The sequence below is a fragment of the Pseudomonas sp. XS1P51 genome (genome assembly GCF_054897845.1).
The window spans coordinates 166,457-222,582 of the sequence record NZ_CM142707.1; the positions used below are offsets into that span (position 1 = coordinate 166,457).

Annotated in this window: 54 protein-coding genes and 5 tRNA genes (2 of these 59 running past the window's edge); 46 read left to right on the forward strand and 13 right to left on the reverse strand. The window is 59.1% G+C overall.

From position 1 onward, the window contains the following. The 3 genes from ACYZUD_RS00865 to ACYZUD_RS00875 form a co-directional block, all read right to left on the reverse strand. Positions 1-1,088 carry the 5' portion of an IS4 family transposase gene (locus ACYZUD_RS00865; RefSeq protein ID WP_462020303.1) on the reverse strand. Its footprint begins 244 nt before the window's first position, so the window shows 1,088 of its 1,332 coding nt (coding positions 1-1,088); the start codon lies at positions 1,086-1,088; its stop codon lies off the left edge, out of view. 229 nt (positions 1,089-1,317) lie between these two features. Continuing rightward, complete coding sequence (locus tag ACYZUD_RS00870; protein ID WP_462022173.1) at positions 1,318-4,596, reverse strand: sensor domain-containing protein; 3,279 nt, start codon at positions 4,594-4,596, stop codon at positions 1,318-1,320. Positions 4,597-4,662: 66 nt separating this feature from the next. After that, a complete protein-coding gene (locus ACYZUD_RS00875; protein WP_462022174.1) occupies positions 4,663-5,553 on the reverse strand; it encodes a LysR family transcriptional regulator in 891 nt (296 codons plus the stop codon). 146 nt (positions 5,554-5,699) lie between these two features. Here ACYZUD_RS00875 and leuC point away from each other — a divergent pair, with 146 nt between their 5' ends. The 22 genes from leuC to ACYZUD_RS00985 all read left to right on the forward strand — a co-directional run bounded on the left by leuC (position 5,700) and on the right by ACYZUD_RS00985 (position 29,283). Then, positions 5,700-7,118, forward strand: coding sequence for a 3-isopropylmalate dehydratase large subunit (leuC, locus tag ACYZUD_RS00880; protein ID WP_462022175.1), 1,419 nt, complete (start codon positions 5,700-5,702; stop codon positions 7,116-7,118). Positions 7,119-7,128: 10 nt separating this feature from the next. Beyond that, positions 7,129-7,773 carry a 3-isopropylmalate dehydratase small subunit gene (gene leuD, locus ACYZUD_RS00885; RefSeq protein ID WP_462022176.1) on the forward strand — a complete coding sequence of 215 codons (645 nt, stop codon included), beginning with the start codon at positions 7,129-7,131 and terminating at the stop codon, positions 7,771-7,773. A 127-nt stretch (positions 7,774-7,900) separates the two neighbouring features. Next, positions 7,901-8,668, forward strand: a complete 768-nt coding sequence (locus ACYZUD_RS00890; RefSeq protein WP_462022177.1) for a class I SAM-dependent methyltransferase — start codon at positions 7,901-7,903, stop codon at positions 8,666-8,668. A gap of 77 nt (positions 8,669-8,745) precedes the next feature. Beyond that, positions 8,746-9,828 carry a 3-isopropylmalate dehydrogenase gene (leuB, locus tag ACYZUD_RS00895; RefSeq protein ID WP_462022178.1) on the forward strand — a complete coding sequence of 361 codons (1,083 nt, stop codon included), beginning with the start codon at positions 8,746-8,748 and terminating at the stop codon, positions 9,826-9,828. Between the two features lie 69 nt (positions 9,829-9,897). Beyond that, a complete protein-coding gene (gene asd, locus ACYZUD_RS00900) occupies positions 9,898-11,010 on the forward strand; it encodes an aspartate-semialdehyde dehydrogenase (RefSeq protein WP_046026895.1) in 1,113 nt (370 codons plus the stop codon). A 242-nt stretch (positions 11,011-11,252) separates the two neighbouring features. After that, positions 11,253-12,263 (forward strand): aspartate-semialdehyde dehydrogenase, encoded by a 1,011-nt coding sequence (locus tag ACYZUD_RS00905; protein ID WP_462022179.1) that lies wholly within the window; start codon positions 11,253-11,255, stop codon positions 12,261-12,263. Between the two features lie 209 nt (positions 12,264-12,472). After that, the gene (locus ACYZUD_RS00910) at positions 12,473-15,100 is read left to right on the forward strand and encodes a FimV/HubP family polar landmark protein (protein ID WP_462022180.1); all 2,628 of its coding nucleotides are present in this window, start codon (positions 12,473-12,475) and stop codon (positions 15,098-15,100) included. Positions 15,101-15,409: 309 nt separating this feature from the next. Beyond that, entirely contained in the window at positions 15,410-16,234 is an 825-nt protein-coding gene (gene truA, locus ACYZUD_RS00915; RefSeq protein ID WP_462025157.1) for a tRNA pseudouridine(38-40) synthase TruA, read from the forward strand. A 63-nt stretch (positions 16,235-16,297) separates the two neighbouring features. Further along, positions 16,298-16,921 carry a phosphoribosylanthranilate isomerase gene (locus ACYZUD_RS00920; protein ID WP_462022181.1) on the forward strand — a complete coding sequence of 208 codons (624 nt, stop codon included), beginning with the start codon at positions 16,298-16,300 and terminating at the stop codon, positions 16,919-16,921. Between the two features lie 345 nt (positions 16,922-17,266). Further along, positions 17,267-18,187, forward strand: a complete 921-nt coding sequence (accD, locus tag ACYZUD_RS00925) for an acetyl-CoA carboxylase, carboxyltransferase subunit beta (RefSeq protein ID WP_462022182.1) — start codon at positions 17,267-17,269, stop codon at positions 18,185-18,187. After that, positions 18,184-19,491: a bifunctional tetrahydrofolate synthase/dihydrofolate synthase gene (gene folC / locus ACYZUD_RS00930; RefSeq protein WP_462022183.1), complete on the forward strand. Its 1,308-nt coding sequence runs from the start codon at positions 18,184-18,186 to the stop codon at positions 19,489-19,491. Before accD ends, folC begins: the two co-directional genes overlap by 4 nt. Beyond that, complete coding sequence (locus ACYZUD_RS00935; protein ID WP_462022184.1) at positions 19,475-20,158, forward strand: SPOR domain-containing protein; 684 nt, start codon at positions 19,475-19,477, stop codon at positions 20,156-20,158. The genes folC and ACYZUD_RS00935 overlap by 17 nt, the downstream gene beginning before the upstream one ends. A gap of 98 nt (positions 20,159-20,256) precedes the next feature. Continuing rightward, positions 20,257-20,817, forward strand: coding sequence for a CvpA family protein (locus tag ACYZUD_RS00940; RefSeq protein ID WP_462022185.1), 561 nt, complete (start codon positions 20,257-20,259; stop codon positions 20,815-20,817). Positions 20,818-20,858: 41 nt separating this feature from the next. Further along, positions 20,859-22,364, forward strand: coding sequence for an amidophosphoribosyltransferase (gene purF, locus ACYZUD_RS00945; RefSeq protein WP_007905939.1), 1,506 nt, complete (start codon positions 20,859-20,861; stop codon positions 22,362-22,364). Between the two features lie 62 nt (positions 22,365-22,426). Further along, a complete protein-coding gene (locus tag ACYZUD_RS00950; protein WP_462022186.1) occupies positions 22,427-23,638 on the forward strand; it encodes an O-succinylhomoserine sulfhydrylase in 1,212 nt (403 codons plus the stop codon). Further along, the gene (locus tag ACYZUD_RS00955; protein WP_462022187.1) at positions 23,635-24,411 is read left to right on the forward strand and encodes an SDR family oxidoreductase; all 777 of its coding nucleotides are present in this window, start codon (positions 23,635-23,637) and stop codon (positions 24,409-24,411) included. The genes ACYZUD_RS00950 and ACYZUD_RS00955 overlap by 4 nt, the downstream gene beginning before the upstream one ends. Before the next feature lie 159 nt (positions 24,412-24,570). Next, a tRNA-Val gene (locus ACYZUD_RS00960) sits at positions 24,571-24,646 on the forward strand. Between the two features lie 54 nt (positions 24,647-24,700). Further along, positions 24,701-24,777 (forward strand) — tRNA-Asp (locus ACYZUD_RS00965). 105 nt (positions 24,778-24,882) lie between these two features. Continuing rightward, positions 24,883-24,959 (forward strand) — tRNA-Asp (locus ACYZUD_RS00970). A 376-nt stretch (positions 24,960-25,335) separates the two neighbouring features. Beyond that, complete coding sequence (locus ACYZUD_RS00975) at positions 25,336-25,845, forward strand: sigma-70 family RNA polymerase sigma factor (RefSeq protein ID WP_462022188.1); 510 nt, start codon at positions 25,336-25,338, stop codon at positions 25,843-25,845. Next, positions 25,842-26,792: a FecR domain-containing protein gene (locus ACYZUD_RS00980; protein ID WP_462022189.1), complete on the forward strand. Its 951-nt coding sequence runs from the start codon at positions 25,842-25,844 to the stop codon at positions 26,790-26,792. The genes ACYZUD_RS00975 and ACYZUD_RS00980 overlap by 4 nt, the downstream gene beginning before the upstream one ends. A gap of 67 nt (positions 26,793-26,859) precedes the next feature. Then, positions 26,860-29,283 carry a TonB-dependent siderophore receptor gene (locus tag ACYZUD_RS00985; protein ID WP_462022190.1) on the forward strand — a complete coding sequence of 808 codons (2,424 nt, stop codon included), beginning with the start codon at positions 26,860-26,862 and terminating at the stop codon, positions 29,281-29,283. A 111-nt stretch (positions 29,284-29,394) separates the two neighbouring features. Here the strand turns inward: ACYZUD_RS00985 and ACYZUD_RS00990 are convergent, their stop codons facing one another. Further along, positions 29,395-30,678, reverse strand: coding sequence for an NAD(P)/FAD-dependent oxidoreductase (locus ACYZUD_RS00990; RefSeq protein ID WP_462022191.1), 1,284 nt, complete (start codon positions 30,676-30,678; stop codon positions 29,395-29,397). A gap of 183 nt (positions 30,679-30,861) precedes the next feature. Between ACYZUD_RS00990 and ACYZUD_RS00995 the strand changes: the two genes are divergently transcribed. Next, a tRNA-Val gene (locus tag ACYZUD_RS00995) sits at positions 30,862-30,938 on the forward strand. A gap of 78 nt (positions 30,939-31,016) precedes the next feature. Here ACYZUD_RS00995 and ACYZUD_RS01000 read toward each other — a convergent pair. Next, complete coding sequence (locus tag ACYZUD_RS01000; RefSeq protein ID WP_462022192.1) at positions 31,017-31,691, reverse strand: polysaccharide lyase family 7 protein; 675 nt, start codon at positions 31,689-31,691, stop codon at positions 31,017-31,019. 360 nt (positions 31,692-32,051) lie between these two features. Beyond that, a complete protein-coding gene (locus ACYZUD_RS01005) occupies positions 32,052-32,762 on the reverse strand; it encodes a S24 family peptidase (protein ID WP_462025158.1) in 711 nt (236 codons plus the stop codon). Between the two features lie 354 nt (positions 32,763-33,116). Between ACYZUD_RS01005 and ACYZUD_RS01010 the strand changes: the two genes are divergently transcribed. Further along, positions 33,117-33,572 carry a DUF2214 family protein gene (locus ACYZUD_RS01010; RefSeq protein WP_462022193.1) on the forward strand — a complete coding sequence of 152 codons (456 nt, stop codon included), beginning with the start codon at positions 33,117-33,119 and terminating at the stop codon, positions 33,570-33,572. Between the two features lie 181 nt (positions 33,573-33,753). Here the strand turns inward: ACYZUD_RS01010 and csrA are convergent, their stop codons facing one another. Further along, complete coding sequence (gene csrA / locus ACYZUD_RS01015; protein WP_008028241.1) at positions 33,754-33,945, reverse strand: carbon storage regulator CsrA; 192 nt, start codon at positions 33,943-33,945, stop codon at positions 33,754-33,756. Positions 33,946-34,195: 250 nt separating this feature from the next. Here csrA and ACYZUD_RS01020 point away from each other — a divergent pair, with 250 nt between their 5' ends. Together ACYZUD_RS01020 and ACYZUD_RS01025 are read left to right on the forward strand one after the other, a co-directional pair. Further along, positions 34,196-34,561, forward strand: coding sequence for an SPOR domain-containing protein (locus tag ACYZUD_RS01020; protein WP_462022194.1), 366 nt, complete (start codon positions 34,196-34,198; stop codon positions 34,559-34,561). 102 nt (positions 34,562-34,663) lie between these two features. Beyond that, complete coding sequence (locus ACYZUD_RS01025) at positions 34,664-35,572, forward strand: siderophore-interacting protein (protein WP_462022195.1); 909 nt, start codon at positions 34,664-34,666, stop codon at positions 35,570-35,572. 56 nt (positions 35,573-35,628) lie between these two features. Here the strand turns inward: ACYZUD_RS01025 and ACYZUD_RS01030 are convergent, their stop codons facing one another. The 3 genes from ACYZUD_RS01030 to ACYZUD_RS01040 form a co-directional block, all read right to left on the reverse strand. Continuing rightward, on the reverse strand, positions 35,629-36,318 hold the full coding sequence (locus ACYZUD_RS01030) for an endonuclease (protein WP_462022196.1): 690 nt from the start codon (positions 36,316-36,318) through the stop codon (positions 35,629-35,631). Between the two features lie 4 nt (positions 36,319-36,322). Next, positions 36,323-36,592, reverse strand: a complete 270-nt coding sequence (locus ACYZUD_RS01035) for a DUF1654 domain-containing protein (RefSeq protein WP_462025159.1) — start codon at positions 36,590-36,592, stop codon at positions 36,323-36,325. A 183-nt stretch (positions 36,593-36,775) separates the two neighbouring features. Further along, positions 36,776-37,864: an asparaginase gene (locus ACYZUD_RS01040; protein WP_462022197.1), complete on the reverse strand. Its 1,089-nt coding sequence runs from the start codon at positions 37,862-37,864 to the stop codon at positions 36,776-36,778. A 352-nt stretch (positions 37,865-38,216) separates the two neighbouring features. On the opposite strand from ACYZUD_RS01040, the gene ACYZUD_RS01045 reads away from it, so the two are divergent. The 8 genes from ACYZUD_RS01045 (at position 38,217) to ACYZUD_RS01080 (ending at position 45,831) form a co-directional block, all read left to right on the forward strand. Then, a complete protein-coding gene (locus ACYZUD_RS01045) occupies positions 38,217-38,663 on the forward strand; it encodes a hypothetical protein (protein ID WP_462022198.1) in 447 nt (148 codons plus the stop codon). A 186-nt stretch (positions 38,664-38,849) separates the two neighbouring features. Beyond that, positions 38,850-39,806: a substrate-binding domain-containing protein gene (locus ACYZUD_RS01050; protein ID WP_462022199.1), complete on the forward strand. Its 957-nt coding sequence runs from the start codon at positions 38,850-38,852 to the stop codon at positions 39,804-39,806. Between the two features lie 56 nt (positions 39,807-39,862). Further along, the gene (locus tag ACYZUD_RS01055; RefSeq protein ID WP_462022200.1) at positions 39,863-41,416 is read left to right on the forward strand and encodes a sugar ABC transporter ATP-binding protein; all 1,554 of its coding nucleotides are present in this window, start codon (positions 39,863-39,865) and stop codon (positions 41,414-41,416) included. After that, positions 41,413-42,390 carry an ABC transporter permease gene (locus ACYZUD_RS01060; protein WP_462022202.1) on the forward strand — a complete coding sequence of 326 codons (978 nt, stop codon included), beginning with the start codon at positions 41,413-41,415 and terminating at the stop codon, positions 42,388-42,390. The genes ACYZUD_RS01055 and ACYZUD_RS01060 overlap by 4 nt, the downstream gene beginning before the upstream one ends. Before the next feature lie 3 nt (positions 42,391-42,393). Further along, positions 42,394-43,413: a LacI family DNA-binding transcriptional regulator gene (locus ACYZUD_RS01065; protein WP_462022204.1), complete on the forward strand. Its 1,020-nt coding sequence runs from the start codon at positions 42,394-42,396 to the stop codon at positions 43,411-43,413. A gap of 37 nt (positions 43,414-43,450) precedes the next feature. Next, positions 43,451-44,368 carry a ribokinase gene (gene rbsK, locus ACYZUD_RS01070; RefSeq protein WP_462022205.1) on the forward strand — a complete coding sequence of 306 codons (918 nt, stop codon included), beginning with the start codon at positions 43,451-43,453 and terminating at the stop codon, positions 44,366-44,368. Next, positions 44,365-44,769 carry a D-ribose pyranase gene (gene rbsD / locus ACYZUD_RS01075; protein ID WP_462022206.1) on the forward strand — a complete coding sequence of 135 codons (405 nt, stop codon included), beginning with the start codon at positions 44,365-44,367 and terminating at the stop codon, positions 44,767-44,769. The genes rbsK and rbsD overlap by 4 nt, the downstream gene beginning before the upstream one ends. A gap of 33 nt (positions 44,770-44,802) precedes the next feature. Then, positions 44,803-45,831 carry a nucleoside hydrolase gene (locus ACYZUD_RS01080; RefSeq protein ID WP_462022207.1) on the forward strand — a complete coding sequence of 343 codons (1,029 nt, stop codon included), beginning with the start codon at positions 44,803-44,805 and terminating at the stop codon, positions 45,829-45,831. Positions 45,832-45,863: 32 nt separating this feature from the next. Here ACYZUD_RS01080 and ACYZUD_RS01085 read toward each other — a convergent pair whose 3' ends face one another. Continuing rightward, positions 45,864-46,076: a hypothetical protein gene (locus ACYZUD_RS01085; protein WP_461995358.1), complete on the reverse strand. Its 213-nt coding sequence runs from the start codon at positions 46,074-46,076 to the stop codon at positions 45,864-45,866. Between the two features lie 132 nt (positions 46,077-46,208). Here ACYZUD_RS01085 and ACYZUD_RS01090 point away from each other — a divergent pair, with 132 nt between their 5' ends. Then, a complete protein-coding gene (locus tag ACYZUD_RS01090) occupies positions 46,209-46,514 on the forward strand; it encodes a hypothetical protein (protein WP_128870603.1) in 306 nt (101 codons plus the stop codon). Positions 46,515-46,680: 166 nt separating this feature from the next. Continuing rightward, complete coding sequence (locus ACYZUD_RS01095; RefSeq protein ID WP_462022208.1) at positions 46,681-47,001, forward strand: I78 family peptidase inhibitor; 321 nt, start codon at positions 46,681-46,683, stop codon at positions 46,999-47,001. A 72-nt stretch (positions 47,002-47,073) separates the two neighbouring features. Here the strand turns inward: ACYZUD_RS01095 and ACYZUD_RS01100 are convergent, their stop codons facing one another. Both ACYZUD_RS01100 and ACYZUD_RS01105 read right to left on the reverse strand, forming a co-directional pair. Beyond that, complete coding sequence (locus tag ACYZUD_RS01100; protein ID WP_003179963.1) at positions 47,074-47,286, reverse strand: cold-shock protein; 213 nt, start codon at positions 47,284-47,286, stop codon at positions 47,074-47,076. Between the two features lie 292 nt (positions 47,287-47,578). After that, entirely contained in the window at positions 47,579-47,881 is a 303-nt protein-coding gene (locus tag ACYZUD_RS01105; RefSeq protein WP_462022209.1) for a hypothetical protein, read from the reverse strand. 374 nt (positions 47,882-48,255) lie between these two features. On the opposite strand from ACYZUD_RS01105, the gene thrS reads away from it, so the two are divergent. From thrS to ACYZUD_RS01155, 10 genes are all read left to right on the forward strand, one after another. After that, positions 48,256-50,178 carry a threonine--tRNA ligase gene (thrS, locus tag ACYZUD_RS01110; RefSeq protein WP_462022210.1) on the forward strand — a complete coding sequence of 641 codons (1,923 nt, stop codon included), beginning with the start codon at positions 48,256-48,258 and terminating at the stop codon, positions 50,176-50,178. Next, positions 50,178-50,729 carry a translation initiation factor IF-3 gene (gene infC, locus ACYZUD_RS01115; RefSeq protein WP_172435341.1) on the forward strand — a complete coding sequence of 184 codons (552 nt, stop codon included), beginning with the start codon at positions 50,178-50,180 and terminating at the stop codon, positions 50,727-50,729. Before thrS ends, infC begins: the two co-directional genes overlap by 1 nt. A gap of 60 nt (positions 50,730-50,789) precedes the next feature. After that, complete coding sequence (gene rpmI / locus ACYZUD_RS01120) at positions 50,790-50,984, forward strand: 50S ribosomal protein L35 (RefSeq protein WP_008145659.1); 195 nt, start codon at positions 50,790-50,792, stop codon at positions 50,982-50,984. Positions 50,985-51,011: 27 nt separating this feature from the next. Continuing rightward, positions 51,012-51,368, forward strand: coding sequence for a 50S ribosomal protein L20 (rplT, locus tag ACYZUD_RS01125; RefSeq protein WP_007905879.1), 357 nt, complete (start codon positions 51,012-51,014; stop codon positions 51,366-51,368). A 109-nt stretch (positions 51,369-51,477) separates the two neighbouring features. After that, entirely contained in the window at positions 51,478-52,494 is a 1,017-nt protein-coding gene (pheS, locus tag ACYZUD_RS01130) for a phenylalanine--tRNA ligase subunit alpha (RefSeq protein ID WP_007905876.1), read from the forward strand. 26 nt (positions 52,495-52,520) lie between these two features. Continuing rightward, entirely contained in the window at positions 52,521-54,902 is a 2,382-nt protein-coding gene (pheT, locus tag ACYZUD_RS01135) for a phenylalanine--tRNA ligase subunit beta (RefSeq protein WP_462022211.1), read from the forward strand. Positions 54,903-54,905: 3 nt separating this feature from the next. Beyond that, complete coding sequence (gene ihfA / locus ACYZUD_RS01140; protein ID WP_002553164.1) at positions 54,906-55,208, forward strand: integration host factor subunit alpha; 303 nt, start codon at positions 54,906-54,908, stop codon at positions 55,206-55,208. Next, positions 55,189-55,545, forward strand: a complete 357-nt coding sequence (locus ACYZUD_RS01145; protein ID WP_003179985.1) for a MerR family transcriptional regulator — start codon at positions 55,189-55,191, stop codon at positions 55,543-55,545. Before ihfA ends, ACYZUD_RS01145 begins: the two co-directional genes overlap by 20 nt. An 89-nt stretch (positions 55,546-55,634) precedes the next feature. After that, positions 55,635-55,711: transfer RNA gene (locus ACYZUD_RS01150), tRNA-Pro, on the forward strand. A gap of 278 nt (positions 55,712-55,989) precedes the next feature. Further along, positions 55,990-56,126, forward strand: a protein-coding gene (locus ACYZUD_RS01155) for an IS3 family transposase (protein ID WP_462021020.1); it runs 1,083 nt beyond the window's last position. Within the gene, positions 55,990-56,126 belong to an annotated coding region that runs on past the window's edge; the region does not span the whole gene.

Below are 56,126 nucleotides of genomic sequence, written 5' to 3' on the forward strand. Positions count from 1 at the left end.
TGGCGGCTCATTTCCACCATCTGATAGCGCAACAAGTTGTAGCCCAACAACACGCCCCACAACTCTTGTTCGATCATCTCGGGCGTTTTGCTGCGCAGCGTATAACTGCTGTTGAGCAGCGTCTGTTTCATCTCCCGAAACCCTAATTCGATCTCCCAGCGCTGGCTGTACAGATCGACGATTTCGTCGGACGGGAAGCGCAGCGGGTCGGCCATCGACGTCAGGATCTGACACACCTTGCCCTTGACGGTTTTACTCAGCAGTCGCGCGCTCAGGCGCTCCGGTAGCCCCGGCCATTGCTTGCGGGCCTGCGGCGAAGTGCTTAACGAGACCACCGCATCCTGACGCCCCAAACGCTGAATAACTTCGTACTGCGCACCTTTACGCAGTGGCATCAGCCAATGGCGCTCGGTGCCTGCTTGCTGCCACTGGTGCAGCAAACCCAGGGAATAAAAGCCGCGGTCGAACAGCGTCAACGAGTGATCGGGCGTGGTTTCGATCAGTTGTTCCGCCAGTTTCATTTCGTTGCTGCGATAGCCGTCAAACGCACAGCCGATCAGCAAATGGCTGGTCAACTCCATTTGGCAGACCATGCGCACCTGAGGAAAACCAGTGTCGCCATGCTGGTTGCTGGCGGAGTCGTAGCGCGCCCGGTTTTCCGGTGTATCGGGCGTTCGCCAGACGACGCCGTCGACGCCCAGCAAGCGCAAACCGGCCCAAGTCGGATGACCGGCCGCCTCATGCCAACTTTTCTGAGTCAGATCGAAGACCTGTCGTACAGCTTCGCTGCCCAATCGCTGACGGGCTTGGACTACGGCGCTGGGTGCCACCAACGGACGTTGGCCCGGCAGCATGATGTTCATGCGGCTGACCACATCCCAGGCTGACATGCGCCGAAAAAACGCCATGGAAATCACGCACCAGAGCATCATTTCCAACGGCAGGCGCCGCTTGCGCAGGGTCGCGACGCCTGCCTGTTCAAGGGCTTGCTCAACCAAAGAAGGGTCGAGTAAGGAATCCAATCCCTCAATGGAGTTGGGGGTGGACGCGATGTTGTGGGTCAGTTCCAGTGCCCGAGCGAGACGCATAAAAAAATCCGATGCCAGTACAGGCATCGGATTTTGATTTCTTGCGGCCAAAGGTCAAGCGGGAGGGCTTAGCTGATCGGCATTAGCGCCATTGGCGCCCTTTTTTGTACGCCTTGTCCCCGGTAGGAGCTGCCGAAGGCTGCGATCTTTTGATCTTGATCTTGCAGTGTCATAACCGGCGTAAAGATCAAAAGATCGCAGCCTTCGGCAGCTCCTACAGGGGCCTGTGTTATTTCAGCAACTTTTGAAACTCACCAACCGGCAACGGCTGGCTGTGCAAATACCCCTGATAAAAATGGCAGCCCAGCCCCTGCAAAAACTCCAGCTGGTCCGACGTTTCCACCCCTTCGGCAATCACTTTCAGCTCAAGACTGCGGGCCATGGCGACGATGGCGCGGATGATCTCGGCGTCGTTCGGGTCGGTGGTGGCGTCGCGAATGAACGACTGGTCGATTTTCAGGGTGTCGACCGGCAGGCGCTTGAGGTAGGTCAGCGAGGAATAGCCGGTGCCGAAGTCGTCCATGGCAAAGCTCACGCCGAGCTTTTTCAGGCGGCGCATTTTGCTGATGGTGTCTTCCAGGTTCTGGATGACGATGCCTTCGGTGATTTCCAGCTTCAGCAGCGAGCAGGGCAGGCCGTGGCTGCTGAGGCTGCGCTCGATGCGTTCGACGAAATCGTTCTGGCGGAACTGCCGCGGGCTGATGTTCACGCACAGGCTGAAATCGAGCGGGTCCACCAGTTTTTTCGCGATCAATTGTTTAAAGGCTGCGCAGGCTTCGTCGATGATCCAGGTGCCGACCTCCAGGATCAGCCCGCTGTCCTCCAGAACCTTGATGAACTCGGTGGGCGATTGCGCGCCGAGTTCCGGGTGATTCCAGCGCACCAGCGCCTCGGCACCGACGATCCGATTATCCCGGGCATCCACCTGGGGTTGGTAATGCACGCGAAACTCACCCCGGGAAAGGGCCAGGCGCAGATCGGTTTCCATGCGCAGGCGTTCGCTCGCCGCCTTCTGCATGGTGTTGTGATACATCTGCGTGGTGTTGCGGCCTGAATCCTTGGCGCGGTAAAGGGCGATGTCGGCGCGCTTGAGCAGGTCGGTCGGCGTCGAGCCATGATCGGGGATCAACGCAATGCCGATACTCGGCGTCACTTGCAGGCGCTGGCCGTCGAGGAACATCGGCTCGGACAGCAGTTCGCGCAAGGTGTCTGCCAGTTCCCGGACCTGGGCGCTGACTTCGTTGCGCGAACCTTCCAGCCCACTGAGCAACACCACGAATTCGTCACCGCCCAGGCGGGCGACGGTGTCTTCCATGCGCACGCTGGCTTCAAGGCGCGCGGTGATGATCTTCAGCACCGTATCGCCTACCGGATGGCCAAGCGAATCGTTGATGTGCTTGAAGTGGTCGAGATCGAGAAACATCAGCGCGCCGCGCAGGTTGTGGCGTTTGAGCAAGGCGATCTGCTGGCTCAGGCGATCCATCAGCAACGCGCGGTTGGGCAGGTTGGTCAATGGGTCGTGGTAGGCCAGGTGACGGATCTGCGCTTCGGCGTTTTTCAGCAGGCTGACGTCGCGCGCGGTCAGTAGCAGGCAGGCGGTTTCGTTGAGGGTGATCGGTTCCACTGACACTTCGACGGTCAATAACTCGCCGCGCTTGTTGCGCCCGAGCATTTCCTGGTGGTGAACCCGGCCCTTGATCTGTAGCTCGGCCAGCAACGCCGAGCGTTGTTTTTCCTCGGCCCAGATGCCGACCTGATACACCGTGCGCCCGACGACTTCATCGGCGCGATAGCCGGTCAGGCGGCAGAAGCCGTCGTTGACCTCCAGATAGCGTCCGGTGTCGCGCTCGGTGATGGTGATGGCGTCGGGGCTTGAGTGGAAGGCCTTGGCGAACTTCTCTTCGCTGGCCTTGAGTGCCGCTTCCGAGCGTTGCTGCTGGGTGATGTCGCGCAGGGTCGTGACGATGCACGGCTGGTCACCGACGCTGATCTGCCGACTGGAGATCACGCAGGTCAGGGATTGCCCGTCTTTGTGCTGAACGAGGATGGCCACGTTGTTCAGGCCCTGTTCGCGGATGACCTGTTCGATCCGTCGCAGGCTTTTTGCCGAAGCGTCCCACAGGCCGATTTCATCAGCGCTGCGGCCAATCACCTCGGCGGTGCTCCAGCCGAAGGTCTGGGTGAAGCTGGAGTTGATCTCGATGAACTGACCCGTGTCCTGGCGTGTTACGCAGATCGGGTCCGGGCTGACCTGGAACAGGGTGGCGAACTTCTCTTCCGAGGCCACCAGCCGCTGTTCGCGCTCTACCTGGTCGGTGATGTCGAGCAGGGTGCCGGCCATGCGTAGCGGGACGCCGTTTTCGTCGCGGTAGAGTCGGGCGCGGCTTTCCAGGTAACGCGAACTGCCGTCGGGCAGCTGCACGCGGTAGGTCAGTTGATAATTGCCCGCCGGGCCTTCGCGCAGGCTGCGGTAGGCGTCGCGCATGCTGTCGCGCTCTTCGCCGGGCACGCCTTCGAAAAACTCTTCAAAGGATTCATGGAAGGGTTTGGCTTCCAGCCCGTGCAACTGGGCGGCGCGAGCCGAGCCGTAAAGCATGCCGCTGGGAATATGCCAGTCCCAGGTGCCGAGTTGCGCCGAGTCCAGCGCCAGGTCGAGGCGCTCCTGGCTGTCTTTCAGGGCCAGCTCGGCGGCTTTGCGTTCGGTGGTGTCGAGAAACGTACTCAGCAGATACGGCTGGCCTTCGAGTTCGACTTTTTGCGCGCTGAGAATGCCATCGTGGATTTGGCCATTGCTGGCGCGAAACTGCACCTCCATGCTGGTCAGTTCGCCTTTGGCCTTGGTGGCCTTGACCAGTTGCGCTCGTTGCTCGGGGTTCACCCACAGGCCCAGTTCCAGGGTGGTACGGCCAATGGCGTTCTGCACCGGCCAGCCGAACAGGCTTTCGAAATACTGGTTGGCTTCGGTGATCAGGCCGTCTTCCTGGCGGGTCAGCAGCACCATGTTCGGGCACAGGTGAAACAGTGTTGCGAAGCGTTTTTCCGAACTGCTCAGCGCCTGTTCGCGCTGGCGCTGGTGAGTGATTTCGCGGATCACCCCAATCATGCGCGGCCGGCCGTGTTTGTCCGGCAGCAGGCTGCCGTTGATCTCCAGCCAGTGCAGACTGCCGTCGGGCCAGCGAATGCGGTGGTGCATCGCCTGTTCCAGCGGCGCGCCAGCGATCACCGCGTGGAAGGCTCGAATGGCTTTCGCCCGATCCTCCTGGGGCAACAGGTCGAGGTATTCCAGATCGGCCGGCAGCGGTTGCCGGGGATCGAAGCCGAACAAGGCCTGGGTGCCCCGCGACCAACTGATCTGCCCACGCTCGATGTCCCAATACCAGGCACCCAAACGCGCGCCGTTGAGGGCGGCCAGCAGTTGCGGCGCACTTTCCCAGCTCTGCTCGGATCGTTTGGGGTCAAGCGCCTGTATACGCGGCATGGGCGGAATACGGTCAACAGATTTCGGCATTGGCAAGCCTTGGGCTGAATTGGGCGTTAGGCACAGGAGTTCGTGGCTCTATAGCAGTAGCACAACTTAGCCTTGAGTCCCTGGCAGATCGATTTGTGCATCCAGCAGGGCCATAAACGCCCGTGCCGCATTCGACAGCGTCCTTTCCGTGTGCAGGATATAGCCTAGCTGGCGAGTGAGTTGTATGCCCGGCAAAGGTATTCGTGCAACCTGCTCGTCAAGCATGGTGCGCGGCAACACGCTCCAGGCCAGGCCGATCGAGACCATCATCTTGATGGTTTCCAGATAATTGGTGCTCATGGCGATGTTCGGCGTCAGGCCCTGGGCTTCGAACAGGCGGCGGACAATGTGGTGGGTAAAGGTGTTGCCGCCGGGGAAGACCGCCGGGTGCAGGGCAATGTCCGCCAGGTTGACCGGGCCGTTGCTGATCAGCGAATGCTCCGGGGCCACCACGAAATCCAGCGGGTCGTCCCATACTGGCGTGGCCTTGACCAGCGCGTGGGGCTCCGGCGCCAGGGTGATGACGGCCAGCTCGGCGCGGCCGTGGAGAATTTCTTCGTAGGCCACTTCCGAATCGAGGAACTGAATATCCAGCGCCACCTGTGGGTAACGTCGGGTGAATTCCCTTAATAAGGGCGGCAAGCGATGCAGGCCGATGTGGTGACTGGTGGCCAGGGTCAGGCGGCCGCTCACTTCGCCGGTCAGGTTGGTCAGGGCGCGGCGGGTGTCATCCAGCACGTTCAGAATCTGATAAGCCCTTGGCAGCAGGGCGCGACCGGCCTCGGTCAATCCGACTTCACGTCCCAGTCGATCGAACAGCCGCACCTTTAATTGCTGCTCCAGCCCGGCAATGCGTTTGCTGATCGCCGGTTGCGTCAGGTGCAGGCGTTCGCCCGCGCCGGAGAAGCTGCCGGTCTCGGCAATCGCAATAAAAGCATTAAGGTTGGCCAGGTCCATGGTCGTATTCCAGTTGGTTATCCAAAGCATAAAAAATATGAATTTGAGTTATTTAATGTAACCCCCTAGGATCGACCTCACAAGCCAAGGGGTTATTGAATTGTTCAAAGCCCAGGGCATAGAAACACGCTGATGAGGACCGTCTGATGGCCGGCAAAACGCTTTACGACAAGCTCTGGGATTCCCATGAAGTGAAACGGCGCGACGATGGGTCGTCGCTGATCTATATCGACCGTCACATCATCCATGAAGTGACTTCGCCCCAAGCTTTCGAAGGCCTGCGTCTGGCCGGGCGCAAGCCTTGGCGCGTCGACTCGATCATTGCCACGCCGGACCACAACGTACCGACCACTCCGGATCGCAAGGGCGGCATCGAAGCGATTACCGACCAGGTCTCGCGTTTGCAGGTTCAGACCCTCGATGACTACTGCGACGAATATGGCATCACCGAATTCAAAATGAATGACGTGCGTCAGGGCATCGTTCACGTGATCGGTCCGGAGCAGGGTGCCACCTTGCCGGGCATGACCGTGGTCTGCGGCGATTCGCACACCTCGACTCACGGCGCGTTTGGCGCCTTGGCCCACGGCATCGGCACTTCCGAGGTCGAGCACGTGTTCGCCACGCAGTGCCTGGTCGCCAAGAAAATGAAGAATATGCTGGTGTCGGTCGAAGGCAAATTGCCGTTCGGCGTGACGGCCAAGGACATCGTGCTCGCAGTGATCGGCAAGATCGGCACCGCCGGCGGTAATGGCCACGCCATCGAGTTTGCCGGCAGTGCCATTCGTGACTTGTCCGTTGAAGGCCGCATGACCATTTGCAACATGTCCATTGAAGCCGGCGCTCGTGTTGGCCTGGTGGCTGCCGACGAAAAAACCGTGGCTTACGTCAAGGGCCGTCCATTCGCCCCGAAAGGCGCGGAATGGGACATGGCGGTCGAAGCCTGGAAAGGCCTGGTTTCCGATGCTGATGCGGTGTTCGACACCGTCGTCGAGCTCGACGCCACCCAGATCAAACCTCAAGTCAGCTGGGGCACTTCACCCGAGATGGTTTTGGCGGTTGACCAGAACGTGCCGGACCCGGCGAAGGAAATGGACCTGGTCAAGCGCGGCTCCATCGAACGCGCCTTGAAATACATGGGTCTGAGCGCCAATCAGGCGATCACCGATATCCAGCTGGACCGCGTATTCATTGGCTCCTGCACCAACTCGCGGATCGAAGACCTGCGCGCTGCTGCGGTGATCGCCAAGGGCCGTAAAGTCGCTTCGACCATCAAGCAAGCCATCGTGGTGCCGGGGTCGGGCCTGGTGAAGGCACAAGCCGAGGCCGAAGGCCTGGACAAGATTTTCCTCGAAGCCGGTTTCGAGTGGCGTGAACCGGGTTGCTCGATGTGCCTGGCGATGAACCCGGACCGTTTGGAGTCGGGCGAGCATTGCGCATCGACCTCCAACCGCAACTTCGAAGGGCGTCAGGGCGCCGGTGGCCGTACGCATCTGGTCAGCCCGGCCATGGCTGCGGCGGCTGCCGTCAACGGTCGTTTCATCGACGTTCGCGAACTGATCTGAGGAACCGCACATGAGAGCTTTTACCCAACACACCGGTTTGGTCGCGCCATTGGACCGGGCCAACGTCGACACCGACCAGATCATTCCGAAGCAGTTCTTGAAGTCGATCAAACGCACCGGTTTTGGCCCGAACCTGTTTGACGAATGGCGCTACCTGGACGTGGGCTATGCCTACCAGGACAACTCCAAGCGCCCGCTGAACAAGGATTTCGTCCTCAACGCTGAGCGTTATCAAGGTGCCAGCGTGCTGCTGGCCCGCGAGAACTTCGGTTGCGGCTCCAGCCGCGAGCACGCACCGTGGGCGCTGGAAGAGTACGGTTTTCGCAGCATCATCGCGCCGAGCTATGCCGACATCTTCTACAACAACAGCTTCAAGAACGGCTTGCTGCCGATCATCTTGAGCGATGCTGAAGTCGATGAGCTGTTCCAGCAGGTCGAGGCGAATCCAGGCTACGAGTTGAAGATCGACCTGCAAGCCCAGACCGTGACCCGGCCTGATGGCAAGGTCTACAACTTCGAACTTGACGAGTTCCGCAAGCATTGCCTGGTCAACGGCCTGGATGACATCGGGCTGACCTTGCAGGACCACGAAGCCATCGCATCGTTTGAAAGCAAGCACCGGGCGAGCCAGCCGTGGTTGTTTCGTGACGTTTGATTTTCGGTAGGTAGTGCGGGCCTCATTGCGAGCAGGCTCGCTCCCACAGGGTTTTTGTGAACGAATGTGGGAGCGAGCCTGCTCGCGATGACGGCAGCCCAGACAACACAAATATCAGGACATCGCTATGACCAGCACCGCCCAGCACACTCAGGTTGTACAAAAGCAATTCGGTGAACAGGCCTCGGCCTACCTGAGCAGCGCCGTTCACGCTCAAGGCACCGAGTTCGCGCTGCTACAGGCTGAACTGGCCGGGCAGGGCGATGCCCGCGTGCTGGATCTGGGTTGCGGCGCCGGTCACGTGAGTTTTCACGTGGCCTCGCTGGTCAAGGAAGTGGTGGCTTACGACCTGTCTCAGCAAATGCTTGATGTGGTCGCCGCCGCGGCAGTTGATCGTGGCTTGAGCAATGTATCCACGGTCAACGGCGCCGCCGAACGCCTGTCGTTCGCCGACGGTGAGTTCGACTTCGTGTTCAGCCGTTATTCGGCGCACCATTGGAGCGATCTCGGGCTGGCCCTGCGGGAAGTTCGCCGGGTGCTGAAGCCGGGCGGGGTGGCGGCGTTCATCGACGTGTTGTCACCGGGCAGTCCGTTGTTTGACACTTACCTGCAAAGCGTCGAAGTGCTGCGCGACACCAGCCATGTGCGTGATTATTCCGCCGGCGAGTGGTTGCGTCAGGTCAGCGAAGCGGGGTTGCACACCCGCAGCACCACCCGTCAACGCCTGCGTCTGGAGTACACCTCCTGGGTCGAGCGCATGCGCACGCCACAGGTGATGCGCGCGGCGATCCGCGAGTTGCAGCAGTCGATGGGCAACGAAGTGCGCGAATATTTTGAGATTGAGGCCGATGGTTCGTTCAGTACAGATGTGCTGGTGCTGATGGCTGAACGATAAGCTCTGACGATAGGCACTGAGCGATAGATTTTTTCCGGGAGCGCCAAGGGCGCACCGACTGATGACATGAGGAAAGCATGAGCAAGCAGATTCTGATTCTCCCAGGTGACGGTATTGGCCCGGAAATCATGGCCGAAGCGGTCAAGGTGCTGGAGCTGGCCAACGACAAGTACAGCCTGGGCTTCGAGCTGAGCCACGACGTTATCGGCGGCGCGGCCATCGACAAGCACGGCGTGCCGCTGGCCGACGAAACCCTGGAGCGTGCCCGCGCAGCCGACGCTGTGCTGCTGGGCGCCGTGGGCGGCCCGAAATGGGACACCATCGAGCGTGACATCCGCCCTGAGCGCGGTCTGCTGAAAATCCGTGCGCAACTGGGCCTGTTCGGCAACCTGCGTCCGGCGATCCTTTACCCGCAGTTGGCCGAAGCTTCCAGTCTGAAGCCGGAAATCGTTTCCGGTCTGGATATCCTGATCGTTCGCGAACTGACCGGCGGCATCTACTTCGGCGCGCCGCGTGGCACCCGCACGCTGGAAAACGGCGAACGTCAGTCCTACGACACCCTGCCGTACAGCGAAAGCGAAATCCGCCGCATCGCCCGTGTCGGTTTCGACATGGCCATGGTGCGTGGCAAGAAGCTGTGCTCAGTGGACAAGGCCAACGTATTGGCGTCCAGCCAGCTGTGGCGTGAAATCGTCGAGGAAGTGGCCAAGGATTACCCTGAAGTCGAACTGAGCCACATGTATGTCGACAACGCCGCCATGCAACTGGTACGCGCACCGAAGCAGTTTGACGTGATCGTCACCGACAACATGTTTGGCGACATTCTGTCCGACCAGGCATCGATGCTCACCGGCTCCATCGGCATGCTGCCGTCGGCCTCCCTGGACACCAACAACAAGGGCATGTACGAGCCTTGCCACGGCTCTGCGCCGGACATCGCGGGCAAGGGCATCGCCAACCCGCTGGCGACCATTTTGTCGGTGTCGATGATGTTGCGTTACAGCTTTAATCAGCAGGACGCGGCGGATGCCATCGAGAAAGCCGTGAGCCTGGTCCTGGATCAGGGCCTGCGTACGGGCGACATCTGGTCGACCGGTTGCACTAAAGTCGGTACGCAGGAAATGGGCGACGCAGTAGTCGCGGCGCTGCGGAATCTGTAATCTCTCGGGCCCGCTGCAACTTTCACTCTTGAAAGCAGCGGCCCACTTTTTAAAGAAGGTGTAGTTGCGATGAAACGTGTAGGTCTGATCGGTTGGCGCGGTATGGTCGGTTCCGTGCTCATGCAGCGGATGCTGGAAGAGCAGGATTTCGATCTCATCGAGCCGGTGTTTTTCACCACTTCCAATGTCGGTGGCCAAGGCCCGTCCGTGGGCAAGGACATTGCTCCGCTCAAGGACGCTTACAGCATTGAAGAGCTGAAAACCCTCGACGTGATTCTGACCTGCCAGGGTGGCGACTACACCAGCGAAGTCTTCCCGAAACTGCGTGAAGCCGGCTGGCAGGGTTACTGGATTGACGCCGCTTCCAGCCTGCGCATGCAGGATGATGCGGTGATCGTGCTGGACCCGGTGAACCGCAAGGTCATCGACCAGCAGCTCGACGCGGGCACCAAGAACTACATCGGCGGCAACTGCACCGTCAGCCTGATGCTGATGGGCCTGGGCGGTCTGTTCGAAGCCGGTCTGGTCGAATGGATGAGCGCGATGACTTATCAGGCGGCCTCCGGTGCCGGCGCGCAGAACATGCGTGAACTGATCAAGCAAATGGGCGCGACCCACGCCGCTGTCGCCGATCAACTGGCCGACCCGGCCAGCGCCATCCTCGACATCGACCGTCGTGTGGCCGAAGCCATGCGCAGCGACGCGTACCCGACCGAAAACTTCGGCGTACCGCTGGCCGGCAGCCTGATCCCGTGGATCGACAAGGAACTGCCGAACGGTCAGAGCCGCGAAGAGTGGAAGGCCCAGGCCGAGACCAACAAGATCCTCGGTCGCTTCAAGAGCCCGATTCCGGTGGACGGCATCTGCGTGCGCATCGGCGCCATGCGCTGCCACAGCCAGGCGCTGACCATCAAGCTGAACAAAGACGTGCCGATCGCCGACATCGAAGGGTTGATCAGCCAGCACAACCCTTGGGTCAAGCTGGTGCCGAACAACCGCGACATCAGCATGCAGGAGCTGAGCCCGACGAAGGTCACCGGCACCCTGAATGTTCCGGTTGGTCGTCTGCGCAAGCTGAACATGGGTTCGCAGTTCGTCGGCGCGTTCACCGTCGGCGACCAGCTGCTGTGGGGCGCGGCCGAACCGCTGCGTCGCATGCTGCGGATTCTGCTTGAGCGTTGATCGATTGAAGCAATGAAAGAGCCCGCGCCTTGAAAGAGGTGCGGGTTTTTTTATGGAAGTTGTATCGCTGGTCAAACCGCCATCGCGAGCAAGCTCGCTCCCACAGGGTTCGGTGATTTCCTTGTGGGAGCGAGCCTGCTCGCGATGGGGGCGGTACGGACACCACAAATCCCCGGCAGAATTGCCTGCATGCCAACCACCCGGTAAAGTGCCGCTCCCCCCGTTTCGCCAGAGGTAGAACCATGAGCCAGTCCTTTGATATTGCCGTGATCGGCGCCACCGGTACTGTCGGCGAAACGCTCGTGCAGATTCTCGAAGAGCGCGACTTCCCGGTCGGCAACTTGCACCTGCTGGCCAGCAGCGAATCGGCCGGGCATTCGGTGCCGTTTCGCGGCAAGAACGTGCGGGTGCGGGAAGTCGATGAATTTGATTTCAGCAAAGTCCAGTTGGTGTTCTTTGCCGCCGGCCCGGCGGTTACCCTGAGTTTCGCTTCGCGCGCCACTGCCGCCGGTTGCTCGCTGATCGATTTGTCCGGTGCCTTGCCGGCCGATCAGGCGCCGCAAGTGGTGCCGGAAGCCAATGCGCAGGTATTGGCCGGTCTGAAGAAACCCTTCCAGGTCAGCAGCCCAAGCCCTTCGGCCGCCACGTTAGCAGTGGTGCTGGCGCCGTTGCTCGGTTTGCTCGACCTGCAACGCGTCAATCTGACCGCCTGCCTGGCCGTTTCTGCACAGGGTCGCGAGGCCGTGACCGAGCTGGCTCGGCAGACCGCCGAGCTGCTCAACGTGCGTCCGCTGGAGCCTACATTTTTTGATCGGCAGATGGCCTTCAATCTGCTGGCACAGGTCGGCAAACCTGATGAGCAGGGCCATACGCTGCTGGAAAAGCGCCTGGTGCGTGAACTGCGTCAGGTCATGGCGTTGCCTTTATTAAAGATTTCCGTCACTTGCATTCAAGCCCCGGTGTTTTTTGGCGATAGCTTTAGCGTGACCTTGCAGTCAGCGAGCGCCATCGACCTGGCGAAAGTCAACGCGGCGCTGGAAGACGCTCCGGGTATCGAACTGGTGGAAGCCGGCGATTACCCGACGCCGGTAGGCGATGCGGTAGGACAGGATGTGGTCTACGTCGGTCGGGTTCGCGCTGGAATCGACGACCCGTCGGAACTAAATTTGTGGCTGACGTCAGATAACGTACGCAAAGGCGCGGCGCTCAATGCTGTGCAGGTGGCTGAATTGTTGATAAAAGACCTGCTGTAAAAGATACTTGGCAACAATTTTTTCGAATGAATCCAGCCGGGCGTTATGCTTGGTCGGATTGCTGAAGGCGAGTCACCCTGCGGGGCTTTCCGGGGCATGAATGAAACGATCGCGCGCGACGACTCTTCGCCGCCGCGCGCCATGCCTTACGGCAGCGGCTATCAACACCTTCTCGCTGGCCGAGGAATGTTCAAACAAAGGATGAGGCTATGGTTCAAGTTCGCAAACTGGTGTTAGCAATAGCGGCCGCCTCGGCGCTGTCCTCCGGTATGGCGCATGCCCTCGGGCTCGGGGAACTGACCCTGAAGTCGACCCTGAACCAGCCCCTGGTGGCGGAAATCGAGTTGCTCGACGTCAAGGATCTCACCGCTGCCGAAGTGGTGCCGAGCCTGGCTTCGCCTGAAGATTTCGCCAAGGCCGGTGTCGACCGCCAGGCGTTTCTCAATGACCTGACCTTTACTCCGGTGCTCAACGCCAGCGGCAAAAGCATCCTGCGCGTGACGTCCAGCAAACCGCTCTCCGAACCGATGGTGAAATTCCTGGTTCAGGTGATGTGGCCCAACGGTCGTTTGCTGCGCGATTACAGCGTGCTGCTCGACCCTTCCAAATTCTCGCCGCAGACCGCCGAAGCGGCTGCGCAGCCTGCACCGACTCAAGCCGTCACCGCGCCAGTCACCGGCGCGAGCAAGCCGACCCAATACACCACCACGCCGCGCGATACCCTGTGGGAAATCGCCGCGAAGGCGCGTAATGGCGGTTCGGTCCAGCAAACCATGTTGGCCATCCAGGCGCTGAACCCGGATGCCTTCATCAACGGCAACATCAATCTGCTGAAAACCGGTCAGGTGCTGCGTTTGCCGGATCAGGCGCAGAGTACCAGCGTGCCGCAACCGGCTGCTATTGCTGAAGTGGCTGCGCAGAACACCGCGTGGCGTCAGGGGCGTCGCTACGTTGCTAAGGCCGGGGCCGGGCAACAGCAACTTGATGCCACCAAGCGCGCTCGCGGTGAAGGCGCGCCTGCCCAGGCCGCCAAAGACAGTCTGAGCCTGGTCTCTGCCGAGGCGGGCAAGGCCGGTGGCAAAGGTGCTGCAGGCGACGCCAAGGCCTTGAGCAACAAGCTGGCCGTGACCCAGGAAAGCCTCGACACGACCCGTCGTGACAACGCTGAACTGAAAAGCCGCATGAACGATCTGCAAAGTCAGCTGGACAAGCTGCAGCGTCTGATCGAACTGAAGAACAATCAACTGGCCAAGTTGCAGGCAGAAGGCGCAGCGGGTGCGCCGGCGCCGGCGGCGACCGCTCCGGCGATCTCGGCTGAGCTGGCGGCCAACCCTGCCGCAACACCTGCGCAAGTCGCGCCGGCAACGCCTGCTGCCGAGGCAACTCCGGCTCCGGCCGAGAAGCCAGCCGAGCCGACGCCGGCAGCCTCCAGCGACCAGCAATTCACCGAACTGTTGACCAACCCGTGGCTGCTGGGGCTGGCAGGTGGCGGTGCCGTGGTTGTGCTGTTCCTGCTGCTGTTGCTGGCCCGTCGCCGCAAAGCCCAGCAGGAAGCCGAGAAACATCTGCGCATGGCCCGTGCCTTGTCCGAAGAGCAGGAGTTCTCTGCCGATCACGACTTGCCGGAAAGCAGCTTCGAAGGCCTGGAAGTTCCACCGCCGAGCGTGAAACTCGCGACCGCACCGGCCCCTGCGCCAACCCCAGCCCCAGCCCCGGCGCCAGTGATTGCTCCGGTGGTGGTCACGCCGCCGATTGCGGCGCCGCTGGTATCGCCTGCCGCCGAGCGCGATGACGATGTACTGAGCAAGGCCCAGTCGCACATTGCCGCCGGTCGTCTGAATCAGGCTGCCGCCTTGCTGGAAGAGGGTATCAAGCTGGAGCCGCAACGCAGCGACCTGCGCCTGAAGTTGATGGAAGTCTACGGTCAGCAGGGCGATCGCGATGCGTTCGTGGCCCAGGAACGCCAACTGGTGGCCAACGGTGAAAACTACGCTCGTGTCGAAGAGCTGAAAAGCCGCTTTCCGGCCATGGCTGTTGTCGCGGCCGGTGGCCTGGCAGCTGCGGCCATCGCTGCCGAACTGGATGCGCAATACGTCAAGGATCTGTTGCTGGACGAACCCGAAGCACCAGCACCAGCCTTGGCTGATGATGACTTCGACAGCGCGTTCGATCTGAGCCTGGATGACCTGGAAACTGCCTCTCCCGCGGTGGTTGCGCCAGAGCCTGAAGCAGCAGTCGAGCTCGAAGACTTCCCGCTGGACGACGACTTGAGCTTCGAGTCGGTGCTGCAACAGCAGACCGAGATCAAGGAAAACCTCGACGACCTGTCGGACTTCGATCTGGACATGGACCTCGGTGGCGAAGTCTCGCCGGCGACCCTGGCCGAAGATGATTTCCTGCTGAGCCTGGACGACGATCTCAAGGACTTGCCTGTCGCTGAAGCGCCGGCGGCTCCGGAAGTTGCCCTGGACGATCTGGAACTCCCGGCCGACTTCGACCTGTCGCTGGCCGATGAAATGGATACCCCTGAGGCCCCTGAGGCTCCGGATGCATTTGCAGCCGAACTGGATGACGTCAACGCCGAACTGGAACGTCTGTCGCAGAGCATTGGCGCGCCGACCTTCACGGCGGAGGATGCCCTGGCCTCTGCCGCTGACGAGCCGGAATTCGATTTCCTCTCCGGCACCGACGAAGTCGCCACCAAACTCGATCTGGCCCAGGCCTACATCGACATGGGCGACGCCGACGGCGCGCGGGACATCCTCAACGAGGTGGTGACCGAAGGCGACGACGGTCAGAAGAGCGAAGCCAAGGAAATGCTTTCGCGTCTGGCTTGATTGATCGGTAAAGCGTAAACAAAACGGCAGCCCATTGAGGCTGTCGTTTTTGTTTCAGGGGGATGCGATGGCGTCTGTCGGGCCGCTTTCGCGAGCAGGCTCGCTCCCACATTGAATCGGTCTGTACGCAGCATTTGTGCCTGACATCAATCCCTTGTGGGAGCGAGCCTGCTCGCGATGGGGACATCGCATTCACCACCGTATCGACTGTTGCACTGGCGTCCCGGTCCGGCGGCCTTATAATGCCCGCCTTCGCGTACATCAGCAGGCTGTCACTCCTTGGCAAATATAGATAACCCGGCTGCCGAAATGGCGGCCGACGGCTTTTTCCGGATCGCGCTGGGCGTTGAATACAAGGGCTCGCGTTATCGCGGCTGGCAACGTCAGGCTTCCGGCGTGCTCACCGTGCAGGAAACCCTTGAAAAGGCCTTGTCCAAAGTCGCCGATTCACCCGTGTCGCTGCTTTGTGCCGGGCGAACGGATGCCGGCGTGCATGCCTGCGGTCAGGTGGTGCATTTCGATACGCAGGTCGAGCGCACGATGAAAGCCTGGGTCATGGGCGCCAACATCAACTTGCCCCACGACGTCAGCGTCAGCTGGGCCAAGGTCATGCCGGCGCATTTTCACGCGCGATTCAAGGCCATTGCCCGGCGCTATCGCTACGTGATCTACAACGATCAGATCCGTCCGGCGCACCTGAACGACGAAATCACTTGGAATCACCGTCCGTTGGACGTCGAGCGCATGGCTGAGGCGGCTCGGTATTTGATCGGCACCCACGACTTCAGCGCCTTCCGCGCCGGTCAGTGTCAGGCCAAGTCGCCGATCAAGGAATTGCATCATCTGCGCGTTACGCGCCACGGCAAGATGATCGTGCTGGACATCCGCGCCAGTGCCTTCCTGCACCACATGGTGCGCAACATCGCCGGCGTGCTGATGACCATCGGGGCTGGCGAGCGTCCGGTGGAGTGGATGAAGGAAGTGCTGGAGAGCCGCATTCGCCGTTCCGGCGGGGTGACGGCGCACCCGTTCGGCCTGTATCTGGTGCAGGTCGAGTACCGCGACGAGTTCGAATTGCCCGAGCGTTACATTGGTCCACACTTCCTCACCGGCTTCTCTGAACTTGACGGCTGACGCCCTCGAACGCTTTTGTTACCATCCGGGACTTTCTCGGATTTGCCTTGGGGTTCTATCGACATGTCGTCCGTTCGCAGCAAGATTTGCGGGATTACCCGCATAGAAGATGCGTTGGCAGCGGTCGAGGCCGGGGCCGATGCCATCGGATTTGTGTTCTACGCCAAAAGCCCGCGGGCCGTGACGTTTCAGCAGGCGCGCTCGATCATCAAGGCGCTGCCGCCGTTCGTGACCACCGTGGGTTTGTTCGTCAACGCCAGCCGTTGCGAGTTGGGGGAAATCCTCGATGCCGTGCCGCTGGACCTGTTGCAGTTCCATGGCGATGAAACCGCGGTCGACTGCGAAGGCTGGCACCGACCGTACATCAAGGCGCTGCGGGTCAAGGCTGGCGACGACATCGCTGCTGCGTGCGACGCTTTTCCAAGTGCCAGCGGTATCCTGCTGGACGCCTACGTTGAAGGCGTGCCCGGTGGAACCGGTGAAGCGTTCGACTGGTCACTGATACCGCAAGGCTTGAGCAAACCGATCATCCTGGCGGGTGGCTTGACGCCGGACAACGTCGCCGAGGCGATTGCAAGAGTCCGGCCTTACGCCGTGGACGTCAGCGGCGGGGTAGAGGCGGGTAAGGGCATCAAGGATCACGCAAAGATTCAGGCATTCATCAAGGCTGTACGCAGTAACTGGTAGGGCCCTGTAGGACTCTGTAGGAGCTGTCGAGTGAAACGAGGCTGCGATCTTTTGATCTTGCTTGTCAAAACCAAAGCCGAAAGATCGCAGCCTCGTTTCACTCGACAGCTCCTACAAGCTCCTACGTTGATGTGACGGCTGGCAGTCTGCCGCCGTCCACTGCACTGTACAAAACAGGTGTACTGCATAAGGCAGGCACGGCTGAGGATTGATGGGTTGTACGCAGGTCATGCTTCACTGACCCGGCCATCCAGCGATCATCGCCACACACATGAATTTAGCTCAAGGGCATACGCGGGGCTGCGAACCAGAGTGTTCGGGCCGCCGGTACTGGAGAAAGAAAGCATGAGCAACTGGTTAGTAGACAAACTGATCCCTTCGATCATGCGTTCCGAGGTCAAGAAGAGCTCGGTGCCTGAAGGTTTGTGGCACAAATGCCCGTCTTGCGAGGCTGTGCTGTATCGTCCGGAGCTGGAAAAGACCCTGGACGTTTGCCCCAAGTGCAATCACCACATGCGTATCGGCGCCCGCGCCCGCATCGATATCTTCCTCGACGCTGAAGGCCGTGCCGAACTGGGCGCTGACCTGGAGCCGGTTGACCGTCTGAAATTTCGCGACGGCAAGAAGTACAAGGATCGCCTGACCGCTGCGCAGAAGCAGACTGGCGAAAAAGATGCGCTGATCTCCATGAGTGGCTACCTGCTGGGCATGCCTGTAGTGGTATCGGCCTTCGAATTCTCCTTCATGGGCGGTTCGATGGGTGCCATCGTCGGTGAGCGCTTCGTTCGCGCTGCCAACTACGCCCTGGAAAACCGTTGCCCGATGATCTGCTTTGCGGCCTCCGGTGGTGCGCGGATGCAGGAAGCCCTGATCTCCCTGATGCAAATGGCCAAGACCTCTGCGGTGCTGGCGCGTCTGCGTGAAGAAGGCATTCCGTTCATCTCCGTCCTGACCGACCCGGTCTACGGTGGTGTTTCTGCCAGCCTGGCGATGCTCGGCGACGTGATTGTCGGTGAGCCGAAAGCCCTGATCGGCTTCGCCGGTCCGCGCGTGATCGAGCAGACCGTGCGTGAAAAACTGCCGGAAGGCTTCCAGCGCAGCGAATTCCTGCTGGAGCACGGTGCGATCGACATGATCATTCACCGTCAGGAGCTGCGTCCACGCCTGGGCAACCTGCTGGCCCAGATGATGGGCCTGCCGACGCCGAAATTCGTCGCTGCGCCAATCGAGCCGATCGTGGTTCCGCCGGTGCCTGCCAACCTATGACCCAACGTACCCTTGGCGAGTGGCTCGCCTACCTTGAGCAGTTGCACCCTTCGGCCATCGATATGGGGCTGGAGCGCTCGCAACAGGTAGCGTCCCGTATGGGACTGGGCAAGCCGGCGCCTCGGGTGATCACGGTCACCGGTACCAACGGCAAGGGTTCTACCTGCGCATTCGTGGCTTCATTGCTGCGGGCGCAGGGCCTGAGCGTCGGTGTCTACAATTCTCCACACCTGCTGCGTTACAACGAGCGGGTGCAGGTCAATGGCATCGAAGCCACTGACGCCGAGCTGTGCGACGCCTTTGCTGCGGTCGAGGCGGGCCGTGGCGACACTTCCCTGACTTACTTCGAAATGGGCACCCTCGCGGCGTTCTGGCTGTTCCAGCAATCCAGTCTCGATGCAGTCGTGCTGGAAGTCGGGCTGGGCGGTCGTCTGGACACGGTGAACGTGGTGGATGCCGACATGGCGCTGGTGACCAGCATCGGCGTCGATCACGCTGATTACCTGGGTGACACCCGTGAGTCCGTGGCTTACGAAAAAGCCGGCATCTTCCGCCAGGGCGCGCCTGCGCTCTGTGGCGATCTGAATCCTCCACAACCTTTGCTGGACAAGGCGCGCGAGCTCGATTGCCCGTTTTTCCTGCGTGGGCGCGATTTCGACCTCGGTATTACCGATCACAACTGGCAATGGCGCGGTCTTGACGCTCAAGGGCGCGTGGTCGAGCTGCATGATCTGCCGTTGCTCGATCTGCCGATGGAAAACGCAGCGCTGGCGTTGCAGGCTTACCTGTTGCTCGGTTTGCCTTGGGTGGATGTACAGATTATTGCTGCGCTGAAGGCGACGCGGGTGGTCGGTCGTCTCGACCGCCGTCAGTTCGACTGGCGGGGCAAGCGTCTGAACCTGTTGCTGGATGTGGGGCACAATCCCCATGCGGCCGAGTATCTGGCCCGCCGTCTGGCCAGTCGACCTCCGGTCGGCAAGCGTCTGGCGGTGTTCGGATTGCTGGCGGACAAGGATCTGGATGGTGTTGTCGGCGAATTGAATGCTAGTGTCCAGCATTGGGCCGTCGCGCCGCTGGATTCGCCGCGGGCACGCCCGGTTGCGGACTTGCACGGGGCGTTGCAGAACCTTGGTGCTTCAGTAGCATCTTATGACAGTGTGGCCGCCGCCCTGGAAGGGCAGTGCGCACTGGCGACGAGCGACGACGAGATTCTGTTGTTCGGATCATTTTATTGTGTCGCCGAGGCCCTTGAATGGCTGGCCCGGCACTCCACGGAGGAAGCGGCAAATGGCATTGCTGGATAAGGCATACAAGCAGCGCATGGTCGGCGCCCTGGTTCTCGTGGCGCTGGCAGTGATTTTCCTGCCGATGCTGTTTTCCCGTCAGGATGAACAGCGTCAGGTGACGGTCGAAGCGCCGGCCGCGCCGCAAGCACCTGCTATGCCACAGGTTCAGGTCGAGCCCGTGGTGGTGCCTGAGCCGCAAGCCTTGCCGCAAGAGCCGGTGCCGAGCGACGATGAAATCGCTCAGCAGGAAGAGCCGTCAACGCCGATCGCCCCGACTGCGCCAGTGGCACCGGCACCGGCACCGGCACCGGCACCTGTCGCCAAGCCGGTCACTCCGGCCCCGGCACCTGCTCCGGTCAACAAGCCCACGACTGCGCCGAGTCAGCCGATCACGGCCGCACCGGGCAAGCCAGACACTACCCAAAGTCGCGTCGATGCCAACGGCCTGTCGGTCAGTTGGTCGGTGCAGTTGGCGAGCCTGTCGAACCGTGCAAGCGCGGAAAACCTGCAAAAAACACTGCGCAGCCAGGGTTACAACGCCTACATCCGGACTGCCGACGGCAAGAATCGGGTGTTCGTCGGGCCCCTGATCGAGCGCGCGGAAGCCGATCGTCTGCGTGACTTGTTGAACCGTCAGCAGAACCTCAAGGGTTTTGTGGTGCGCTTCCAGCCTGAGCGTGGTTAAAACTATCGCCCCGATTTGAAATGCACTGACAATCGCAGCTTACCGATAAGCATGGGCTCTGCTAAAATGCGCCGCCTTATCCGTCTGTAGGCTGCACTGTGCCATTTACCTGGGTTGACTGGGCGATCGTTGCAATCGTCGCCATCTCCGCATTGATCAGTTTGAGCCGCGGCTTCGTCAAGGAAGCATTATCGCTGGTGACCTGGATCATCGCAGGAGTCGTCGCCTGGATGTTCGGTGGTTCATTGTCCGAGTACCTCGCCGGATACATCGAAACGCCATCGGCTCGCGTGATCGCGGGCTGTGCCATCATGTTTGTCGCCACTTTAATCGTGGGCGCAATGATCAATTATCTTATCGGCGAGTTGGTTCGCGTCACCGGGTTGTCCGGGACCGATCGATTCCTCGGCATGGCCTTCGGCGCCGCGCGTGGCGTGTTGCTGGTGGTCGTGGCGGTCGGGCTGTTGAGCCTGGGGCCGGTACAGCAGGACGGTTGGTGGAAAGAGTCCCAACTCGTGCCAAAATTTTTATTGGTCGCAGACTGGTCCAAAAACCTGATCCTCGGGTGGAGCAGTCAGTGGCTTGCCAGCGGTATCAGCGTACCCGCTGAAATACCGTTCAAGGACCACCTCTTGCCGATGGCCAAAACGCCTCAGTGAGTTGTGTTCAGTTCAGATCCATTAAGTAGGGGTTGCGTCGCATGTGTGGCATCGTCGGTATCGTCGGTAAGTCGAACGTCAATCAGGCGCTGTATGACGCGCTAACCGTCCTCCAGCACCGCGGCCAGGACGCTGCCGGTATCGTGACCAGCCATGATGGCCGGTTATTCCTGCGCAAGGACAATGGCCTGGTGCGTGACGTGTTCCATCAGCGTCACATGCAGCGCCTGGTCGGCCACATGGGCATTGGCCATGTGCGTTACCCGACCGCGGGCAGCTCGACTTCGGCCGAAGCCCAACCGTTTTACGTCAACTCGCCTTACGGCATTACCCTGGCGCACAACGGTAACCTGACCAACGTTGAACAGCTGGCCAAGGAGATTTACGAATCTGACCTGCGCCACGTCAACACCAACTCCGATTCGGAAGTGCTGCTCAACGTGTTCGCGCACGAACTGGCCCAGCGCGGCAAGTTGCAGCCAACCGAAGAAGACGTATTCGCTGCCGTCACCGACGTGCACAACCGTTGCGTCGGTGGCTACGCGGTCGTGGCAATGGTGACCGGTTACGGCATCGTCGGTTTCCGTGACCCGCACGGCATCCGCCCGATCGTCTTCGGCCAGCGTCATACCGACGAAGGCGTCGAGTACATGATCGCCTCCGAAAGCGTCTCCCTGGACGTGCTCGGTTTCACCCTGATTCGTGACCTGGCACCGGGCGAGGCGGTCTACATCACTGAAGACGGCAAGCTGCACACCCGTCAGTGCGCGACCAACCCGTCCCTGACTCCGTGCATCTTCGAACACGTCTACCTGGCGCGTCCGGACTCGATCATCGACGGTGTGTCGGTCTACAAGGCCCGTCTGCGCATGGGCGAGAAGCTCGCCGAGAAGATCCTGCGCGAGCGTCCGGATCACGACATTGACGTGGTCATCCCGATTCCAGACACCAGCCGCACCGCGGCCCTGGAGCTGGCAAACCACCTGGGCGTCAAGTTCCGCGAAGGCTTCGTGAAGAACCGCTACATCGGCCGGACCTTCATCATGCCGGGCCAGGCGGCACGGAAAAAATCCGTACGCCAGAAGCTCAACGCCATCGAACTGGAATTCCGCGGCAAGAACGTGATGCTGGTGGACGACTCGATCGTTCGCGGCACGACTTGCAAGCAGATCATCCAGATGGCTCGTGAAGCCGGTGCGAAAAACGTCTACTTCTGCTCCGCGGCACCGGCCGTTCGCTACCCGAACGTCTACGGCATCGACATGCCGAGCGCTCACGAACTGATCGCCCACAACCGTTCGACCCAGGACGTGGCTGACCTGATCGGCGCTGACTGGTTGATCTATCAGGACCTGCCTGACTTGATCGAAGCGGTCGGTGGCGGCAAGATCAAGATCGAGAAGTTCGATTGCGCGGTGTTCGACGGCCAGTATGTGACCGGCGACGTCGACGAGGCTTACCTGAACAAGATCGAGCAGGCACGTAACGATGCCTCCAAGGTCAAGACGCAGGCAGTCAGCGCGATCATCGATCTGTACAACAATTGAGTTTTTACCGGCCCTGAGGGGCCGGTTTTGTATCTATCAGAGAGCAAGCAAGGAGTGACAGCATGAGTCAGGATTGGGATGCCGGTCGGCTGGACAGCGACCTCGAAGGCGTAGCGTTCGATACCCTGGCCGTACGCGCCGGTCAGCACCGCACGCCGGAAGGCGAACACGGTGATCCGATGTTCTTCACTTCCAGCTACGTATTCCGTACCGCTGCCGATGCGGCGGCACGCTTTGCAGGCGAAGTGCCGGGCAACGTTTATTCGCGTTACACCAACCCGACCGTGCGCGCGTTCGAAGAGCGCATTGCCGCTCTGGAAGGCGCCGAGCAGGCCGTGGCCACCGCCACCGGCATGGCCGCGATCATGGCGGTGGTGATGAGCCTGTGCAGTGCTGGCGATCATGTGCTGGTGTCGCGCAGCGTGTTCGGTTCGACCATCAGCCTGTTCGAGAAGTACTTCAAGCGCTTTGGCATCGAAGTCGATTACGTGCCCCTGGCGGACTTGTCCGGTTGGGATGCGGCGATCAAGGCCAATACCAAGCTGCTGTTTGTCGAGTCGCCGTCCAATCCGTTGGCCGAGCTGGTGGATATCGCCGAATTGTCGAAAATCGCTCACGCCAAAGGCACGATGCTGGTGGTCGATAACTGCTTCTGCACCCCGGCATTGCAGCAGCCGCTGAAGATGGGCGCAGACATTGTCGTGCACTCGGCAACCAAGTTCATCGACGGCCAGGGCCGTTGCATGGGTGGTGTTGTGGCCGGTCGCAGCGAGCAGATGAAAGAAGTGGTCGGTTTCCTGCGTACTGCCGGGCCGACCCTGAGTCCGTTCAACGCCTGGATCTTCCTCAAGGGTCTGGAAACATTGAGCCTGCGCATGAAGGCTCACTGCGCCAACGCCCAGCAACTGGCCGAATGGCTGGAGCAGCAGGACGGCATCGAGAAAGTCCATTACGCCGGCCTCAAGAGCCATCCGCAGCACGAGTTGGCCCTGCGTCAACAGAAGGGCTTCGGCGCCGTGGTGAGTTTCGAGGTCAAGGGTGGCAAAGAGGGCGCCTGGCGCTTTATCGATGCGACCCGTCTGATTTCGATTACCGCCAACCTGGGCGACAGCAAGACCACCATTACTCACCCGAGCACCACCTCCCACGGCCGTCTGGCGCCGCAAGAGCGTGAAGCCGCGGGCATTCGTGACAGCCTGATCCGCATCGCGGTCGGCCTGGAAGACGTGGCAGACCTGCAAGCCGATCTGGCGCGCGGGTTGGCTGCCTTGTGATCGAGTTGTCTACGCCGAGCACCGGTACCAATGGCCGCGTCGCACTGGTTACCGGTGCGGCACGGGGCATTGGGCTGGGGATCGCGGCCTGGCTGATCAGCGAAGGCTGGCAGGTGGTGCTGACGGACCTGGACCGGGTGCGCGGCTCGAAAGTGACGAAGGTGCTTGGCGAAAACGCCTGGTTCATTGCCATGGACGTGTCGAACGAAGGGCAGGTGGCATTGGGTGTCGCCGAGGTGCTGGGGCAGTTCGGGCGTCTGGATGCGTTGGTGTGCAACGCGGCAGTGGCCGATCCGCATAACATCACCCTGGAAAGCCTCGATCTGGCGTACTGGAATCGGGTGCTGGCGGTGAATCTCAGCGGGCCGATGCTTTTGGCCAAGCACTGTGCGCCGTACCTGCGCGCTCACAGCGGTGCGATCGTCAACCTGGCCTCGACCCGCGCCGGGCAGTCGGAGCCGGACACCGAAGCCTACGCGGCGAGCAAGGGCGGTCTGTTGGCCCTGACACACGCCTTGGCCATCAGCCTCGGGCCGGAAATCCGCGTCAATGCGGTCAGCCCGGGCTGGATCGATACGCGGGACCCCGTTGTACGGCGTGCCGAGCCGCTGACCGACGCCGACCATGCCCAGCATCCGGCGGGCAGGGTAGGGACGGTCGAAGACGTGGCTGCAATGGTGGCCTGGCTGCTGTCGAAGAACGCCGGTTTCGTCACGGGCCAGGAGTTTGTGGTCGATGGTGGCATGACCAAGAAGATGATTTACAGCGAGTAGTTCGAGCAAGGGTCCGCGGTAAGCGGGGCTTGAGGTTGAGGGCGGCTGGTGTCGGCGTCACGGGAAATGACATGTTTTTGTCTTTTTCAGAAAAACTTCAAGCGGGCTATTGACTTAGCTTCGTTACCTGCGTAAATTTCGCGGCCTCAGAGAAGCAAAGGGTGATTAGCTCAGCTGGGAGAGCGTCTGCCTTACAAGCAGAATGTCGGCGGTTCGATCCCGTCATCACCCACCACTTCTTGAGAGTCTTGCGAAAGCAAGATGGAAGCTGAAAAGCCTCCACCGACGCGCAGCGGTAGTTCAGTCGGTTAGAATACCGGCCTGTCACGCCGGGGGTCGCGGGTTCGAGTCCCGTCCGCTGCGCCATATTTTCCGAGTCAGGTTTGCCCTGATTCGAGATTGAAAGAGAGGTTAAAAAATCTCGGAGCTTTCAATCAGACGAGTTAATTGAGCGTCAGCTCAAAGCGATACGCAGCGGTAGTTCAGTCGGTTAGAATACCGGCCTGTCACGCCGGGGGTCGCGGGTTCGAGTCCCGTCCGCTGCGCCATATCTGCCTCAAGGCCCACTGAACGCCTTGGTGCTACGAAGAAGATGACTGGCAAGCCAGTGTCCACTTCGAGTCGATAGCAAAGACCCTGGTCGAAAGACCGGGGTTTTTTGTGTCTGCGATTTGGCTTTTTATCCCGGCCTCACGTCTTCTCGTCCGCCCGACTCGGGTGCGCAGCCAATCCTGTTTTTTTAACAACCCCCTCAATAACGCTCAGCCCTGATTAGCCGGGGGTTGTGCAGCCGAAACGTCTGCCTCTTATTCACGTAATCAAGTTATTCCTGAGTGTAAACCGCACAAAGGGCTTGGTTTGACGTCACAACACTAATTAGAATGAGTCGCATTTAAAATATTTCTTGGCGCAGGGTTTCTTGACATGAGCGATTCAGCGATGCCGGCGGCGCAAACCTTTCACGACCTGTACCGCGACCATCGTGGCTGGCTGGAAAGCTGGCTGAGGCGACGCATGAGTAATGGATGTGATGCGGCAGACCTGAGCCAGGATACCTTCGTCCGGTTACTCGCCAGCTCGCAGCACATTGCCGACCTGCAGGAGCCCCGCGCCTACCTGGCGACCGTCGGCAAGCGACTGCTGGCCAACTTCTATAAGCGTCGTAGCCTGGAGCAGGCCTACCTCGATGCCCTGGCGTTGCTGCCGGAAGACTGTGTGCCGTCGCCCGAGCAACGCTGGTTGCTTCTGGAAACCCTGCAAGTCCTCGACGAATTGCTCGATGGATTGCCGACTGCGGTGCGCCGGGCGTTTCTCTGGAGTCAGCTGGAAGGCCTGGGTTATCAGGAGATTGCCGAACGCCTGCAAGTCTCCGAGCGCACGATCAAGCGCTACATGGCGCAAGCCTACGAACATTGCCTGCTGGTGGAATTGTGATCGGTTCGGCACCTTCGGCTGAAGTCCGGCAAGTCGTGCGGGCCGCCGCTCAATGGCTGGCACTCATGGAATCAGGCGCCGCCAATGAACGAGATCGCGCCAATCTGCAGCAATGGCGTGACAGCCATCCCAGTCACGAACAGGCCTGGCAAAAAGCTCAACTCTTGCGCCAACGCTTTGCCGACCTGCCGTCGGCATTGGCCATGGCCAGCCTGGATCGGCCGCAGACGAGCCGGCGTACGGTGCTCAAGCGCGCCATCGGGGCGGTGGCGTTGGTGCCGACTGCCTGGCTGATCAGTCGGCAGCTGCCTCTGGATGTCTGGCGCGCCGACCTGCGAACCGCGACCGGGGAGGGCAAAAAAGTCCAGTTGGTTGATGGCAGTTCGCTGCAATTGAACACCGCGAGTGCCGTCGATATCGACCTGAAGACCCGGCGACTGACGCTCGTGGAGGGCGAAATAGCGCTGAATGTGCCTGGGACCTCGCCGTTGACGATCCAGACGCACTTCGGACAAGTGGTCGTCAGTCAGAGCGAGGTGTGTGTTCGTCAGGGGCAGACGGGTTGCAGGGTGTCGGTGCTTAAAGGCACGGTGCAGTTGCAGCCGTTGCGCGGACCGGTCTTTTCGTTGCGTGCTGGTCAGCAAGTCAGCCTTCTGGCGGCGGGTGCTGGCACCGTGGAGCCTTTCGATGTGCTTGCACCGGGCTGGCGTGACGGTGTGTTGATGGCGCAGAACCAACCTTTGGGGGATTTTCTGCGCGAACTCAGCACCTATCGCCCGGGCGTGTTGCGCTGGGAGCCAGAACTGGAATCGCTGCGCGTCACCGGCAGTTTCCGTCTGGAAGACACCGATCGCATCCTGGCGCTGCTGGCGGTCAGCTTACCGCTGGAGGTGCATATGCGTACGCGCTACTGGGTTACGTTGCTGCCGCGCAAAAATATTGTCTGAGGGCTGTCCCCTTTTTTCGCTTCGCTTGTCATTCAAGGCAAGTGAAACGAAATCAGAGAGATTCTCAATGCCCGTAGTGATGCCCTGCAGTACGCGTCTGGGTTCTTCCAGTCTGCGCCCGTTGTTGCACTTGAGCCTGTTGTTGAGTCTGAGTGCGTGTCCGTTGTTCATCACTGCCGGTTGGGCCGAAGACGCGCCTCGACGCAGTTATCAGGTGCCGGCAGGAAGCCTCAGCGCAGCGCTGACTCGCTTCGCCGGGCTGGCCGGGGTCAATCTGTCAGTGGACCCGGCACTGGTGGGAGGTCGCACCAGCACCGGTCTTTCCGGCGAATACGCGGTGGAGGAGGGCTTTGCCCGACTGTTGCAGGGTTCTGGTCTGCAACTGCAGCCAGTGGGTGAACAGGCGTACATCCTGACCCCGGCGCCAGAAGGCGGCAGCCTGCAACTGGCCCCTACCTCGATTCTTGGCGCCACCGACTCGGCGGATGGCGGCGTGTATGCCGGCGGCCAGGTCGCGCGCCGTGGTTCGCAAGGCTTGCTGGGCTCGAAAGACTTCATGGAAACGCCGTTCAGCATGACCACCTACACCAGCGAGGTGGTCAAAAACCAGCAGGCTCGTACCCTGGGCGATCTGATCGCCAACGATCCGTCGGTTCGCGCCACCAACCCGGCGGGTGGGCGTTATGAGCAGTTCACCATTCGCGGGCTCAGCCTGTTCAACAGTGATGTCGCCTACAACGGCCTCTACGGCATCCTGCCGACCTATACGATCGATATGGAGATGGCCGACCGCGTCGACATCCTCAAAGGTCCGACCCAGCTCATCAATGGCATCTCGCCGCGGGGCAGCGTGGGGGGCGGGATCAACGTGGTGCCCAAGCGCGCCACCGACAAGCCCATCACTTCGTTTACCGGTATGTATGCTTCCGACAGTCAGGTCGGTGGTGCCGTGGATGTCGGCCGGCGCTTCGGTGAAGACAACAAGTTCGGTATTCGTTTCAACGGCGTGAAGCAGTCCGGCGACACCGAATGGGATCACCAGAATGTCGATCGCGAGATGGCCGTGCTGGGCCTGGATTTTCGCGGTGAACGCCTGCGGCTCTCGACGGATATCGGGCGCAACGAGCGTGATACCGACGCGCCGCAGGAACGCGTGCAGGTGGGCCCTAACGCGCAGGTTCCGCATGCCAGCGATGTGCGCCGCAACTATGCGCAGCCCTGGAGCAAGGCGAGTACCAACGACACCTTCGGCACGGTGAACGCTGAATACGATGTCAACGATTCCGTCATGTTGTACGGCGGTGTGGGCGCGCGCAAAAGTAACCATGATTTCCTCCGGCATGCCGTTTCAGTCACCAACAATGCTGGCGCTTTCAGCGTTCAACCGCGTGACTTCACCCGTGACGAAAATGTCCGGACGGGCACGGCAGGGGTGCGCAACTGGTTTCATACCGGCCCGGTGAGCCATGAAATCAATCTGGCCGCCAGCTATTTCTACATGGACTTTGAGAACGGCGGTGCCCGTTATGCCGCGGCCAACAGCAACATCTATAACCCCGTGGAAACACCAACGCCTGCCAGACCCACGCGACAGGATGCGAAGGTCTATACCGAGAACCGCTCCACCGGCGTGGCGTTGTCCGACACCCTGGGTTTCTTTGATGATCGGCTGCTGCTGACCCTCGGCGCTCGCTGGCAGCGCGTGAAGGTTGACGACTGGACCGATAATGTCAGAGGCGACACCGCCTACGATGAGGAAAAGGTTTCGCCATCAGGCGGCATCCTGTTCAAGGCCACCGACAAGCTGTCGCTGTATGCCAACTTCATGGAAGGCCTGAGCCAGGGCAAGATCGCGCCGTCGACTTCGGTGAACGAAGACGAGATCTTCCCACCGTTCATCAGTCGTCAGGTCGAGGTCGGCGCCAAATATGACGCGGGTGCGTTTGCCGTCACCGCGGCGGTGTTCCGGATCAAGCAGCCAGCCTATGAGACCAACGCCACGACGCGGGTCTTCGGCCCCAACGGCAAGCGTGAGAATACAGGTGTAGAACTGAGTGTGTTCGGTGAACCGCTCGATGGTTTCCGCCTGCTCGGCGGTGTCATGTACATCGACAGCGAGTTGACTGACACCACCGGTGGCACCTTCGACGGCAACCGGGCGCCTGCCACGCCGAAATACAACGTCAACCTGGGCGCCGAGTGGGACGTGCCGAACGTACAGGGCCTGACCCTGACCAGCCGCGGCATCTATTCCAGCTCGCAGTTTCTGGACCAGTCCAACAACAAGGAAATCGACTCCTGGGAGCGTTTCGACGTGGGCGCACGCTATGCGTTCAAGGTCGATGAAACGAACGTCACCGTGCGTGCCAATGTCGAGAACGTGGCGGACAAGCGCTACTGGAGTTCGGCCGGGGCCTCGGATGACAGCGAGCCAGGCTTGACGCTGTCGACCCCGCGCACCTACCTCCTTTCGGCGACCGTCGATTTCTGAATCGACACAGCCGTGCGCTGCGCCACAGGGAAGGGCGTCAGCGAAGGGGCTGAATTCCGGGCTGATGTAAGAAGGGGCAACTTTTCAGTTGCCCCTTTTTTCGTCTGTCGGTCAGAACCCGAACTTGTCCCGCAAGCCGTAATACCAAGCACCCAGCGCAGCGAAGGGTGTGCGCAGCATTTGTCCGCCGGGGAACGGGTAGTGGGGCAGGTCGGCAAACGCGTCGAAACGCTCGGCCTGACCACGCAGTGCTTCGGCCAACACCTTGCCTGCCAGGTGCGTGTACGTCACGCCGTGGCCGCTGCAGCCTTGGGAATAGTAAATGTTGTCGCCCAGGCGTCCGACTTGAGGAAGACGCGACAGGGTCAGCAGGAAATTGCCGGTCCAGGCGTAATCGATCTTCACGTCCTTGAGCTGCGGGAAGGCCTTGAGCATCTTCGGCCGAATGATCGCCTCGATGTTCGCCGGATCCCGCGCGCCATACACCACACCGCCGCCGAAGATCAGGCGCTTGTCGCCGCTCAGACGGTAGTAGTCGAGCAGGTAATTGCAGTCTTCGACGCAATAGTCCTGGGGCAGCAAGCTTTTCGCCAGCTCGTCGCCCAAGGGTTCGGTCGTAATGACCTGAGTTCCGCAGGGCATGGATTTGGCTGCCAGCTCCGGCACCAGATTGCCGAGGTACGCGTTGCCCGCAACGATGATGAATTTGGCCCTGACCTTGCCCTGGGGCGTATGCACCACCGGGTTCGCGCCACGCTCGATGCGCACCGCCGGCGACTGCTCATAAATAGTACCGCCCAATGATTCGACGGCAGCGGCTTCGCCCAGCGCCAGGTTAAGCGGATGAATGTGTCCGCCGCTCATGTCGAGCATGCCGCCGACGTATTGATCGCAGCCCACCACTTCACGGATGCGACGTTGATCCATCAACTCGAGCTGCGTGTGACCGAAACGCTCCCACAGGCGCTTTTGGGATTCCAGATGGCCCATCTGTTTGGCAGTGATCGCGGCGAATACACCGCCGTCCTTCAGATCGCATTGAATGTTGTATTTGGCGACCCGCTCCCGAATGATCCGCCCGCCCTCGAACGCCATCTGTCCCAGCAACTGAGCCTGCTTGGGGCCGACTGTGCGTTCGATCACATCGATATCACGGCTATAGCTGTTAACGATCTGGCCGCCATTACGGCCCGAGGCGCCGAAGCCGACCTTGGCGGCTTCCAGGACGGTTACCCGAAAACCGTTCTCCAGCAGAAACAGGGCAGAAGACAGACCGGTGTAACCGGCACCGATTACACAGACATCAGTCTCTACGTCATCCTGCAAGGCCGGGCGCGGCGGAACCGCATTGGCCGACGCGGCGTAATAGGACTCTGGGTAGGGGGTGTTCGCCATCCTGCGGCCTCTGTTTAATATATTTTACGAGTGCGTCGATCCTACCCGAGTTAAAAATCTACCGCCAGCCACCGCAAAATCTTCTTTGCAGCAGAAAAATTAAATATTTTGCATATTCATAGGGTTAGCTCGAAAAAAGGTGTTGACACCCCTCCGGAATTCCGTAGAATGCCGCCTCACAGCAGGCACGTAGCTCAGTTGGTTAGAGCACCACCTTGACATGGTGGGGGTCGTTGGTTCGAGTCCAATCGCGCCTACCAAACAAAATCCGCTCTGCTGGGCGGTCTAGAAGGGCTCACCGAAAGGTGGGCCCTTTTTGTTGCCTGCTATTTGCGATATCAGGCGTGGGTTATGGAAAGGTCGCTGATAATGCAGATCGAGCCGTCTTCCGGATTGGTGATGTCGGAGTAATCAATCTGGTTGTACACACCGCCGTGGAAGGCGAGAGTTTTCGTGTCCCAAGTGTTGTCGAGGCGCATGATTGCGGAGGTGGATTTCACACCGTTACAGCTCGCCGATACGGATACAGCGCCGCTCGAGTTCGCATGAATGTTGATTTTGAAAAGTGCACCAAGCGGCACGTTTTCCAGAACTGTCGAATTGACCGGGTCGTCTTGCAGGTAGCTCGACCGGAATCCCATGGTGATTTTGCCTTTGTTCCAGAACACTTTTACCGGAGGTCGTTCGGAACCCTTTACGTGAATTTGACCGATCACGACCTTCTGCAGCGAGTTGACCTTCGTCAGTCGCATTTCTTGTCGGTTCCAGTGCTCTGCGGCGCTGGAGAACAGCCAGTAGCCAGGCTCCTTCCACTCGCAGCGAGTTCGTTTCGTGCTCTTGCTCGAAGCTCCGAGCGTTGGCGCTGTCATCTGCAGCGAACCATCGGGAAGCATCGAGACGATGTCGGGGCATTCGATCAGTGCCCGCCAACCGATCAGCTCCAGCGCAATCGGGTTGGTGTCAGAAATAGGCAGCGGGGTAGCGATGGTGAAGTTGCTGATGTCTACAGTCATTGTCGATTCCTTATTTCATTTGATGTCACCTTTTGCTCAGTTGAGCCTTTCGTTTCCCCAACCCACTCATCGACTGTTTGTTGCTCTCTCGGCTGAAAGCCGGAGTAATCAATGGCGAGGATCCTGGGCTGTTAAAGCGGCGGATCTCTCGACCCTTCGCTGCCGGTCCCAATAGTGGGGACTGGGTTGCGATGAAATAAACATTACCTTCAGGTAACTTAATATGCAATACCTGTTGGTAATTGTTTTGCATGAGCGAAAAAAAGCCCGCACTTGGCGGGCTTCGGGCGAAACCGGAAGGAGTTGAGCTGATTGAGTCTCTAGATCGGAACCACAGAAGCGGCATTTCTGTGAACGAGGTCAGCGTGAGTACATCGCCCACCAGAACACGTGACCCAGGATCGCGATCTGCTGCTCCTGAGTCTCGGCGAAGGTGTAGTCCTCATCCGGGTGCTCGTCACGATTGAAGCTGCGCAATCGGATGCCGGTAGGAGTCCGGTAGACCTGCTTTACGCGGAGCTGGCCGTTGTGGTTGATCGCGTACATGTCGCCGTCGACGATATCGCCCAGCGAATTCTTTCCGACGTTCACGCCTACCGTGGCACCGTCGCGAAGCACTGGAAGCATGCTGTTGCCACTCACTGCCACGCATTTCGCATTGCTGAACTGCACGTTGTTATGACGCAGGTCTTTTTTGAAGAAGCGCAACCTGGCGCTGTTGCTTTCTGCAATCGCAAACCGACCAGATCCCGCAGCCAACTCCACTTCCTGGAGGAATGGTACGTAGACCTCATCGTCATCGAGCGGGGTTTCGTCATCCCAGGTCTCGATATCAGAAAGGTGAAGGGGTGGGTTGGTTTTTGCCCCGCCTCCATCCGCAGCCATTCCCGCCTTGTCGAGACCGTATCGGTCAAGTCCAAGGGTCTGCTCTATTTCCCGAGCGAAATCCTCCCCAATGTTTTTCCTGCTCGACGCAGGCATCGAGGTTGAAAGACAGCGAGAGATGTAATTTGCGCTCTTGCCAAGGGCGTCAGCCAGGCGAGCCTGCTTTCCCTCGAAGCGCTGCATCATGAGCGAGCGTAAGTTTTCGCGGCGAATATCTGAAATTTCCATGGCCAAATGATCCCTTCCTGTTACCAAAAGGTAAATCCCCCTATAGGAATTTCTTTGTAATTACCTTTTGGTAACAATCGAGTCGCCTAACTCGCCAAGAGTTGAGGGCTGAAGACTGGCGCCAAATCTGGCCAGAGCTTTCCGCCGCCTGACCCGTTGATGAAATACTCCGGCATGCGAGCAGAAGTATCGGATGTGAACGAAGTGTTTAATGTCTGCCAGGGCAAGCGATAGGCGCGGAGTGAGCGGGCGCCAGATTTATGGGCTACTACTGACAGGCTGATTCAACTTCGTCCTGACAGGAGTAACTCGATGCTGGCTCACTGGTTTCTTGCGGCGGTTCACCTCTTGGCGTTTGCACTGGGCTTCTGGGCCGTGCTGTCTCGCGGTACGGCTTTTCGGCGCCTGGCTGCCGGGGCGGGGGAGGCTCGCAGCGTACTGGTCGCGGACAATCTGTGGGGCATCTCTGCAGTCATTCTCCTGGTCACCGGTGGGATGCGAGCCTTTGGCGGGTACGAAAAGGGCACTGATTACTACCTGCATCAGCCTCTGTTTCACCTCAAGATGACGCTGTTCGTCCTCATCCTGTTGCTGGAAGTTGCGCCGATGGTGACGCTGATTAAATGGCGGATTGCGCAGGCGCGCGGCGCGGCCATCGATGCCGGTCGTGCAAAGCTGTTTGCACGGATCAGTCATATCGAAGCGCTGCTGGTGTTGCTGATGGTTGTGGCGGCCACGGGCATGGCGCGAGGTGTGACGTTTGGTTAGCCAGGTGCGATTGCACGCTTTCCCTGGGTTTTTCCGAAACGTCCGACAGAAATAACGTGAGGCAGGCCGGTAGTATTGGCTGCACGTTCTGGGCTGGTGGCTACGGTAGTGTTCGCGACGCTTGAATCTTAGCCAGCCGTGGTTCCGGGATGAACGGGCTGGCTACTGACTGCAGCAGGATTCAGGATTGCGGCTTGTCCGGGGCGGTCAGGCCAGCCTGAATGCGCTGATAAATTTCTTCGCGATGCACCGCAACGTCTTTCGGGGCGTTGATGCCAATCCTGACTTGCTGGCCACTTACGCCCAGAATGGTGATCGTAATGTCATCACCAATGTTTATGCTTTCACCGACTTTGCGGGTGAGTATCAGCATGGTCTTCTCCTTGATTGCTTTGTAGGGCACCTGATTCGGACAGTGCAGAGGTCGGTGGTATGTATAGATTAGTGCGAAGTCTCACGGTTTGGGTGCCTCTTTCTGACGCGCAGATGCTGCATTAATTCCCAAGGCGTAACTATACAGAGGCCGCAACCATCATTCTCGTTGTTTTGAGCCCATTTTGCGGCACTCGGGAAGTATTCATGAATGTTAAAATCCCCGCTTTAAGCATTCAGAGGGAAGCGTTGTGCGCAAAATGGCCTTGGTAATCGCAGTACTGGCGTTGGCGGGATGTGGTGAGGGCAAGAGCGTTGATGTGCAAAAACCGCAGCCGACAGCGGCGGCAGCACCCACGGTGGCATCGGCACCGCAGTGGGATCTGGAAGTGCGAGGTGAAATCACCCAGGCTGTCAGTGATCTCAGCGGCTGGCTGATCGAGCACAGTTTCGTTTCCACTGTCGTCAAGGAAAATGGAAAGACCCGGATTCTGCTCGGGCCATTCAATTCGAAAGCCGAGGCAGAGGCCAAGCAGGCAGAAGTGGCCGCGGCGCTCACCCGTGCGAAGAAACAGAACATCGAATTGCTGATCGTCGAGCATCCAGTGACTCGGTAACCGGTCTTGTCGCTAAAGCCGTTCGACCGAACTTTCTAAAGGGCATCGATGGTGACTCGTCTCTAGACGTAGTCACTGTCGATTTCCAGAAGGAGTTCCCCGATGGCCTCCGCCACCCCTTACAAAATATTCGACGCGGTCCTGCGTCAAAAAAAGACCCTGAGCCCTCATATGATGCGTGTCACGCTGGCCGGCCCGATGGTCACCGAGATGGCGACTTGGGCGCCGGATCAGCGCGTGAAGCTGTTCTTTCCCGCCATGGACGGTTCGCCAGCCAGGCTGTCCCATGATGATGGCTGGTACGCACGCTACCGCTCGATGCCGGTGGCCCAGCGCCCCGCGATGCGCACTTACACCATCAGGCATCTGCGAGCCGAGCAGGGCGAAGTGGACATCGATTTTGTGTTGCACGGCGAAACCGGTCCTGCCTCACGTTGGGCAATCCATGCGGCGCCGGGTGAGTCGATACAGATCGTCGCACCTGATCGCCAGTTTTCGGCGCAAGACGCGGGAGGTTTCGAATGGAAGCCGCCCCAACAGCTCAAGCACCTGCTTCTGGTCGCGGATGCCACTGCGTTGCCTGCAGCGCTCGGCATCCTGGATGAGATGGCGGCACTCGCTGAGCCACCGATTACTCAGGCGTTTTTTGAAGTGGACAGCCTGGACGATGCGCTGCCGGTACCAGACTGGCCCGGACTTTCAGTGGAGTGGTTGATTCGAGATCATTGCGCCGCTGCTGGCGCGGGCTCGCTGATGGTCGAGGCGGTCTGTCAGGCGAACCTGCCGTCATCCTCTTCCAAAGCGCAAACGGCGGAGCTGGCGGCGGTCGATGTGGATGCGGATACCCTCTGGGAAACGTCGGAGGCGGCCGGTGATGGATTCTATGGCTGGATCGCCGGGGAAACGGTCGCCGTCATGAGCCTGCGTAAGCACTTGATCAAAGAACGCGGGATTGCCCGGGAGTCACTCAACCTGATGGGCTACTGGCGCTACAACAAAGCTGGTGGTTAGAAACAACAAAGGCCTCGGGTATTAAAACCCGAGGCCTTTGTGTTTTCAGGGAACGCTTAACCGCAGGCTTTCATGTCCACCGGGCCGACAAATTCGTTGCCGCGCCCCATGACACACGCCACGCTCTGATTGCGCTGACGTTCCCAGGTCTGGACCGGGTAGGTCTTGTTCCAGGCTTCGTACAGTTGCCGATCCTGTTTCGACAGGCGCAGGCCGTACTGCTTGCTCATGTAGAAATATGTCCGGGCGATCATGCCGCGAATGGAAGGGCGGGGCATGACCTTCTTCGCCTTGAAGTCGACTTGAGTCAGGCACGAGCCGTACTGACCCGATTGCACTGGCAGCCAGCCAAAACTGAAGTTGCTGCGATCGCCATTCACCTCGCCGATGCTCGGCACCAGGTTATGCAAATCGGCCTCGGCCTTTTGATAGGTCGGGTCATAGCGCGTGCAGTTTTTGCGCCCGCCTTCTTGCCAGCACTGACGCTGATGGCCGATCTGCCAGGCGGGAACAATGTGTTCCCACTCGATACGGGATGCGCGCTTGGCATTCTTGCGGGGTACATAACCACAGGCCGCGAGGTCGACCTTGTTGCCGGTGTATTTGCAGCCGCAATAGAACTCGGTGGATTGCGGGGCGTACAGCTTCCAGGCGACTTTCTTGGCTTCGTTGAAGGTGCGTGGGGCGCCAGCCTGGGCGCCGAGGGAGATGAACAGAAACAGCAAAGCAAACCAGCGGACACTCATTGACTCAATCTTCCTTCGGCACAACCCAGAAAATCTGCACGCCGCCATCGTCGCGATAGGCGAGGGTGACGTTGTCGTTCTCATCGATTTCTTCGAGCAGGCGTTCCCACTCATTCACTGGCTCGTCCGGGAGGCGGAAGATCAGTGCAGCTTTGGCTTTCTGGGCGGTGGGGGAATTGATGATTTTCTGAACGCGCATGCCCATGCGTTCATAGGCGTCAGGAGAGGCAGAAGTGGTGGACACGGAATTATCCTTATTAAGCTGTACGTGCATACAGTATTTAACTGTAAGCATTTTCGCAACTGCTTAAAATTCAAGAAAATCCTCTGACAGCGGTTTTTTCCGTTTGGTGTAGGAAGAAGGAGATTTTTTATCAGATTAGAGAGGTGAACCACTCACCAGTGTTGGCGAGTGGTGAAAGCGGTGCCCGACCGGAAGCGGTCGGGCGAGGGCGACTCAGTATTCCCAAAACATCCGCTGCAGCTCTTTGCTGTCATTGGTCTTGGTCAGCGCGACCATGGCCAGGATGCGAGCCTTTTGCGGGTTCAGGTCATGTGCCACGACCCAGTCGTACTTGTCGTCAGGCTGTTCGGCGTTACGCAGTACGAAACCACCGGCGTTGACGTGGGAAGAACGAATGATTTGCACGCCATCCTTGCGCAGGGCCTGCAGGGCAGGAACGACCCGCGAAGAGACCGAGCCATTGCCGGTGCCGGCGTGGATGATGGCTTTGGCACCTGACTGGGCCAGGGCTTTGTAGGCGGTGTCGCTCACGTTGCCGTAGGAGTAGGCGATTTCGACGTCAGGCAGGCTCTTGATGGTTTTGATGTCGAATTCCGAGTCCATGGTGTGACGCTTGGCCGGTAGGCGGAACCAGTAGGATTTGCCTTCGACCACCATGCCGAGTGGACCCCAGGCACTTTTAAACGCCTCGGTCTTGATGTTGATCATCTTGCTGACGTCGCGACCCGACTGGATTTCATCGTTCATGGTGACCAACACGCCTTTGCCGCGTGCGTCTTTGCTGCTGGCCACGGCCACCGCGTTGTACAGGTTCAGCATGCCGTCGGCGGACATCGCGGTGCCTGGGCGCATGGAGCCCACGACGATGATCGGCTTGTCGGTTTTTTCCACCAGGTTCAGGAAGTAGGCGGTTTCTTCCAGGGTGTCGGTGCCGTGGGTGATGACGATGCCATCGACGTCTTTGCTGTCGGCGAGTGCCGCCACACGACGACCCAGTTGCAACAGGTTGTCGTTGGTGATGCTTTCGGACGCGATCTGCATGACCTGTTCACCACGAACATTCGCCAATTGGCTCAGTTCCGGAACCCCGGCGATCAATTGTTCAATGCCGACTTTCGCCGCTTGGTAGGTGGCACTGTTCGCAGCGCTGGCGCCCGCGCCGGCAATGGTGCCGCCGGTGGCCAGGATCACCACGTTCGCCAGTTTCTGTTGGGTGTCGACTTCTTTTGCCTGAAGGGCGGAAGGCAGGAGCAGCAGGAGGGCCAAGGCGCCCGGAACGAAGGTCTTGAAAGCAGATGTCATTATTTTTCTCTCTAGTAGTGAGACAGTGCGGATGCAGGTTCATCTAGATGCGCCCCAAGCTGATCTGAACGTTTGGGGTGAATGAGAAAAGCAGGATCTGTACCAGTCATGCTTGGGAATTGAAAAATGCCTTTAACCTGATGATTTGTATCAACTATTAGGGTTGTTTTGAGTGTGGCTTAAACATCTTGTTGTCCGGGTTTCCGAATATGTTTTGCATTTGCGTTCGGCTCTCCGAAAAGGACTACGGCTCCTGTTGAACAAGTCGTCTTGCCAGATCGTAAATCGATGCTAAAGAAACCCGCGGGCAGGTCGATGTCTCTCTAAAGGATCTTTTTTTTCAGGAGTTCACATGTCGTTTGCTGTCGGTTTTCCCAATGCAGGTGCAATCACCATTGGCGGCAAGTCCACTACCACCATCAACGCCTTGAGCGAATCCACCTCCGAGACCTCGACGCAACTGCTGGGTGAGAAAGAGGGTGATACAACCCAGGTCCGGACCGGTGGTGGCACTCCCGCCGAAACCAAAGCAGACAGTGGCAGCAACCAAAGCATCGCCGTGAAAATGTTGCTCAAGCGGATGCAGGAACTGCAACAGCAGTTGCGTGAGCAGCAACAACAACTGGCCGCCACTCAGGCACGGTCTTACCCGACACCGGAAGCCAAGACCACGGCGGTCATGTCGATCCAGGGGCAGGTTGCCGATACTAGCGCTGCGCTGGCCCAGGTCACTGGCAATCTGGTGAAAGAGCTGGCCAAAGACTCCAGTACCGGCAGTATTGTCAGCACGACAGCGTGATGTCGGTGGTTGGCTTTGGCTGACTGGGGCACCAACGGGCCGTTGACAAATGTCGGCAGGGTTCGCATAGTTCGGTCTACGCAAACGTTTGCGTGACGCTCCCGATGGCTTGTCTGTCGGTGAGCGCAACGAAGCCTACGCCAGCGCAAGCGTTGCTCAGAATAATCATAAGATCGGAGTGAACCCATGAAGCTGCCATTCGCTGGACGTCTTCTCGCTGTCGCTATGCTGGCTGCCGCATCCGCCGCGCTGCCTGTTTCTTCGGCCTTCGCCGAGACTCCTGAAAAACCTAAAGTCGCGCTGGTCATGAAGTCCCTGGCCAACGAATTCTTCCTGACGATGGAAGACGGCGCCAAGGCTTACCAGAAAGAACACTCCGCCGATTTCGACCTGATCTCCAACGGCATCAAGGACGAAACGGATACCGCTGGCCAGACACGCATCGTCGAGCAAATGATTCTGGCCAAGGTCAATGCGCTGGTCATCGCACCCGCTGACTCCAAGGCCATGGTTCCGGTGATCAAGAAAGCCATCGATGCCGGTATCACGGTGATCAACATCGACAACCAGCTCGATCCGGCCGTCGTCAAAAGCAAGAACATCAACGTACCGTTCGTAGGCCCGGACAACCGCAAAGGCGCGCGTCTGGTGGGCGAGTACCTGGCCAAGCAACTGAAGGCCGGTGACGAAGTCGGGATCATCGAAGGCGTATCCACCACTACCAACGCCCAGGCCCGCACAGCGGGTTTCAAGGATGCGATGGAAGCGGCGCAAATCAAGGTCGTCTCTTTGCAATCCGGTGACTGGGAAATCGACAAAGGCAACAAGGTTGCCGCCTCGATACTCAGCGAGTACCCGGAGGTCAAGGCCCTGCTGGCCGGCAACGACAGCATGGCGGTCGGCGCGGTGTCTGCCGTGCGTGCAGCAGGCAAGGCCGGCAAGGTGCAAGTGGTCGGTTACGACAACATCAACGCCATCAAGCCAATGCTCAAGGACGGACGCGTCCTGGCCACCGCTGACCAGTTTGCTGCCAGGCAAGCGGTGTTCGGCATCGAAACTGCGCTGAGGATCATCAAAGGTGAGAAAGTCGACAGCGGCACCAATGGCGTCATCGAAACTCCGGTAGAGCTGGTTACCAAGTAGTCCTTCTGGCGACACAACGGCGCTCGCCCGTCCGGGCGAGCGCATGGAGAGTTTTTATGTCAGTTTCCGCCCCGAACGCTGTCCTCTCGGTCAGCGGTATCGGCAAGACTTACGCCCAACCGGTCCTGACCGGCATCGACATGACGCTGATGCGCGGTGAAGTGCTGGCGCTGACCGGCGAGAACGGCGCCGGCAAAAGCACGCTGTCGAAAATCATTGGCGGGTTGGTCACACCGACTACCGGCCAGATGCAATTCCAGGGACAGGATTACCGCCCCGGCAGCCGCACCCAGGCCGAAGATCTGGGCATCCGCATGGTCATGCAAGAGCTCAATCTGTTGCCGACCCTGTCGGTGGCGGAAAACCTGTTTCTCGACAATTTGCCCAGCAATGGTGGCTGGATCAGCCGCAAGCAACTGCGCAAGGCGGCTATCGAAGCCATGGCTCAGGTCGGGCTCGACGCGATCGACCCGGACACTCTGGTGGGAGAGCTCGGCATCGGTCACCAGCAAATGGTCGAGATCGCTCGCAACCTGATCGGCGATTGCCACGTGCTGATCCTCGACGAACCCACTGCGATGCTGACGGCCCGCGAAGTCGAAATGCTGTTCGAGCAAATCACTCGTCTGCAAGCTCGCGGCGTATCGATCATCTACATTTCCCACCGCCTCGAAGAACTGGCGCGGGTCGCCCAGCGCATTGCGGTATTGCGCGACGGCAACCTGGTCTGCGTCGAGCCGATGGCCAATTACAACAGCGAGCAACTGGTCACCCTGATGGTCGGCCGTGAACTTGGCGAACACATCGACATGGGGCCACGCAAGATCGGCGCTCCGGCATTGACGGTCAAAGGGCTGACCCGTTCCGACAAGGTTCGCGATGTGTCCTTCGAAGTGCGCGCTGGCGAGATCTACGGGATTTCCGGTTTGATCGGGGCAGGGCGTACCGAATTGCTGCGCTTGATCTTCGGGGCCGATGTGGCGGACAGCGGCACTGTCGCGCTGGGGTCGCCAGCACAGGTCGTGAGCATTCATTCACCGGCTGATGCGGTCGGTCATGGTATCGCTCTGATCACCGAGGACCGAAAAGGCGAAGGTTTGCTGCTGACCCAATCGATCAGCGCCAACATCGCCTTGGGCAATATGCCGGTTATTTCCAGCGGCGGTTTCGTCAACAACGGCGATGAGATGTCCCTGGCCCAGCGCCAGATCGACGCCATGCGCATCCGCAGTTCCAGCCCCACGCAACTGGTGTCGGAATTGTCCGGTGGCAACCAGCAGAAAGTCGTGATCGGTCGTTGGCTGGAGCGCGATTGTTCGGTGCTGCTGTTCGATGAGCCAACCCGTGGCATCGACGTCGGCGCGAAATTCGACATCTATGCACTGCTCGGTGATCTGACCCGTCAGGGCAAAGCGCTGGTGGTGGTGTCCAGCGACCTGCGTGAACTGATGCTGATCTGCGACCGGATCGGCGTGCTGTCGGCGGGGCGTTTGATCGAGACGTTCGAGCGCGACAGCTGGACCCAGGATGACTTGCTTGCTGCCGCTTTTGCCGGCTACCAAAAACGTGATGCGTTGCTCAACGAAGCAGCGCCAAGGGATCTTCCATGACTACTGCAACGTCCATCGGCAAACGTAGTGGCAACTTCTACGGCCTCGGCACCTATCTGGGCCTGGCCGGTGCCCTGCTGGCAATGGTCGCGCTGTTCTCGGTCCTGAGCAGCCATTTTCTGTCTTACGACACCTTCAGCACCCTGGCCAACCAGATCCCGGATTTGATGGTGCTGGCGGTCGGCATGACCTTCGTGTTGATCATCGGTGGCATTGACCTGTCGGTGGGCTCGGTGCTCGCGCTCGCGGCGTCGACGGTCAGCGTGGCGATTCTCGGCTGGGGCTGGAGTGTATTGCCTGCGGCGTTGCTCGGAATGACAGCGGCAGCACTGGCCGGGACTATCACCGGTTCGATCACCGTGGCGTGGCGGATTCCGTCGTTCATCGTGTCCCTCGGCGTGCTGGAAATGGCTCGCGGCGTGGCGTATCAGATGACCGGGTCGCGCACGGCCTACATCGGCGACGCCTTCGCCTGGCTGTCCAACCCGATCGCTTTCGGCATCTCGCCGTCGTTCATCATTGCCTTGCTGATCATCTTCATTGCCCAGGCCGTGTTGACCCGTACCGTGTTCGGTCGTTACCTGATCGGCATCGGCACCAACGAAGAGGCGGTACGTCTGGCAGGGATCAATCCAAAACCCTACAAGATCCTGGTGTTCAGTCTGATGGGGCTGCTGGCCGGTATCGCCGCGCTGTTTCAGATTTCTCGCCTGGAGGCGGCTGACCCGAATGCCGGCTCCGGTCTGGAGCTGCAAGTCATCGCCGCTGTGGTGATCGGCGGCACCAGTCTGATGGGCGGCCGTGGTTCGGTCATCAGTACCTTCTTTGGGGTCTTGATCATTTCCGTGTTGGCCGCAGGCCTGGCGCAGATCGGTGCAACCGAACCTACCAAACGCATCATCACCGGCGCGGTTATCGTGGTGGCGGTGGTGCTCGATACCTATCGCAGTCAGCGCGCAAGCCGGCGGACCTGAGTCATGGCAACAATCAAGGATGTGGCGGCGCTTGCGGGGATTTCCTACACCACGGTTTCCCACGTGGTGAACAAGACCCGACCGGTCAGTGAAGAGGTGCGGATCAAGGTCGAAGCTGCGATCAAAAGCCTCGACTACGTGCCCAGCGCGGTGGCCCGCTCATTGAAAGCCAAAACCACCGCGACCATCGGGCTGCTGGTGCCCAACAGCCTCAACCCGTACTTCGCCGAACTGGCACGCGGCATCGAGGATTACTGCGAGCGTAATGGCTATTGCGTGATCCTCTGCAACTCCGACGACAACCCGGACAAGCAGCGCAGCTACCTGCGCGTGCTGCTGGAAAAACGCATCGACGGGCTGATTGTGGCTTCGGCCGGCGGCGACGCGGGGCTGGCAGAAGGCCTGGCAGGTGTGCGCACGCCGATGGTGATCGTCGACCGTGGGCTGGAAGGCGTGAACGCCGATCTGGTGCGAATCGATCACGAATACGGCGCCTATCTGGCGACCCGACACCTTCTGGAGCTGGGTCATCGCGATATCGCCACCATTGGCGGGCCGGCGAGTACCAGCGTGGCGCAGATGCGTCTGGCCGGCTACCGCCGGGCCTTGAAGGAGGCGGGTGTCGAGGTGTCCGAAGAGCGCATGCTGGAAAGCGACTTCACCAGCACCGGCGGTTATAGCGCCGCCGCGATCCTGTTGGAAAAGAACCCGCCCAGCGCCATCTTCGCCGGTAACGACATGATCGGCATCGGCGTGCTGCGAGCCGCCGCCGAGCGCAATATTCGTGTACCGACCGAGCTGTCGGTGATCGGCTTCGACGATATCCAGATGAGTCGTTATGTCTACCCGGCGCTGACCACCGTCGGCCAGTCGATCCTGCAACTCGGTGAGATGGCGGCCGAAGTGCTTTTGCGACGGATCGCCACACCGGATATGGCCACCGATCAACGGATCGTGACGCCCAGTATTGTCCTGCGAGAGTCGACTGCGCCGCTGGCCGGCGTCTTCGCCCAGTTCCGCTAAAAAGCACCGCTGAAATAGAATTGATGAGTAGTGATGTATGCCAGCAAAAGTAGTGGTAATAGGCAGCCTGAACATGGACCTGGTGACCCGGGCACCGCGGCTGCCCCGTGGCGGTGAAACGCTGATCGGCGAGTCGTTTGCCACGGTCTCTGGCGGCAAGGGCGCGAATCAGGCGGTTGCTGCGGTTCGGCTGGGTGCGCAAGTGTCGATGGTCGGTTGTGTGGGCAGCGACGCCTATGGCGAGGAACTGCGCGGGGCGCTGCTGGCCGAGCAGATCGATTGTCAGTCGGTCAGTACCGTCGAGGGTTCCAGTGGCGTGGCGTTGATCGTGGTCGATGACAACAGCCAGAACGCAATCGTGATCGTCGCCGGTGCCAACGGTGCGCTGACGCCAGCGGTGATTGACCGTTTCGATGCGGTGTTGCAGGCGGCGGATGTGATCATCTGTCAGCTGGAAGTGCCCGATGCCACGGTCGGTCATGCGCTCAAGCGTGGTCGTGAGCTGGGCAAAACAGTGATCCTCAATCCGGCGCCGGCCAGTCGCCCGCTGCCGGCGGACTGGTTCGCATCCATCGATTACCTGATTCCCAACGAGAGCGAAGCTTCGGCCCTTAGCGGTTTGCCAGTGGACTCTCTGGACACCGCCGAATCCGCCGCAACCCGGTTGATCGCCATGGGAGCCGGCAAGGTCATCATCACACTCGGCGCCCAAGGTTCGCTGTTTGCCAATGGCAAACGTTTCGAACATTTCGCGGCACCGAAGGTGAAGGCTGTCGACACCACGGCGGCCGGCGATACCTTCGTCGGTGGTTTCGCCGCAGCGCTGGCGGCCGGCAAAAGCGAGGCGCAAGCGATCCGTTTCGGCCAGGTCGCCGCGGCGCTGTCGGTGACGCGTGCTGGCGCGCAACCCTCGATTCCCACCTTGTCTGATGTACAGGCGTTCAAAGCACCATGAAAAAGACACCTTTGCTCAATGTCGCGTTGTCGCGGCTGATCGCATCCCTGGGCCATGGCGACACGGTAGTGATTGGCGATGCGGGTCTGCCGGTACCACCCGGCGTCGAACTGATCGACCTTGCGTTGACCCATGGCATTCCGGATTTCGTCAGCACCTTGAAGGTCGTGCTCAGCGAAATGCAGGTCGAGAGCCATGTGCTGGCCCTGGAGATCCTGGACAAGCAGCCGTCGGCGTTGGCCACGCTGGATGAGCTGAATGCCGAAGGCTCACTGGGTCTGCGCGAGCTGCTCAGTCATGACCAATTCAAAGTCCTGAGCCGACAGGCACGGGCGATTGTTCGTACAGGCGAATGTCAGCCGTACTGCAACATCGTGCTGGTGGCTGGGGTAACGTTTTAGCTTTCCGTTCTTTCCACGCACAAGGAGTGCGCTATGTACCGCTACGCTCAGAAACTGCACCACCTGCTCCGGAGTCTGCTGCTTTTGTCCCTGATTACCGCAACAAGCGCCCAGGCGGCGGAAAAGATCGACCTGATCATCGACACCGACCCGGGTGCCGACGATGTCGTTGCCTTGCTGTTTGCCCTGGCATCACCGGAAGAACTGAACATTCGCGCGCTGACCACCGTTGCTGGCAACGTGCGCCTCGACAAAACTTCACGTAATGCGCGGCTGGCCCGCGAGTGGGCAGGGCGCGAGGATGTTCCGGTCTATGCCGGCGCGCCGAAGCCGTTGATGCGCACGCCGATCTACGCCGAGAACATTCATGGCAAGGAAGGCTTGTCGGGTGTCACCGTCCACGAACCAAAAAAGGGCCTGGCCAAGGGCAATGCGGTCAACTACCTGATTGATACCTTGAAGGCCGCCAAGCCCCACAGCATCACCATTGCCATGCTCGGTCCACAGACCAACCTGGCCCTGGCGCTGATTCAGGAGCCTGAAATTGTTCAAGGCATCAAGGAAGTGGTGATCATGGGGGGCGCGCACTTCAATGGGGGCAACATCACCCCGGTGGCCGAGTTCAACCTGTTCGCCGACCCGCAGGCTGCGGAGGTCGTGCTCAAAAGCGGGGTGAAGCTGACTTACCTGCCGCTGGACGTGACCCACAAGGTCCTCACCAGCGAGGCGCGCCTGAAGCAGATCGCCGCGATCAACAACAATGCGAGCAAACTGGTGGGCGGAATTCTCAATGAATACGTCAAGGGCGATATGGAGCACTACGGCCTTCCGGGTGGGCCGGTGCATGATGCGACCGTTATCGCTTACCTGCTCAAACCGGAGCTGTTCACTGGCCGCTCGGTAAACGTGGTCGTGGATAGCCGCGAAGGCCCGACCTTCGGTCAAACCATCGTCGACTGGTATGACGGCCTGAAGGCACCGAAGAATGCCTTCTGGGTTGAAAGCGGCGATGCCCAGGGCTTCTTCGACCTGCTGACCGAGCGTCTGGCTCGTCTGAAGTAAGGTTCACGCCCGCAGGTGCCAGCCTGCGGGTTTCACTCCCGCTCGTTATATTCCGCGCCCTTGTAGTCGGCCGGATACTTCTCGAAAATCTGCGCGATGAATGATTGCGCAGCTTCAGTCCCCAATTCCTTGACCAGTAGATCTATACCGATGATTGCCAACTCTTCCGGGCTGCCCGGGCTGTAGGAGCTATGTCCCTGTGGCCACTTGGCTTTGATGTCGGCGTCGATGCTTACGGTGGTCATGATGTCGCTCGTGAAGTCGGGAAAGTCTGAGTGTCGAGTTAACCATTTTGCGGTGCGTTTGGCACTCCGACTTAGGCATGAGAGAGGCGCTATGCGACACTTGGTCATTGATGATTTTTCAAGGAACGTGCGGTGCAGATCGATTTGAACACGCCTGACGGCTTGACCCTTGAGGCTGTGCGTCAGTTGCTGGCCTCTGCCAGCGATGATGAGCACACTCAGTTGCGGGTGACCAAAGGTGGCATTGCCTATATTTCGTCGGGCGTCGTAGGCGGCACTGATATTGACGGGCTGCTGTTTCGTCTGGAGACGTGGGCCAAAGGGTCGGGTTATGTAGGGCGGGTCGCGGCCAGTGACGAGGTCTGGGTCATGCAGATCTTCAATGCGCTGAAGCAGAACTGGCCCAATCCGCCTTTCGACTACATTGATGTCTATTGAGTGCTGTTCATATTCAGTCACGATTGAGGGATGAACGGCAGGGCGATGCTCAGGCAAACTCGCGGCTTGTCCGGGTCGAGGGCAGGGTGCTAGCACTCCCTGTGAAACCAATCACTGGATTGGCGGTCGCACGATCTCAGCTTAACTATTGAAAAAAGGAGGCTTCATGCCTTGGAAGCTCGCGTCATTGGGTACTTTGTTAGCCGTTGCCATGCTGGCCGGTTGCAGCACGACCTCCACCGAGTCGGCAACAGACCCTGTCACGACGACTGATACGGGTCACAGCCGCTGTGAGGCAAAGGCTGCCGAATTCACCATTGGCAAAAAGGCTTCGCCTGAATTGCTGGAGCAGGCGCGTACCCGCGCCGGCGCGCAGAACGCACGGTTCCTCTTGCCCACCGACATGGTGACCCTGGAGTACCGCTCCGATCGTCTGAACCTCAACACCGATACCAATCGGATCGTCACCCGCGTCAACTGCGGCTGATCGCTTCAGACTTTTGTTTCACCCATAAAAAACCCCGTCACATGGACGGGGTTTTTTTAGTGCGCCTGGAAATTACTCTGGGCGAACTTGAGCAGCTTGCATACCCTTTTGGCCTTTCTCAGCCACGAAGGAAACGGTCTGGCCTTCTTTCAGGCTTTTGAAACCGTCGCTTTCGATAGCTTTGAAGTGTACGAACAGGTCGTCACCGCCACCTTGAGGAGTGATGAAGCCGAAGCCTTTTTCATCGTTGAACCATTTAACGGTGCCGGTTTGGCGATTAGACATGGTGTATCTCCAAGAAACATATATTTTCAGTAGTACTGTGCTGCTCAGGCCAACTGGGCACACCGGGGTATCATAGTCGAAATGTTCGCTTTGGGAGCCCCCCGGACGTGCTGTTTGCCCTGCAGTCACGCTTTCTTTGTTGCTTGATGTGGCTGAAAGCCCCGTTTTAAAAGGCTTTAAGCCGAAAGTAAAGACGATAAAAAAAGCTGTAAAACCTGCATAAATTGTACAAAAAAGCGGTTTTTAGAGGCTTTTCATCGGCTGTTTTGGCCTTCAAGGCATCCAGCAGGGCTTATTTTTTCGCCTTCGGATCGGCTTTGCACGCTGCGATTTTGCTCAGCGCTTTTTGTTTCAGCGCGTCACTGGCCGTGTTGTCCATCAAGGACTGGATGTCGCTGGCCGGGTACGATTTGATCGCATCGGCACCACAAGCGCAGTGTGCTTTAGCGGCAGGAGCGCCGATCTGAGGGGTGGCTGCCTGGGTGCACTGAGCCATGTATTTCTCGCGCTCGCCTTTTGGCCAATCGGCATGGGCGGCCAGTGGCAGCAGCAGGACGATGGGGGCGACTACTGCGAATAAACGATTCAGACGCATGCTGAGATGCTCCTTTTGGGTCAATGTCTTGTTATCTGAGGGGTAAAGCGGCGTTCAAGTTCAGCACTCTGGCATAAAAAACGCGGATTTGCCCCAGCATAAAGCGCAGGTGCGTCGACGACCGTTCATCTGTGCTAGCATGCCTCGCTCGGGCGTTTGCAGGCTCCGGATGACCTTCAGTCCCGGTGGCGGCAGAGGCGCGAATAACCCTGATTTGAATCCCAGTCACTCTGGTTCGGTTTTCCGGTTGGCCGCAAGGCTCCTGCCGCTGTAAGGCAGGCGTTCGTCATTGAATGGCCTGGATCGGATCTTGTACTGGCTCATCCCAACCCACGTGACCTTTGGTAGGGGTCACCACTAGGAGAGGAGGCGCCATGCCAACTATTACTCTTCCCGACGGCAGTCAACGTTCATTCGATCACCCGGTTTCCGTAGCCGAGGTCGCCGCATCCATTGGTGCTGGCCTGGCCAAAGCCACCGTGGCCGGCAAGGTCAATGGCACGCTGGTCGACGCCAGCGACATCATCGACAGCGATTCCACGCTGCAAATCATTACGCCAAAGGATGAAGAGGGGCTGGAGATCATTCGCCACTCTTGCGCCCACCTGGTTGGCCACGCAGTCAAGCAGTTGTACCCGACCGCCAAGATGGTCATCGGTCCGGTCATCGACGAAGGCTTCTATTACGACATCGCCTTCGAACGTCCTTTCACTCCGGACGATCTGGCCGCCATCGAACAGCGCATGCAGCAGCTGATCGAAAAAGATTACGACGTGATCAAGAAAGTCACTCCGCGCGCCGAAGTGATCGAAGTGTTCAAGGCCCGCGGCGAAGACTACAAGCTGCGCTTGGTCGAGGACATGCCGAACGAGCAGGCCATGGGTCTGTACTATCACGAAGAATACGTCGACATGTGCCGTGGTCCGCACGTGCCGAACACGCGCTTCCTGAAATCCTTCAAGCTGACCAAGTTGTCCGGCGCCTATTGGCGCGGCGATGCCAAGAACGAGCAATTGCAGCGCGTTTACGGCACCGCGTGGGCCGACAAGAAGCAGTTGGCGGCTTACATCCAGCGCATCGAAGAAGCTGAAAAGCGCGATCACCGCAAGATCGGCAAGCGCTTGGGCCTGTTCCACACCCAGGAAGAGTCGCCGGGCATGGTCTTCTGGCACCCGAATGGCTGGACGCTGTATCAGGTGCTCGAGCAGTACATGCGCAAGGTTCAGCGCGACAATGGCTACCTGGAGATCAAGACTCCGCAAGTCGTTGATCGCAGCCTGTGGGAGAAATCCGGGCACTGGGCCAACTACGCCGACAACATGTTCACCACTCAGTCGGAAAACCGCGACTACGCGATCAAGCCAATGAACTGCCCTTGCCACGTGCAAGTGTTCAATCAGGGTCTGAAAAGCTACCGCGAGTTGCCGATGCGTCTGGCCGAATTCGGTGCCTGCCACCGTAACGAGCCATCGGGTGCGCTGCACGGCATCATGCGCGTGCGTGCGTTCACTCAGGACGACGCCCACATCTTCTGCACTGAAGAGCAGATGCAGGCCGAATCCGCTGCGTTCATCAAGCTGACCATGGACGTCTATGCCGACTTCGGCTTTAAAGAAGTCGAAATGAAGCTGTCCACTCGTCCGGAAAAGCGCGTCGGTTCCGACGAGCTGTGGGATCGCGCCGAAGCTGCATTGGCTGCAGCCCTTGATAGCGCTGGCCTGCCATACGATCTGCAGCCGGGCGAGGGTGCGTTCTACGGTCCGAAGATCGAGTTCTCGCTGAAAGATTGCCTCGGCCGTGTCTGGCAGTGTGGTACCCTTCAGCTCGATTTTAACCTGCCTGTCCGTCTGGGAGCCGAATACGTCTCCGAAGACAACAGTCGCAAGCACCCGGTCATGTTGCACCGGGCGATCCTGGGTTCCTTCGAGCGTTTCGTCGGAATCCTGATCGAGCACTACGAGGGTGCATTCCCCGCGTGGCTGGCTCCGACCCAGGCAGTGATTATGAATATCACTGATAAACAAGCCGATTTTGCCGCCGAGGTTGAAAAAACTCTCAACGAAAGCGGATTTCGTGCCAAGTCTGACTTGAGAAATGAAAAGATCGGCTTTAAAATCCGCGAGCATACTTTGCTCAAGGTTCCCTATCTCTTGGTTATCGGAGATCGGGAAGTCGAGATGCAGACTGTCGCTGTGCGTACTCGTGAAGGTGCTGACCTGGGCTCGATGCCCGTCGCCCAGTTCGCTGAGTTCCTCGCGCAAGCGGTTTCCCGGCGTGGTCGCCCAGATTCGGAGTAATTATTATTAAGCGTGAAATGAGACAAGATAAACGAGCTGCACCGAAAGCCCCGATCAACGAGAATATCTCGGCACGCGAGGTTCGGTTAATTGGGGCTGAGGGTGAGCAGCTTGGGATTGTGTCAATTGAAGACGCGCTTCTTAAGGCTGAAGAGGCCAAGCTGGATTTGGTGGAAATTTCCGCCGATGCAGTACCCCCTGTTTGCAAACTGATGGACTACGGCAAGTCGATCTTCGAAAAGAAGAAGCAGATTGCCGCGGCCAAGAAAAACCAGAAGCAGATTCAGGTTAAAGAAATCAAGTTTCGTCCAGGGACGGAGGAAGGGGATTACCAGGTAAAACTGCGCAACCTGGTACGTTTCCTGAGTGATGGGGACAGGGCCAAGGTATCCTTGCGATTCCGCGGCCGTGAGATGGCCCACCAGGAGCTGGGGATGGAACTCCTCAAGCGAGTTGAAGGTGACTTGCTCGAGTACGGTTCGGTCGAACAGCATCCTAAGATGGAAGGACGCCAGCTGATCATGGTCATCGCCCCGAAAAAGAAGAAGTAATCAACAGGGCACGGCAGGCCTTCTGATTATGTTTATCAACTGAATGCGGAGTATCCGAACATGCCAAAAATGAAAACGAAAAGTGGTGCTGCTAAGCGGTTTCTGAAAACTGCTAACGGTATCAAGCATAAGCACGCTTTCAAGAGCCACATCCTGACTAAAATGTCGACCAAGCGTAAGCGTCAACTGCGCGGTAGCAGCTTGCTGGCACCGTGTGACGTGGCAAAAGTCGAGCGCATGCTGCGCCTTCGTTAATTTAGTCAAGAATAGAGGAAGTAACTCATGGCTCGTGTAAAGCGTGGCGTCATTGCCCGTAAACGTCACAAAAAAATTCTGAAACTTGCTAAAGGCTACTACGGCGCTCGCTCGCGCGTATTCCGTGTTGCCAAGCAAGCGGTAATCAAGGCAGGCCAATACGCCTACCGTGACCGTCGTCAGAAAAAACGTCAGTTCCGCGCTCTGTGGATCGCTCGTATCAACGCTGGTGCACGTATTAACGGTCTGTCCTACAGCCGTTTCATCGCCGGCCTGAAAAAAGCGTCCATCGAGATCGACCGTAAGGTTCTGGCTGATCTGGCAGTGAACGAAAAAGCGGCGTTTGCTGCGATTGTCGAGAAAGCTAAAGCCACCTTGGCTTAAGTACCCCCGACAGTCACCCGGCCTCACCTCTGTGGGGTCAGGTGTTAAACGTCATAAATAGGGGAAGAGCCTTCAAGCTCTTCCCCTATTTTGTATCTGGAGTCTGTACATGGAAAACCTGGACGCGCTCGTCTCTCAAGCACTAGAGGCTGTGCAAAGCGCTGAAGATATCAATGCCCTGGAGCAAATCCGGGTTCACTACCTTGGCAAAAAGGGTGAATTGACTCAGGTGATGAAGACCCTGGGGAATTTACCGGCAGAAGAGCGTCCGCAAGTCGGCGCCCTGATCAACGTTGCCAAGGAGCGTGTCACAGAGGTTCTCAATGCTCGCAAGGCACTGTTTGAAGAGGCCGATCTGGCCGCCAAACTGTCCGCCGAGTCCATTGACGTGACCCTGCCTGGCCGTGGCCAGACCTCGGGTGGTCTGCATCCGGTCACTCGCACTCTGGAACGTATCGAACAGTTCTTCACCCACATCGGCTACGGCATCGCCGAAGGCCCTGAGGTCGAAGACGATTACCACAACTTCGAGGCGCTCAACATCCCAGGCCATCACCCGGCCCGGTCGATGCATGACACCTTCTATTTCAATGCCAACATGCTGTTGCGCACCCATACCTCGCCGGTACAGGTCCGCACCATGGAATCGAAACAACCGCCGATCCGCATCGTCTGTCCAGGCCGTGTGTACCGTAGCGATTCGGATATCACCCACTCCCCGATGTTTCACCAGGTCGAAGGCCTGCTGGTCGATCGCGACATCAATTTCGCCGACCTGAAAGGCACCATCGAAGAGTTCCTGCGCGTGTTCTTCGAAAAAGAACTCGCCGTGCGTTTCCGCCCTTCGTACTTCCCGTTCACCGAGCCGTCCGCTGAAGTCGACATGGAATGCGTGATGTGCAGCGGTAAAGGCTGCCGCGTCTGCAAGCAGACCGGCTGGCTGGAAGTGATGGGCTGCGGCATGGTTCACCCGAACGTGCTGCGCATGTCCGGGATCGACCCGGAAGAGTTTTCGGGCTTCGCCTTCGGCATGGGCGTCGAGCGTCTGGCCATGCTGCGTTACGGCGTGAACGACTTGCGTCTGTTCTTCGACAACGACTTGCGGTTCCTCGCGCAATTTCGCTAGTCGTAACGAATTCTTAGGAGAGCAGGATGAAATTCAGTGAACAATGGCTGCGTGGCTGGGTAAGCCCGCAGGTAAGTCGCGACGAGCTGGTTGCTCGTCTGTCGATGGCCGGTCTTGAGGTCGATAGCGTTACGCCGGCCGCTGGTGAATTCAATGGCGTGGTTGTGGGCGAAGTGCTGAGCACCGAGCAGCACCCGGACGCCGACAAGCTGCGTGTTTGCCGGGTCAGCAATGGCTCGGAGACCTTCCAGGTGGTATGTGGTGCGCCAAACGTGCGCCCGGGCCTGAAGATCCCGTTCGCCATGATCGGTGCCGAACTGCCAGGTGACTTCAAAATCAAGAAAGCCAAGCTGCGTGGCGTTGAGTCCAACGGCATGCTGTGCTCGCAAGCCGAGCTGCAAGTCGGCGAAGGCAACGACGGCTTGATGGAATTGCCGGCTGATGCGCCGGTCGGTCAGGATATTCGTGAGTACTTGGGCCTGGACGATGCCAGCATCGAGGTCGACCTGACCCCGAACCGCGGCGACTGCCTGTCCCTGGCCGGTCTGGCCCGTGAAGTCGGTGCGCTGTACGCCGCCGAAGTCACTCGCCCGGTCGTTGCTACCGTTCCAGCCGTGCACGACGAAGTGCGTACGGTTGAAGTGCTGGCGCCAGCCGCTTGCCCGCGTTACTTGGGTCGTGTGATCCGTAACGTCGACCTGTCCAAGCCTACACCGCTGTGGATGGTCGAGCGTCTGCGTCGTGCCGACGTGCGCAGCATCGATGCGGCCGTCGACATCACCAACTACGTGATGCTGGAACTGGGTCAACCGTTGCACGCGTTCGATCTCGCCGAAATCAATGGCGGCATCCGCGTGCGCATGGCCGACGAAGGCGAGAAGCTGGTGCTGCTCGACGGCCAGGAAGTCACCCTGCGTAGCGATACCCTGGTGATTGCCGACCACACCCGCGCTCTGGCAATCGCCGGCGTCATGGGGGGCGAGCACAGCGGCGTCAACACCGCGACCACTCGCGATATCTTCCTGGAAAGCGCGTTCTTCGATCAGATTGCCGTTGCTGGCAAGGCGCGTTCCTACGGCCTGCACACCGACGCTTCGCACCGCTACGAGCGTGGCGTGGACTGGCAGCTGGCCCGTGAAGCCATGGAGCGCGCCACTGGCCTGCTGCTGGAAATCACCGGCGGCGAAGCCGGCCTGATCATCGAAACCGTCAGTGAACAACACCTGCCGAAGATTGCTCCGGTCACCCTGCGTGCCCAGCGCATCACCCAGATGTTGGGCATGGAAATGGATTCGGCCGAAGTCGAGCGTCTGCTCAACGCTTTGGGTCTGACCGTTACTGCCGACGGGGCAGGGCAGTGGCGCGTAGAAGTGCCAAGCCATCGTTTCGATATCAGCCTGGAAGTTGACCTGATCGAAGAACTGGCCCGCCTGTACGGTTACAACCGTCTGCCGGTTCGCTACCCGCAAGCCCGCCTGGCGCCGCAAGCCAAGGCTGAAGCGCGTAGCGACCTGCCTGAGCTGCGCCGTCTGCTGGTGGCTCGTGGTTATCAGGAAGCGATCACTTATAGCTTCATCGATCCGAAACAGTTCGAGTTGTTTAATCCGGGTGTTGAGCCGCTGCTGCTGGCCAACCCGATTTCGAACGACATGGCCGCGATGCGTTCGTCGCTGTGGCCTGGTCTGGTCAAGGCGCTTCAGCACAACCTGAATCGTCAACAGGATCGCGTCCGTCTGTTCGAAAGCGGTCTGCGTTTCGTCGGTCAGCTGGATGGCTTGAAGCAAGAGCCGATGTTGGCTGGCGTGGTTTGCGGTAGCCGTCTGCCGGAAGGGTGGGCACAAGGTCGCGATGTCGTGGACTTCTTCGACGTCAAAGCCGACGTGGAAGCGGTGCTGGGCTTTGCCGGTGCACTGGATTCGTTCAGCTTCGTACCGGGTAAACACCCTGCGTTGCACCCGGGTCAAACCGCGCGCATCGAGCGGGAAGGTCGCCTGGTCGGTTTCGTCGGCGCTATCCACCCTGAATTGTCGAAAACCCTTGGCCTCGATCGTCCGGTTTTTGTTTTCGAACTGGTTCTGGCGGAAGTGGCGTTGGGCAAAATGCCTAAATTCCAGGAGTTATCGCGCTTTCCTGAAGTGCGTCGTGACCTGGCGCTAATAGCCGATACCGGCGTTGCAGCCAGTGCCGTACTGGACGTAATCCGTGAAAATGCAGGCGAATGGCTGACAGACCTCAGGCTATTTGACGTGTATCAGGGTAAAGGTATTGATCCGCATAGAAAAAGCCTTGCAGTTGGCTTGACCTGGCAGCATCCATCGCGCACTCTTAATGACGATGAGGTGAATACTACGACGCAAAACATCCTCACCTCGCTCGAACAAAGGTTGAACGCCACGTTAAGGAAGTGACGTATGGGGGCTCTGACGAAAGCTGAGATGGCGGAACGTCTGTATGAGGAGCTGGGCCTGAATAAACGGGAGGCTAAGGAATTGGTCGAACTGTTTTTTGAAGAAATCAGGCACGCTCTTGAAGACAACGAACAAGTCAAATTGTCCGGTTTCGGCAATTTCGACCTTCGGGACAAACGCCAGCGGCCTGGCCGCAATCCGAAAACGGGTGAAGAAATCCCGATCACGGCTCGCCGTGTGGTCACCTTTCGTCCAGGGCAGAAGTTGAAGGCCCGAGTTGAGGCTTATGCTGGAACCAAGTCATAACGACGAGCTACCCGTCATCCCAGGCAAACGCTACTTCACCATTGGTGAAGTCAGCGAGCTGTGTGCGGTAAAACCGCACGTGCTGCGCTACTGGGAGCAGGAGTTTCCTCAACTCAACCCCGTCAAACGCCGCGGGAACCGCCGGTATTATCAGCGACAAGACGTGTTGATGATCCGGCAGATCCGCGCGCTTCTTTACGATCAGGGGTTCACCATCGGCGGCGCACGCTTGCGTTTGTCCGGCGATGAAGCCAAAGACGACACCACCCAATACAAGCAAATGATTCGGCAGATGATTGCTGAATTGGAAGACGTGTTGGTTGTGCTCAAGAAATAATTTCCTGCGTTTGAATACTTCCAGTTTTCAAACGCTTGCGATATATTCTTGAGCGTTCTTCGAGATGAAGGACGAGTTTCACGCCTAGTCGGGGCGTAGCGCAGTCCGGTAGCGCACTAGCATGGGGTGCTAGGGGTCGAGTGTTCGAATCACTCCGTCCCGACCATATAATTCAATGACTTAGCCCAATCTGAAAAGATTGGGCTTTTTCATGTCTAAAAAATACTCCCACATTTACTCCCACGGATATCTGATCTAGGTAGCTTTGGAGTCTGAGCAGTGTTACGGCTACGGTTACTGTCTACCTTCCCGTCTTCGTGGCGATTCTTGATAAAGCAGAAGATCTAAGTTCTAAAGCCCTGCGCTTCACCATCTGAACGAGCCCCATGGAAGACAGGACACCGTTTCCCCCTTACGATAAGGGATAGGCAAACGGTTATGTTTATGACTAATAGCAACGACAAGAGTGGGGAGCTTTTGGGCCAGGAGCGGCGACGGCGCTGGAGTCCGGAGCAAAAACTGGCCATGGTTCGCGAGAGCCTTGAGCCCGGGCAAAGCGTTTCGGTGGTCGCTCGACGCAA

Coding starts and splice junctions, on each gene's coding strand:
- ACYZUD_RS01065 (WP_462022204.1), top strand. CDS start 42,394: ATGGCAACAATCAAGGATGTGGCGGCGCTTGCGGGGATTTCCTACACC.
- ACYZUD_RS01080 (WP_462022207.1), top strand. CDS start 44,803: ATGTACCGCTACGCTCAGAAACTGCACCACCTGCTCCGGAGTCTGCTG.
- csrA (WP_008028241.1), bottom strand. CDS start 33,945: ATGCTGATACTCACCCGCAAAGTCGGTGAAAGCATAAACATTGGTGAT.
- leuD (WP_462022176.1), top strand. CDS start 7,129: ATGAGAGCTTTTACCCAACACACCGGTTTGGTCGCGCCATTGGACCGG.
- ACYZUD_RS01045 (WP_462022198.1), top strand. CDS start 38,217: ATGTCGTTTGCTGTCGGTTTTCCCAATGCAGGTGCAATCACCATTGGC.
- asd (WP_046026895.1), top strand. CDS start 9,898: ATGAAACGTGTAGGTCTGATCGGTTGGCGCGGTATGGTCGGTTCCGTG.
- ACYZUD_RS01010 (WP_462022193.1), top strand. CDS start 33,117: ATGCTGGCTCACTGGTTTCTTGCGGCGGTTCACCTCTTGGCGTTTGCA.
- purF (WP_007905939.1), top strand. CDS start 20,859: ATGTGTGGCATCGTCGGTATCGTCGGTAAGTCGAACGTCAATCAGGCG.
- ACYZUD_RS00985 (WP_462022190.1), top strand. CDS start 26,860: ATGCCCGTAGTGATGCCCTGCAGTACGCGTCTGGGTTCTTCCAGTCTG.
- ACYZUD_RS00875 (WP_462022174.1), bottom strand. CDS start 5,553: ATGGACCTGGCCAACCTTAATGCTTTTATTGCGATTGCCGAGACCGGC.
- ACYZUD_RS01100 (WP_003179963.1), bottom strand. CDS start 47,286: ATGTCTAATCGCCAAACCGGCACCGTTAAATGGTTCAACGATGAAAAA.
- accD (WP_462022182.1), top strand. CDS start 17,267: ATGAGCAACTGGTTAGTAGACAAACTGATCCCTTCGATCATGCGTTCC.
- ACYZUD_RS00990 (WP_462022191.1), bottom strand. CDS start 30,678: ATGGCGAACACCCCCTACCCAGAGTCCTATTACGCCGCGTCGGCCAAT.
- ACYZUD_RS00935 (WP_462022184.1), top strand. CDS start 19,475: ATGGCATTGCTGGATAAGGCATACAAGCAGCGCATGGTCGGCGCCCTG.
- ACYZUD_RS01055 (WP_462022200.1), top strand. CDS start 39,863: ATGTCAGTTTCCGCCCCGAACGCTGTCCTCTCGGTCAGCGGTATCGGC.
- ACYZUD_RS01040 (WP_462022197.1), bottom strand. CDS start 37,864: ATGACATCTGCTTTCAAGACCTTCGTTCCGGGCGCCTTGGCCCTCCTG.
- ACYZUD_RS00870 (WP_462022173.1), bottom strand. CDS start 4,596: ATGCCGAAATCTGTTGACCGTATTCCGCCCATGCCGCGTATACAGGCG.
- rplT (WP_007905879.1), top strand. CDS start 51,012: ATGGCTCGTGTAAAGCGTGGCGTCATTGCCCGTAAACGTCACAAAAAA.
- ACYZUD_RS01000 (WP_462022192.1), bottom strand. CDS start 31,691: ATGACTGTAGACATCAGCAACTTCACCATCGCTACCCCGCTGCCTATT.
- ACYZUD_RS01060 (WP_462022202.1), top strand. CDS start 41,413: ATGACTACTGCAACGTCCATCGGCAAACGTAGTGGCAACTTCTACGGC.
- rpmI (WP_008145659.1), top strand. CDS start 50,790: ATGCCAAAAATGAAAACGAAAAGTGGTGCTGCTAAGCGGTTTCTGAAA.
- ACYZUD_RS01035 (WP_462025159.1), bottom strand. CDS start 36,592: ATGCACGTACAGCTTAATAAGGATAATTCCGTGTCCACCACTTCTGCC.
- ACYZUD_RS00920 (WP_462022181.1), top strand. CDS start 16,298: ATGTCGTCCGTTCGCAGCAAGATTTGCGGGATTACCCGCATAGAAGAT.
- folC (WP_462022183.1), top strand. CDS start 18,184: ATGACCCAACGTACCCTTGGCGAGTGGCTCGCCTACCTTGAGCAGTTG.
- ihfA (WP_002553164.1), top strand. CDS start 54,906: ATGGGGGCTCTGACGAAAGCTGAGATGGCGGAACGTCTGTATGAGGAG.
- ACYZUD_RS01025 (WP_462022195.1), top strand. CDS start 34,664: ATGGCCTCCGCCACCCCTTACAAAATATTCGACGCGGTCCTGCGTCAA.
- ACYZUD_RS01005 (WP_462025158.1), bottom strand. CDS start 32,762: ATGATGCAGCGCTTCGAGGGAAAGCAGGCTCGCCTGGCTGACGCCCTT.
- ACYZUD_RS00905 (WP_462022179.1), top strand. CDS start 11,253: ATGAGCCAGTCCTTTGATATTGCCGTGATCGGCGCCACCGGTACTGTC.
- pheT (WP_462022211.1), top strand. CDS start 52,521: ATGAAATTCAGTGAACAATGGCTGCGTGGCTGGGTAAGCCCGCAGGTA.
- ACYZUD_RS00910 (WP_462022180.1), top strand. CDS start 12,473: ATGGTTCAAGTTCGCAAACTGGTGTTAGCAATAGCGGCCGCCTCGGCG.
- pheS (WP_007905876.1), top strand. CDS start 51,478: ATGGAAAACCTGGACGCGCTCGTCTCTCAAGCACTAGAGGCTGTGCAA.
- ACYZUD_RS01085 (WP_461995358.1), bottom strand. CDS start 46,076: ATGACCACCGTAAGCATCGACGCCGACATCAAAGCCAAGTGGCCACAG.
- rbsK (WP_462022205.1), top strand. CDS start 43,451: ATGCCAGCAAAAGTAGTGGTAATAGGCAGCCTGAACATGGACCTGGTG.
- ACYZUD_RS01105 (WP_462022209.1), bottom strand. CDS start 47,881: ATGCGTCTGAATCGTTTATTCGCAGTAGTCGCCCCCATCGTCCTGCTG.
- ACYZUD_RS01095 (WP_462022208.1), top strand. CDS start 46,681: ATGCCTTGGAAGCTCGCGTCATTGGGTACTTTGTTAGCCGTTGCCATG.
- ACYZUD_RS01145 (WP_003179985.1), top strand. CDS start 55,189: ATGCTGGAACCAAGTCATAACGACGAGCTACCCGTCATCCCAGGCAAA.
- truA (WP_462025157.1), top strand. CDS start 15,410: ATGGCGGCCGACGGCTTTTTCCGGATCGCGCTGGGCGTTGAATACAAG.
- ACYZUD_RS00890 (WP_462022177.1), top strand. CDS start 7,901: ATGACCAGCACCGCCCAGCACACTCAGGTTGTACAAAAGCAATTCGGT.
- leuB (WP_462022178.1), top strand. CDS start 8,746: ATGAGCAAGCAGATTCTGATTCTCCCAGGTGACGGTATTGGCCCGGAA.
- ACYZUD_RS00975 (WP_462022188.1), top strand. CDS start 25,336: ATGAGCGATTCAGCGATGCCGGCGGCGCAAACCTTTCACGACCTGTAC.
- ACYZUD_RS01050 (WP_462022199.1), top strand. CDS start 38,850: ATGAAGCTGCCATTCGCTGGACGTCTTCTCGCTGTCGCTATGCTGGCT.
- ACYZUD_RS00950 (WP_462022186.1), top strand. CDS start 22,427: ATGAGTCAGGATTGGGATGCCGGTCGGCTGGACAGCGACCTCGAAGGC.
- leuC (WP_462022175.1), top strand. CDS start 5,700: ATGGCCGGCAAAACGCTTTACGACAAGCTCTGGGATTCCCATGAAGTG.
- ACYZUD_RS01030 (WP_462022196.1), bottom strand. CDS start 36,318: ATGAGTGTCCGCTGGTTTGCTTTGCTGTTTCTGTTCATCTCCCTCGGC.
- rbsD (WP_462022206.1), top strand. CDS start 44,365: ATGAAAAAGACACCTTTGCTCAATGTCGCGTTGTCGCGGCTGATCGCA.
- thrS (WP_462022210.1), top strand. CDS start 48,256: ATGCCAACTATTACTCTTCCCGACGGCAGTCAACGTTCATTCGATCAC.